Consider the following 53,366-nt stretch of genomic DNA (forward strand, 5'->3'; position numbering starts at 1 on the left):
TTTTTCGAACCCGAAGGTTCTGGATATCGTCTTGTGGAGTGCCCACACAGATTGTCTGATAAATTGTTAAAGAGCAGTGAGTTAGCCGCCGTAGCTTGCTATCTCGAGGTGGCGTATATTACGCTTTCCTCTTTCAGAGTCAACCCCTAAATTTCAGGATTTTTTCTCTTCGAACCCCGGAGACTCTGTGAAGTTGTTCACATGTTCCGTGTCGATGGAGGCGCATTATAGGGATCCGAATTTTTTGCACAACCCCTTTCTTGATCTTTTCTTACTGTTTGCACACTTTTCAGCCCCTTCGTGTGGATCTTGCGCGATCAGGGCCGTTTTCCACAGGATCCGTCACTTCAGTTGGTTGTAATTCCACCGCCAACGTCTAGTATTGCCGTTAAATATGATCCCGACGTGAGGCTATTACCATGTCCGATGCAGTACGTTCTTATCTTCATTACTCTCCTAAACTGGGTCAACGCGTCATGATCGACCCTTCCAGCGTGGTGATCGGCAACATTGAGCTGGCCGATGACGTCAGTATCTGGCCATTGGTTGCCATCCGCGGCGACGTGAACGCAGTAAAAATTGGTGCACGCAGCAATATTCAGGATGGTAGCGTGTTGCACGTGACCCATAAGTCTGAACATAACCCTGAAGGTTATCCGTTGCTGATCGGTGAAGATGTTACCGTTGGGCACAAAGCCATGTTGCACGGCTGCGCCATTGGCAATCGAGTATTGGTAGGAATGGGATCGATCCTGCTGGATGGTGCAGTAATAGAAGATGATGTAATGATTGGCGCCGGCAGCTTGGTCGCGCCGGGTAAACGACTGGCGAGCGGTTATCTTTATATGGGTAGCCCGGCACGCCAGGTTCGTCCACTGACCGCCGGCGAGCGAGAGGGGTTGCTTTACTCTTCTACTAACTATGTACGCTGGAAAGACGAATACTTGTCAGAAGATATCTGACAAGCGCCCGCTCCCTCACCGGAGAGCGGGCCGGAATTTACGCGGCCAGTTCGTGACGCAGCTGACGCAATACCGATTCGATCTCCGGCATTACACCATGCCACAACAGGAACGCATGCGCGGCCTGCCCCACCAGCATCCCTAAACCGTCGGCATATTCTGTGGCACCCTGTTGCTGCGCCCAAGCCAGGAAGGGTGTTAATCCCTGCTGATAAAACATGTCATAACAACGGGTATGGCCATTGACCGTACCAACCGGTAACGCCGGGATGTCACCACTGATACCTGATGCCGTTGCGTTAATCACTAAATCAAACTGTTGTTGATCGAGTTGATCCAGAGGCAACGCGGATATTTCACCCAGGTGCTGGAATACCTGCGCCAGTGTCTGCGCACGGCTAAAAGTACGGTTGGTGATCACCACTTCACAACCAAAAGACAGTAGCGGCAAGATCACGCCGCGCGCCGCGCCACCCGCCCCCACCAGCAGGATACGATCCTTCGGCTGGATCAACCCCTGACGTTCAAGATCGGTCAACAGGCCGATACCATCGGTGTTGTCACCCAGTAATCCGCCGTCTGGCAGTATTTTCAAGGTATTTACCGCACCGGCCAGCGAGGCCCGTTGACTCAGTTCAGTCGCCGCCTCGTAAGCCTTCTCTTTAAAGGGAACCGTGACGTTCGCTCCCTGACCACCAGCCTGAATAAACGCCTGCAGAGTGGTTTCAAAACCGTCCAGCGGCGCCAGCACCGTACCATAAGGGTGTTCTATACCTGTTTGGGCGGCAAACAGCGCATGAATACGCGGTGATTTGCTGTGACCGATAGGGTTACCGAATACCGCAAACTTCTCCATGTACATGACCTCTAGCCTTGACGGATTTGCTTACCGGTCAGGACATCTCTGATTTCAGAAGGGTTAAGACGACCACCGACGTTGCCGGCCAGCACCGGGAAAGCGGCACCAAACTGCTGCTGCACTTCATCGGCGCTGCGGCAAGGCTCTTGCCCGCTAAGATTGGCACTGGTCGATACCAGCGGTTTGCCAAACTGCCGGCAAAGTTGCTGCACCAATGGGTGGTCACTAACACGTACCGCCAACGAGTTGAAACAACCGGTTAGCAAGCGGGGCGTTTCCGACCTGGCAGGAATAACCCAGGTCACCGGGCCCGGCCAACTGGCAAACATCGTGGCACGCTGCTGCTTACTCAGCACGGTGTCATCTATATAAGGTGTTAACTGCGCATAATCGGCCGCAACCAGGATCAGTCCCTTTTCCCAGGGACGCTGTTTCAGTGCCAATAAGGCATTAACCGCCTGCTCGCTGTCGGGATCACAACCCAGGCCAAATACCGCCTCGGTCGGATAGGCAATGACCTGGTGATTATGCAGCGCGTCAATAATTGGCAGGAAGGTGGCAGTGGATTCTGAGTTCATGATGTCTTTATTCTGTAGTGACTACGGGTTTCCCGCAAAGTTTACTGGCACAGCAAAGGGTTGGGCCTTTCGCCGTGCGCTTTTCCATCAGCAACGGATAGTGGCAGTACTCACACTCACCGGCGACGGGCTTAAAATTGAGAACAAACTGGCATTCAGGGTAGCGATCGCAAGAGTGGAACACCTTGCCATAGCGCGATTTGCGCTGCAGCAGTTTACCCTGTTCGCACTGCGGACAACTGATACTGGTTTCATCCGGTTTATCGATGACCTCCGTGTGGTCGCACTCCGGATAGTTGCTGCAAGCGATAAACATACCGTAACGCCCCTGACGCAAGGCCAGCGTCGCCTGGCATTTCGGGCATTCTTGCCCATCCAGCATCTTGACGATATGGCCATCGGCCTGCGCTTTCAACGGCCGGATATGTTGGCATTCAGGATAACGGGAACAACCGAGGAAGGGGCCGTGGCGACCACTGCGGATCACCAACTCGGCCCCGCATTCCGGACAAGGTTCATTTTGCCTGGCGGCAAAAATCGCTGCTTTTGTCATAACTTCTTCTATTCATGTTATCGGCTCAGTGCAGATAACCTTCGTTTACTTCAAACAACAGTTCTTCCATTTGCTGATAGGCACTTTCATATCCGGGGATATTAAACAGCACCATCAACACCACCCATTTCAGATCTTCGAGATCGAATTCCGTGTTATCCAAAGCCATAACACGATCGATAACCATTTCACGGGTTTCGAGGTTCAATACCTGAATCTGCTCCAGGAACAGGAGGAAACCACGGCAACTGGCATCCAAACGCACGCCTTCTTCTTCGGTGTAAATCCGCATTGCCAGCGGATCGGCATCCATAAAATACGGCGCATTTTCGCCTTCCTGCAGGTCGGCAAGTTTTTCAAGCCAATTCAACGCGTTGTAGATATCATCCCGATGAAACCCCGCCTGAGCGAGATCATCGGTCAGTTGATCCTGATCGACGCGCATCTCTGGTTCATTGTGGATATAAGTTTCAAACAAGTACATCAGTACGTCGAACATGGCCTGCCCTCCTTATTCGGACATAGCCGCCGGGTACAGCTGCGATCCACCCTGCTAACTCCAGATCGAGTAACTTGATTACCACCTCTGGCACAGGTTGGCCGGCACGTTCAGCGACGACGTCAACAGGTGTCACCTCATCTCCTACGTTAGCCAACACATCGGCAAATGGCAATTCAACTTCGGCTTCTGACGCACAAATAGTTGTATTTTCGTTCAGCGACAGCCAATGCAGGCCGCTGCCCAGTTGCTCAGCGATCTCTTTCGGCCCGGTAACCAGATAAGCCCCCTGTTGGATCAGCCAATGCGTACCTTCACTCATTGGGTTGCCCAGAGCCCCGGGTAAAGCAAAAACCTCACGCCCCTGTTCCAGAGCGTAACGGGCAGTAATCAGCGTTCCGCTGCGCAGGGAGGCTTCGATGACCACCACGCCCAGGCTTAATCCACTGATAATGCGATTACGGCGTGGAAAGTGGTCAGGCATCGGCAGATCGGTGGCCAGATACTCAGAAACCAGTGCTCCGCCGCTTTCAACGATCTGTTCTGCCAGGCGTTGATGCCGGCGCGGATAGATGTTGGCCAAGCCGCTGCCCAGAACGGCAACGGTGCCCCCTTCAGCAGCCAACGCTGCACGGTGGCAAATGCTGTCGATACCGAGGGCCAGCCCGCTGGTGATGGTAAACCCACAGTGCACCAATCCGGTGGCAAAGTAATTGGCCCAGTGTTCACCATAATGGCTGAACTGCCGACTGCCAACCATAGCGATTTGCGGCTGCTGCACGACTGCCGGGTTACCCTTTACCAACAGCAGCAACGGTGCATCATCGATAGTGAGCAGTCGTTCCGGGTAGTCAGCCTCACCGTAAATCCACAGCAAGTTTTCAGGCTGCTCCAGCCAGGTAAGTGTAGCGGTCAGATAGCGCGGATCCACCTGGCGAAACTGGGCCTGCTGCCGGTCATTCAGCCCCAACTCCCGCAGCAAAGAATACGGCGGCCCACCGGACGTCACCATTTGCCGTATTATCTGGCTGGCTTGTGCCGTATCCAGCCCGGTGACCCCACGCATTCGTATGCCGATCTCCTGTGCCTGCATCGCCTGTTCCCTCGCAGAAAATGGTGGTATTACCAATTCGAGCAATTGGTGCGCAATGCTGTCAATCAGGCTGGGAAATGTCTAGAATAGAAGCTAAACCTCGTTTATCACTCGGATACAGATCTCAAGATATATGTCAGTATTGCAGGTATTACATTACCCAGACGACCGGCTGCGCAAAGTCGCGGCCCCGGTTAAAGAAGTCAATGCGAATATCCAGCGCATCGTGGATGATATGTTTGAAACCATGTACGCAGAGGAAGGCATTGGCCTGGCTGCGACACAGGTGGATATCCATCAGCGCATTATCGTCATTGACGTTTCTGAGAACCGCGATCAGCGCCTGGTGCTGATCAACCCGGAACTGCTGGAAAAAGGCGGTGAAACCGGGATTGAGGAAGGTTGCCTTTCCATTCCCGAACAGCGTGCTTTAGTCCCGCGTGCCGCTACTGTGAAAATCAGAGCGCTGGATCGCGACGGCAAGCCTTTTGAGCTGGAAGCCGACGACCTGTTGGCCATCTGTATCCAGCACGAAATGGATCACCTGGTAGGCAAGCTGTTCGTCGATTACCTGTCGCCACTGAAGCGCCAGCGTATCCGTCAGAAACTGGAAAAAATGGCCAAGCTTAACGCCCGCGCCTAACCGATCAGGAAATCAACGTGTCTGACTCTTTACGGATTATTTTCGCCGGAACTCCAGACTTCGCAGCGCGTCATCTTGACGCGCTGTTGTCATCTGGGCACCAGATTGTCGGGGTTTTCACCCAACCCGACCGCCCTGCCGGTCGCGGCAACAAGTTGACATCCAGCCCGGTCAAGGTTCTAGCCGAGCAGCACCATTTGCCGGTGTTTCAGCCCAAATCACTGCGTCCGGAAGAGAACCAGCACCTGGTTGCCGATCTCAACGCCGATGTCATGGTGGTTGTGGCTTATGGTCTGATCCTGCCCAAAGCGGTGCTGGAGATGCCGCGACTCGGTTGCATCAACGTCCACGGCTCACTGCTGCCACGCTGGCGTGGTGCCGCCCCGATCCAACGTTCCCTCTGGGCCGGTGATAACGAAACCGGCGTGACCATCATGCAGATGGACGTGGGTTTGGACACTGGCGATATGATGCACAAGATCGCCTGCCCGATCGAAGCCGCTGACACCAGCGCCAGTCTGTACGACAAGCTGGCTCAACTTGGCCCGCAGGGTTTGCTGACCACGCTGCAGCAGATGGCTGAGGGTACGGCGAAACGTGAAGTGCAGGATGAATCGCTGGTTACCTACGCCGAAAAGCTGAGCAAAGAAGAAGCTCGCCTGGACTGGAGCCTGTCCGCTGCGCAACTTGAACGCTGTATTCGTGCCTTCAACCCGTGGCCAGTCAGCTATTTCACCATTGACGATCAACCGGTGAAGGTGTGGCAGGCAACGGTGCTGACGCAGAGCACGGACGCAGAACCTGGCACCATCGTCCATGCCGATAAGCACGGCATTCAGGTGGCGACCTCCGAGGGTATTCTTAACCTGACTCAACTGCAGCCGGCAGGCAAAAAACCCATGTCAGCGCAGGATCTGCTGAACTCACGTCGTGAATGGTTTACACCGGGCAACCGGTTATAAACCGCCCCCACTGCCCGGCCGATAATCGCCGGGCTGTTTCTTTCTTAATGCCGATCGTTATCAGCTTTAGCCTATGAAAAACAATTACAATCTCCGCAGCATCGCTGCCAAAGCCATCGGCCAGGTGCTGGATCAGGGCCAGTCACTCAGTACTGTACTGCCGTCACTGCAAAAGACCATTTCTGACAAGGACCGTGCTCTGCTGCAGGAACTGTGCTTCGGCACCCTCCGCGTGCTGCCGCAACTGGAATGGTGTATTCAACAATTAATGGCCAAGCCAATGACCGGCAAGCAGCGTACGCTGCACTATTTGCTGATGGTCGGCTTATACCAACTGCTGTATACCCGTATTCCCGCTCACGCGGTGCTGGCGGAAACCGTGGAAGGTGCAGTTGCGCTGAAGCGTCCACAGCTTAAAGGTCTGATCAACGGCGTACTGCGCCAGTTCCAACGTCAGCAGGAAGAATTGCTGCAACGTGCGGCCAATAATGACAGCCGCTATCTGCACCCTAGCTGGCTATTGAAACGTATCCAACAGGCCTATCCCGCGCAGTGGGAACAGATTATTGATGCCAATAATCAGAAACCGCCAATGTGGCTGCGCGTCAACCGCTTGCATCACACTCGCGAAGCCTATTTACAGTTGATGGAACAGGCTGATATCGCCGCCGAACCGCATGCCGAATATCGCGATGCCGTGCGTTTGCTTGCACCATGCCCCGTTACCGATCTGCCGGGCTTTGCCGACGGCTGGGTCACCGTGCAGGATGCCTCCGCTCAGGGTTGTGTCGATCTGCTGGATCCGCAAGACGGAGAACAGATCCTCGATTTGTGCGCAGCTCCCGGCGGTAAAACCACCCACATTTTAGAAGCGGCTCCCAAAGCCCATGTGATGGCCGTCGATATCGATGAACAACGTCTGAGCCGGGTCAAAGAAAACCTGCAACGCCTGCGTTTACACGCTGAAGTGAAGCAGGGCGATGGCCGCACTCCGCAACAATGGTGCGGCGACAAACAGTTCGATCGTATTTTGTTGGACGCCCCTTGCTCAGCTACCGGTGTGATCCGCCGTCATCCAGATATCAAATGGCTGCGTCGCGACCGAGACATCGCGGAGCTGGCCACGCTCCAGGCCGAGATTATTGAGGCCATCTGGCCGCATCTCAAAAGCGGTGGTGTGATGGTGTATGCCACCTGCTCCATTCTGCCGGCAGAAAACTCAGAGCAGATTAGCGCCTTCCTTCAGCGTCATCCCGAGGCCCGTCTGGCTGAAACCGGCAACGAGCAACAGCCTGGCCGACAGAATCTTCCACATCCAGAGGATGGGGATGGCTTCTTTTACGCTAAGCTGATTAAAATGTAGCTGTTCAGTACTCTGGGCGCGGCTGTTGCGCCCTTTCAGATAATCTTCAGCGGTTTCAGTGTGAAGCAGAGAAGCGAATGAAAATAATTATTCTTGGCGCGGGTCAGGTTGGCGGGACACTGGCGGAAAACCTGGTGGGCGAAAATAACGATATTACCGTCGTGGATACCGACTCCGGCCGCCTGCGTCAGTTACAGGATAAGTTCGACCTGCGGGTTGTTCAGGGCTATGGCTCTCATCCACGCGTGCTCCGAGAAGCAGGGGCTGAAGATGCCGATATGCTGGTTGCCGTCACTAACTCAGACGAAACCAACATGATTGCCTGTCAGATTGCCTACTCGCTGTTTAATACCCCTAACCGAATCGCCCGCATCCGTGCGCCAGAATATATCCGCGAGTCAGAGAAGCTTTTTAATCCGGAAGCGGTACCCATTGACCACCTGATCTCACCAGAACAGTTGGTTATCGATTACATCTATAAATTGATTGAATACCCGGGCGCGCTGCAAGTAGTCAACTTTGCAGAAGGCAAGGTCAGCATCGCCGCAGTAAAAGCTTACTACGGTGGCCCGTTGGTGGGTAACGCTCTGTCTTCAATGCGTGAACATATGCCGCACATTGATACTCGCGTCGCTGCTATCTTCCGCCAGGATCGACCGATTCGCCCGCAGGGTTCCACTATTATTGAAGCCGGTGATGAAGTGTTCTTTGTTGCCGCCTCGCAGCACATCCGTGCGGTAATGAGTGAACTACAACGATTAGAGAAACCCTATAAGCGCATCATGATTGTCGGGGGAGGCAACGTCGGTGCTGGCCTGGCGCAACGGTTGGAGAAATCCTACAACGTGAAGCTGATTGAACGTAATCAGCAACGTGCCGCAGAACTGGCTGAACAACTGCATGACACCATCGTATTTTATGGCGATGCCTCGGACCAGGAACTGCTGGCGGAAGAACATGTTGATCAGGTCGATGTATTTATCGCGATCACCAATGACGACGAAGCAAACATTATGTCGGCTATGCTCGCCAAACGCATGGGCGCCAAAAAAGTCATGGTGTTAATTCAGCGTCGTGCCTATGTTGACCTGGTACAGGGCAGCGTCATCGACATTGCCATTTCCCCACAACAGGCAACCATTTCAGCGCTGTTGGGCCATGTAAGAAAAGCGGATATCGTCAGCGTTTCCTCACTCCGCCGCGGTGTCGCGGAAGCCATCGAAGCCATTGCGCACGGTGATGAGAGCACCTCAAAAGTGGTCGGTCGCACAGTTGAAAATATTAAATTGCCGCCGGGTACCACCATTGGTGCCATTGTGCGCGGTGATGACGTTATTATTGCCAACGGCAGCAGCAAAATTGAACAAGGCGATCATGTCATTATGTTTATAACCGACAAAAAGTTCGTTCCTGACGTTGAACGCCTGTTCCAACCAAGTCCATTCTTCTTGTAGAACAAATGTAGTAATAGATGGTCTATAATTGCGAAGTTGTTCTCCGCCATGGAAGGAGATAAAAGTTTTCGCTCCTTTTGTGGCAAAGGGAAATTGCTTTGTTAAACTTGAGTTATTAAATTCTGCAAGGGGTGCGTTCTATGAGTATGATGAAAGAGTTCCGCGAGTTTGCCATGCGTGGCAACGTGGTCGACTTGGCAGTAGGTGTGATTATTGGTGCGGCATTCGGTAAGATCGTCTCGTCTTTCGTTGCAGATATCATTATGCCACCACTGGGCTTGCTGATTGGCGGCGTTGACTTCAAACAATTCCACCTGGTATTACGCGAAGCTCAGGGCGCGATTCCTGCAGTAGTAATGAACTACGGTTCATTCATTCAGACCATTTTCGATTTTGTGATTGTTGCCTTCGCTATTTTCCTGGCAATTAAATTAATGAATAAAGTGCGTCGTAAACAGGAAGAAGAGCCAGCAGCGCCTCCGGCACCGACCGCAGAAGAAAAACTGCTGACTGAAATTCGTGATTTACTGAGTCAACAGCAACAACCTAAACTGTAAAACAGTTTCTCCTACGCGACTAAAAAGCCATCTTATTAAGATGGCTTTTTTAATGCATTAAAACCAGAAGGCCAGTGGTAAATTATCGCTTGATAGTTTGCCACTGGCCTCCCAGTTTCCGCCTTTTGCATGTTTGTCTTTACGCCGGTAGCTACCCTTGCCTTTGGTATTTTTCTCTACCCTTTGTCGGAATAACGGATCGTGCAACAGTGCCTCAATGGCATTGTCCTGTATCTGGCCTTTGGTATGACGGTATTTAGTCATGGTAATGCTCCTTGTTTATCTATGGATATAAATCGTGGCGATAATACTGCCGGCCGTATAAAAATTAAAGTGCTGATAGCCCATTCAGGCACCTTTTTTAGCTTTATCATCACTGGCACCTTGTTCAAGCGCCTCCAGGATGGAGCAATAATTGCTGGTATGCGCGCTACCGCAGCAAGCATCGCTAAGACGCTTTAGCGATTCACGCATCCGTGTTAGCTCTTTAAGCTTATTTTCAACATCACTGAGCCGCGCATCGACAATCGACTTCGATTCCCGGCAGGTATGGTGCTCGGGATCAACACGGATCGACAACAGTTCGGCGATAGTTTCCAACGTGAAACCGAGCTGCTTGGCATAACGGATAAAACGCAGCCGCTGCAGGTCTTGATCGCTGTACAACCGATAACCGCCCTCGGTACGGATGTTATGATCCATCATTCCCTGCTTCTCGTAATAACGCACGGTATCCGGCGTCACGTCAGCAAGCTTTGCCAGTTGGCCAATCTTAAGCATCACTCATCCTCCGATGAAAATTTGCCACTCAGTGCACGTTGATATTCACCATGCAAAAAATCAGTACTCATTCCTGCTTGTCGTAAACGGTGTTCCAGTAACGCCATTCGTTTACCAAGTTCGGCATAGTCCGGATGCCCACTACCAATCCCTTGCAGCAAACGAGCTATATTCAAAGCCTCTTTGCGATCTTCTAACTCTGCGGGTAAATAGCCGGCGTTTTTAAGCAAGCGGAAGCCGGTACGCAATTCTACAGGTACAGCACTGTCATCATCCAATTCAAGCGGCTGACCCTGGCCCGGTAAGTTATCAAATTCCCCTTTGGTCTGCGCATCCAGGATATGACGTTCTGCCCATTGATCGAGTAACCACATAGCATGATCTCTCAGTAGAGCTGATTAATAGCGTTAGCATAGCGGATAGGGACGGGGATCTTAAGTCAGGAAGGGACAGAACGCACGTTTGGCTGATGATGGACGTAAAAAAACCGGGCAAGCCCGGTTTTTCCACGCGTCTACAGATTACTCTGCAGTTGCTACTTCTGCTTGAGACTCAGCACGATCAACCAGCTCGATGTATGCCATCGGCGCGTTGTCGCCTGCGCGGAAGCCACACTTCAGAATGCGAGTGTAACCACCGGCACGGCTCGCAAAACGCGGGCCTAGCTCGTTAAACAGTTTTGCCACGATCTCGTTATCACGAGTACGGGCGAATGCCAGACGACGATTAGCTACGCTGTCGGTCTTGGCAAGAGTAATCAGCGGCTCAACAACGCGACGCAGCTCTTTTGCTTTTGGCAAGGTCGTCTTGATGATCTCATGACGAACCAAAGAGCCGGCCATGTTACGGAACATAGCCTGGCGGTGGCTGCTGTTACGGTTCAGTTGACGACCACTCTTACGATGGCGCATGACCTTATCCTTCTCAGTAAAACCTTAACCTGTGATCCGGTTACTCGTCAGCAATGCTTGCCGGTGGCCAATTTTCCAGGCGCATGCCCAGAGATAGACCACGGGAGGCCAGCACGTCTTTAATCTCAGTAAGAGATTTTTTACCCAGGTTCGGCGTTTTCAGCAACTCAACCTCGGTACGCTGTACCAGATCACCGATGTAGTGGATAGCTTCTGCCTTAAGGCAGTTAGCAGAGCGGACAGTCAATTCCAGATCGTCAACAGGGCGCAGCAGAATCGGATCGAATTCTGGTTTCTCTTCTTTAACTTCTGGTTGACGAACATCACGTAAGTCAACAAAAGCTTCAAGTTGTTCAGCCAGGATGGTTGCCGCACGGCGGATCGCCTCTTCAGGATCGATCGTGCCATTGGTTTCCATTTCGATGACCAGCTTGTCCAGGTCAGTACGCTGTTCTACACGCGCTGCTTCAACATTGTAGGCAATACGCTCTACAGGGCTATAGCAGGCGTCAACCAACAGACGACCGATCGGGCGCTCATCTTCTTCCGAATGAATTCGGGCAGAAGCCGGCACATAACCACGACCACGTTGAACTTTGATACGCATGCTGATAGCAGCGTTTTCATCGGTCAGGTGGCAGATCACGTGCTGAGGCTTGACGATTTCGACATCACCATCATGGGTAATGTCGGCAGCGGTCACAGGGCCAATGCCAGATTTATTCAGGGTAAGGATAACTTCATCTTTCCCTTGAACTCTCACCGCCAGCCCTTTCAGGTTGAGCAGGATCTCCAGGATATCTTCCTGTACGCCTTCTTTGGTGCTGTACTCATGCAGTACACCATCAATCTCAACCTCGGTCACCGCGCAACCCGGCATAGACGAAAGCAGAATACGGCGCAGTGCATTGCCGAGAGTATGGCCAAAGCCACGCTCTAACGGCTCAAGGGTCACCTTGGCGTGCGTCGAACTGACTTGCTCGATATCTACCAGGCGCGGTTTTAGAAACTCTGTCACAGAACCCTGCATTGTGTCCTCTCTTTGGTACTAAGCCTTACTTGGAGTAAAGCTCGACGATCAGGTGTTCGTTAATGTCCGCAGACAGATCGGTACGTTCAGGCATACGCTTGAACACGCCTTCCATCTTAGCAGCATCAACTTCAAGCCAGGTCGGCTTTTCACGCTGCTCAGCCAGCTCCAGAGAAGCTTTAACACGAGATTGCTTTTTAGCCTTCTCGCGGATGCTGACTACGTCATTCGGAGATACCTGATAAGAAGCGATGTTAACAACGCGACCATTTACCATAATTGCTTTGTGGCTAACCAACTGACGTGACTCTGAACGAGTAGCGCCGAAGCCCATACGGTAAACAACGTTGTCCAAACGACCTTCCAGCAGTTGCAACAGGTTTGCACCGGTGTTGCCCTTCAGGCGTGCTGCTTCTTTGTAATAGTTACGGAATTGACGCTCCAGAACACCGTACATACGGCGAACTTTTTGCTTTTCACGTAACTGTACACCGTAGTCAGACAGACGCGGTTTACGCGCACCGTGTTGACCAGGCGGTTGCTCAATTTTACACTTGGTATCGATCGCGCGAACGCCAGACTTCAGGAACAAGTCTGTGCCCTCACGGCGGCTAAGCTTGAGCTTAGGACCCAAATATCTTGCCATTTTCTTTCTCCAACAAACCTAAAAGCAGCGTTATACGCGGCGCTTTTTCGGCGGACGACAACCGTTGTGAGGGATAGGAGTCACATCAGTAATATTAGTGATGCGGAAACCAGCGGCGTTCAGAGCACGAATAGTTGATTCGCGGCCTGGACCCGGTCCCTTAACCATAACTTCCAGATTCTTGATACCGTATTCTTTTACTGCGTCAGCACAACGTTCTGCTGCAACCTGAGCTGCAAACGGAGTTGACTTACGAGAACCACGGAAACCAGAACCACCGGCAGTTGCCCAACCCAATGCATTACCCTGACGATCGGTAATAGTTACAATGGTGTTGTTGAAAGAAGCATGGACATGAGCCACGCCGTCAGAGACTTGCTTTCTTACACGCTTACGTGTACGAACAGGTGCCTTTGCCATTATTCAATCACCCTGATTATTTCTTGATCGGTTTACGCGGACCCTTACGGGTACGTGCGTTGGTCTTCGTACGCTGACCGCGAACTGGCAGACCACGACGATGACGCAAACCACGGTATGTACCAAGATCCATCAGACGCTTGATGCTCAGGGTAACTTCACGACGCAAATCACCTTCTACGGTGAATTTGGCGACTGCTTCACGCAGCTGTTCGATTTGCTCTTCAGACAGCTCACTGATCTTAACACTTTCGGCAATACCCGTAGACGCACAGATAGACTGTGAGCGGGTTTTACCGATTCCGAAGATCGACGTTAAGGCGATAACGGTATGTTTATGATCAGGAATGTTAATGCCTGCTATACGGGCCACTATGCACTCCTACTATTTTATACGGCAACACCATTCTGAAAAGCCCGTTTTCAGGATACTCAAATAATGTTGCAGCTACATACAAAAGATTGGCTGGCTAATCTAGCCAGCTCAACCCAACTTTGCAAGAAAAATATGCGAGATAATCAGCCTTGACGCTGTTTATGCTTCGGCTCGGCGCTGCAAATCACACGAACGACACCGTTACGCTTAACGATTTTGCAGTTACGACATAATTTCTTGACGGAAGCACGAACTTTCATTTTTACTCTCCGTAACTTCTCAAACGAACCTGTTAGCGGTTATAGCCTTTCAGGTTTGCTTTCTTCAATGCAGACTCGTACTGACTTGACATCATCAGAGTTTGCACTTGAGCCATAAAGTCCATGATGACGACAACCACGATCAGTAGCGAGGTACCACCAAAGTAGAATGGTACTTTCATTGCATCACGCATGAACTCCGGGATCAGGCAGATGAAAGTAATGTACATCGCGCCCACCAGGGTTAAACGCGTCATTACTTTATCGATGTACTTCGCCGTTTGCTCTCCCGGACGAATTCCTGGTACGAAGGCACCGGACTTCTTCAGGTTATCTGCTGTCTCACGCGGGTTGAAAACCAACGCCGTGTAAAAGAAACAGAAGAAGATGATTGCAGACGCATAGAGTAACACATAAAGCGGTTGCCCTGGCTGCAAATACAGCGAAATCGTTGTCAGCCAGTTCCAACCGGTACCGCCCCCAAACCATGATGCAATCGTGGCCGGGAACAGAATAATGCTGGAAGCGAAGATTGCCGGGATAACCCCTGCCATATTCACTTTCAACGGTAAGTGTGTGCTCTGTGCTGCATAAACACGACGACCTTGTTGACGTTTCGCATAGTTAACGACGATACGACGTTGACCACGTTCGATGAAAACAACGAAGAAGGTTACTGCAAACACCAATACTGCAACCAACAGCAACAGGAGGAAGTGCAGGTCGCCTTGCCGGGCTTGCTCAATAGTATGGGCCACAGCCGGCGGGAGTCCCGCTACAATACCTGCAAAGATAATGATCGAGATACCGTTACCGATACCGCGTTCAGTAATCTGTTCACCCAGCCACATCAGGAACATTGTCCCGGTAACCAAGCTCACGACTGCAGTAAAGTAGAATGCAAAGCCTGGGTTTAACACCAGACCCTGCATACCAGGCATATTCGGCAGACCGGTAGCAATACCGATCGACTGGAATATGGCCAACACCAGCGTACCGTAACGGGTGTACTGACTAATCTTGCGACGGCCAGCCTCCCCTTCTTTCTTAATTTCTGCTAACGCTGGATGAACCACCGTTAACAGCTGGATAATGATCGACGCCGAAATATACGGCATGATCCCCAGAGCAAAGATAGAAGCACGGCTGAGGGCACCACCAGAGAACATGTTAAACATTTCAATGATAGTGCCTCTCTGCTGCTCGAGCAATTTGGCAAGCACAGTGGCATCGATACCAGGAATCGGAATAAAAGAGCCGATACGGAAGACAATCAGCGCGCCGATTACAAACAAAAGTCTGCGCTTCAGCTCGCCGAGTCCGCCTTTAGCACTTTGAAAATCTAATCCTGGTTGCTTAGCCATCTGCTACTTATTCCTCAATTTTACCGCCAGCAGCTTCGATAGCAGCACGAGCGCCTTTGGTGACACGCAGACCACGCAGGGTAACCGGACGAGCGATTTCGCCAGAAAGCATAACTTTCGCGAATTCGATCTGGACACCAACAACGTTAGCGGCTTTCAGCGTGTTCAGGTCGATTACGTCGCCTTCAACAAGAGCCAGTTCAGACAGACGAACTTCTGCCGTGATCATAGCTTTGCGAGAGGTGAAGCCGAATTTCGGCAAACGACGATATAAAGGCATCTGACCACCTTCAAAACCACGACGTACGCCACCGCCAGAACGTGAGTTCTGACCTTTGTGACCACGACCAGCGGTTTTACCCAGGCCAGAACCAATACCACGACCTACACGCTTAGGCGCATGCTTGGCACCTTCAGCCGGAGACAGAGTATTTAAACGCATCTGTTACTCCTCAACCTTAACCATGTAGGAAACCAAGTTGACCATACCACGTACAGCAGGAGTATCCTCACGCTCTACAGTATGACCAATACGACGCAGACCTAAACCGATCAGGGTTGCCTTATGCTTTGGCAAACGGCCGATGCTGCTTTTTGTTTGAGTTACTTTAATAGTCTTTGCCATGGTTATTTCCCTAGAATTTCTTCGACGGACTTACCACGCTTAGCAGCGACCATTTCTGGGGATTTCATATCTTCCAAAGCAGCAATAGTTGCACGAACCACGTTAATCGGGTTAGTAGAACCATATGCTTTAGCTAATACGTTATGAACCCCTGCAACTTCCAGAACGGCGCGCATTGCACCACCGGCGATGATACCGGTACCTTCGGAAGCTGGTTGCATGAACACACGAGAACCCGTATGAGCACCTTTAACAGGGTGCTGCAGAGTACCGCTATTCAAAGCAACATTAATCATAGCGCGACGGGCTTTTTCCATCGCTTTCTGGATCGCTGCCGGAACTTCGCGTGCTTTGCCGTAGCCAAAACCAACGCGACCGTTACCATCACCAACTACTGTCAGTGCGGTAAAGCTGAAAATACGGCCACCTTTTACGGTTTTAGATACGCGGTTTACCGCGATCAGCTTTTCCTGCAGTTCGCCAGCTTGTTTTTCGATGTGAGCCATCTTAAACCTCTTCCTTAGAACTGAAGGCCAGCTTCACGGGCAGCATCTGCCAGTGCCTGGACTCGACCATGATATTGGAAACCGGAACGGTCAAAGGAGACTTTAGAGATCCCTTTTTCCAACGCGCGCTCAGCCAGAGCTTTACCTACGGCTGCTGCTGCGTCTTTGTTACCGGAATACTTCAATTGCTCTGTGATAGCTTTTTCTACAGTAGAAGCGGCTACCAGTACTTCAGAACCATTTGGAGCAATTACCTGTGCGTAAATGTGACGCGGGGTACGATGTACCACCAGGCGGGTTGCACCCAGTTCTTTGATCTTACGGCGTGCGCGGGTCGCACGACGGATACGAGCAGATTTCTTATCCATAGTGTTACCTTACTTCTTCTTAGCCTCTTTGGTACGCACGACTTCGTCGGCGTAACGGACACCCTTGCCTTTGTAAGGCTCAGGACGGCGGTAGGCACGCAGATCTGCAGCAACCTGGCCAATAACTTGTTTATCAGCGCCTTTCAGCACGATTTCAGTTTGGCTTGGGCATTCAGCAGTAATACCTGCTGGCAGCTGGTGATCGACCGGGTGAGAGAAGCCTAAAGCTAAATTCACCACGTTGCCTTTAACAGCAGCACGATAACCAACACCTACCAGTTGAAGCTTCTTGGTGAAGCCTTCGGTAACACCAACGACCATTGCGTTCAGCAGAGCGCGCGTGGTACCCGCTTGGGCCCATGCGTTTGCAAAACCTTCGCGCGGGGCGAAAGTCAGTGCATTAGCTTCTTGCTTCACTTCAACGGCGCTGTGGACAGTACGAGTCAGCTCGCCGTTCTTACCCTTTATCGAAATAACCTGACCGTTGAGTTTTACCTCTACGCCGGCAGGAATGACGACGGGTGCTTTTGCAACACGAGACATTCTTTCCTCCCGAATTAAGCTACGTAGCAGATAATCTCGCCACCAAGACCTGCTTGGCGAGCTGCACGATCGGTCATAACACCTTTAGAGGTAGAAATAACAGCAATACCCAAACCAGCCATAACTTTTGGCAGCGCATCTTTTTTCTTGTAGATACGCAGACCTGGACGGCTGATTCGCTGAATGCTTTCTACCACTGCCTTGCCCTGGAAGTACTTCAGTACCAGTTCCAGAACAGGCTTGGTGTCGCCTTCGATTTTGAAATCTTCAATAAAACCTTCTTCCTTCAGCAGGTTGGCAATTGCCACTTTCAGCTTGGAGGAAGGCATGGTGACCGCAACTTTGTTCGCGGCTTGACCGTTACGGATACGGGTCAGCATATCCGCGATCGGATCTTGCATGCTCATCTGTCTTTACTCCCGTGATTCAATTGGTAATTACCAGCTAGCCTTTTTCAAGCCTGGTACTTCACCGCGCATAGCGGCTTCACGTAACTTGATACGGCTCAACCCGAATTTGCCCACATAACCATGTGGACGGCCAGTTTGGCGGCAGCGTTTACGCTGACGAGACGGGCTGGAATCACGCGGCAGAGTTTGCAGCTTGAGAACAGCATCCCAACGATCTTCGTCGGAAGAGTTCACACCAGAAATGATAGCTTTCAGTTCCTCGCGTTTAGCGCGGTACTTTTCAGCCAGTTTCACGCGAACGACTTCGCGTGCTTTCATTGATTGCTTAGCCATCAGTAACCCTGCCTTACTTACGGAACGGGAAGTTAAAAGCAGCCAACAGCGCGCGGCCTTCATCATCAGATTTCGCAGTAGTGGTAATGGTAATATCCAAACCACGAACGCGGTCGACTTTGTCATAGTCGATTTCTGGGAAGATGATTTGCTCACGCACACCCATGCTGTAGTTACCACGGCCATCGAATGACTTAGCGGACAAGCCACGGAAGTCACGGATACGTGGAACAGCAATGGAAATCAGTCGCTCAAAGAACTCCCACATGCGTTCACCACGCAGAGTTACTTTACAGCCGATCGGATAGCCCTGGCGGATTTTGAAGCCTGCAACAGATTTGCGTGCTTTGGTGATGAACGGCTTTTGACCGGAGATTGCTGCCAGATCCGCTGCTGCATTATCCAGCAGTTTCTTGTCAGCGATCGCTTCACCAACACCCATATTCAGGGTGATCTTCTCGACCCGAGGGACTTGCATGACAGAGTTGTAATCAAACTGAGACATCAGTTGTTTGACTACCTCGTCTTTGTAGTAATCATGCAGTTTCGCCATCGTATTACTCCAAATTACTTGATAGTTTCGCTGTTAGATTTGAAGAAACGGACTTTTTTCCCGTCTTCGAATCTAAAGCCTACACGGTCAGCCTTACCGGTAGCCGCGTTGAAGAGAGCAATGTTAGAAACCTGAATTGCAGCTTCTTTTTCAACAATGCCACCTGGTTGGTTCAGGGCCGGGACCGGCTTCTGATGTTTCTTAACCAGGTTAATACCTTCAACAATGACCTTACCAGCAGACAGGACATTTTTTACTTTACCGCGTTTACCTTTGTCTTTCCCGGTAAGCACGATAATTTCGTCATCACGACGGATTTTCGCTGCCATGTTTCGCTCCTTAGAGTACTTCTGGTGCCAGAGAGATAATTTTCATGAACTTCTCATTACGCAGTTCACGAGTTACCGGCCCAAAAATACGCGTACCGATAGGTTGCTCGCTGTTATTGTTTAAAATAACGCATGCATTACCATCGAAGCGAATGACAGAACCGTCCGGGCGACGTACACCCTTCTTGGTGCGCACCACTACCGCCTTCAGCACATCGCCTTTCTTCACCTTACCGCGAGGAATTGCTTCCTTGATGGTAATTTTGATGACATCGCCAATGCCTGCGTAGCGACGGTGCGAGCCACCTAGAACCTTGATACACATTACGCGACATGCACCGGAGTTGTCGGCCACGGTCAGCATAGTCTGTTCTTGGATCATGTTAGTGCTCCGCTAATGTCAACTACAACTTTAGGACCTATTACTAGATCGTTGAAAAGCCCCATAACCGAGGGCGCAGCATTATAACACCGCTTCCAAAGTATGGGTAGAAAAAATAAACGGCTCATTTTCTGAGCCGTTTATAAGTTAGAGCCAGCTACTCTATTACAGAATCGCTTTCTCTACAACGCGAACCAACGTCCAAGACTTAGTCTTAGACAGTGGACGGCATTCGCGGATTTCTACCACGTCACCGATACCACATTCGTTGTTCTCGTCATGTACGTGCAGCTTGGTCGTACGCTTGATGAATTTCCCGTAGATCGGGTGCTTCACCGTGCGCTCGATAGCAACAACCATGGATTTCTCCATTTTGTCACTAATAACACGACCCTGCAGAGTACGGTTAATATCAGTCATTTACACACCCGCCTTTTCAGTCAGTAAAGTCTTAACGCGTGCGACATTACGACGCACTTGTTTCAACAGGTGAGTTTGTTGCAGCTGGCCACTTGCCGCCTGCATGCGCAAGTTAAATTGCTCACGCAGCAGGTTGAGCAGCTCAGTGTTCAGCTCTTCAACGCTTTTTTCACGCAGCTCTTGTGCTTTCATTACATCACCGTCTTAGTTACAAAGGTGGTTTTGATCGGCAATTTAGCTGCAGCCAGCTTGAATGCCTCACGGGCGACCTCTTCTGGTACACCGTCCATTTCGTACAGGACTTTCCCAGGTTGGATCAGGGCAACCCAATACTCCACGTTACCCTTACCTTTACCCATACGCACTTCGAGCGGCTTCTCGGTAATTGGTTTGTCCGGGAATACACGGATCCAAATTTTACCTTGACGCTTAACTGCACGAGTCATTGCACGACGAGCTGCTTCGATTTGACGAGCAGTCAGACGGCCACGGCCAACAGCTTTCAGACCGAAAGTGCCGAAGCTAACATCCGTACCCTGCGCCAGACCACGGTTGCGGCCTTTGTGCATCTTACGGAATTTTGTACGCTTTGGTTGTAACATCAGCGACTCTCCTTACTTGCGGCCTTTACGCTGCTGCTTTTTAGGTTGAGCAGCCGGTTCCGGTTGTTCAACTGCAGCCATACCACCCAGGATCTCACCTTTGAAGATCCATACCTTAACGCCGATTACACCATAAGTGGTGTGCGCTTCAGATGTGTTGTAATCGATATCCGCACGCAGTGTATGCAACGGAACACGACCTTCACGGTACCATTCGGTACGCGCGATTTCAGCACCGCCAAGGCGGCCGCTTACTTCAACTTTGATACCTTTAGCGCCAAGACGCATTGCGTTCTGTACAGCACGCTTCATAGCACGACGGAACATAACGCGACGTTCCAACTGTGAAGTGATGCTGTCAGCAACCAATTTAGCGTCAAGTTCCGGTTTACGGACTTCGGCGATGTTAATTTGCGCAGGAACGCCAGCGATGTTCGCTACGACCTTACGCAGTTTTTCGACATCTTCACCTTTCTTGCCGATAACGATGCCTGGACGAGCAGTGTGAATAGTCACACGGATGCTCTTCGCAGGACGCTCGATAACGATGCGAGAAACGGAAGCTTTCGCCAGTTCCTTAATCAGGAATTGACGAACTTTAAAGTCGCTGTCCAGGTTGTCAGCGAATTCTTTGGTATTCGCATACCAAGTAGAGTTCCAAGGTTTGACAATACCCAGGCGAATACCATTAGGATGTACTTTCTGACCCATTGCTAGTCTCCAGAGTCTCAGCGATCGGACACAACCACAGTAATGTGGCTGGTGCGCTTCAGGATGCGATCTGCACGACCTTTTGCACGCGGCATAATGCGCTTCATGCTTGGGCCTTCGTCTACGAAGATTTTCGTGACTTTCAGATCATCGATGTCAGCGCCATCGTTGTGTTCTGCGTTAGCAATGGCAGACTCCAGCACTTTCTTAACCAGACCAGCAGCTTTCTTGTTGGTGTAGGCCAGAGTTTCCAGAGCTTGCGACACTTTCTTACCGCGGATCAGGTCTGCAACAAGGCGGACCTTCTGTGCAGAAGAACGAGCGTGGCGATGTTTAGCGATAGTTTCCATCTCTTCCTCCTACCTTAGCGCTTTTTAGCTTTTTTATCAGCCGCATGGCCGCGATAAGTGCGAGTCGGCGCGAATTCACCCAGTTTGTGACCGACCATTTCATCGGAAACGAACACTGGTACGTGCTGACGACCATTATGGACAGCGATGGTCAAACCGATCATGTTAGGAAAGATCGTTGAACGACGGGACCAAGTGCGCAAAGGCTTCTTGTCACCGCTTTCCACCGCTTTCTCTACCTTCTTCAGCAAGTGCAGGTCAATAAAAGGACCTTTCTTGAGAGAACGTGGCATGGCTTATCCTCTAATTATTTTTTGCTACGGCGACGTACGATGAACTTATCAGTACGCTTGTTGCTACGGGTTTTCTTACCTTTGGTCTGAACGCCCCATGGTGTTACTGGGTGTTTACCAAAGTTTTTACCCTCACCACCACCGTGCGGGTGATCGACCGGGTTCATCGCCGTACCGCGAACGGTAGGACGAACACCACGCCAACGTGCAGCACCTGCTTTACCCAGAACGCGAAGCATATGTTCAGCGTTACCGACTTCACCTAAGGTGGCGCGGCAATCAACTGGAACTTTACGCATTTCGCCTGAGCGCAGACGCAGAGTTACGTAGGAACCATCACGTGCAACGATCTGAACGTAGGCACCAGCAGAGCGAGCGATTTGACCGCCTTTACCTGGTTTCATTTCTACGTTATGAACCGTTGAACCCACTGGGATGTTGCGCATTGGCAGGGCGTTACCTACCTTGATTGCAGCATCAACGCCAGATTGGATCTGGTCACCAGCTTTCAGACCTTTCGGCGCCAGGATATAACGGCGTTCGCCGTCTTTGTACAGAACCAGCGCGATGTTCGCGGAACGGTTCGGATCGTATTCCAGACGCTCAACCACTGCAGCCACACCGTCTTTGTTGCGTTTGAAGTCAACCAGACGATAATGTTGCTTGTGGCCACCACCGATATGACGGGTGGTGATACGGCCATTGTTGTTACGGCCACCGCTTTTGCTCAGTTTCTCAAGCAACGGGGCATGAGGTTTACCCTTGTGCAGCTCAGGGTTAACCACTTTAACAACGTGGCGACGACCCGGAGATGTAGGTTTACATTTAACAATTGCCATTGTTCTTACTCCTCCGACTTACTCTGCGCCGCCGATGAAGTCCAGATTCTGGCCTTCTTTCAGGGTGACGTAAGCTTTTTTCCAGTCGCTACGACGACCAACACGCTGACCGTGACGCTTCACTTTCCCTTTAACTACCAGGGTGTTAACGTCTTCGACTTCGACTTCAAACAGTTTCTGCACTGCAGCTTTAATTTCTGCTTTGGTCGCGTCTTTGGCAACTTTGAGTACGATGGTGTTAGTTTTTTCCATCGCAGCGGATGCTTTTTCAGATACGTGCGGTGCACGCAGCACTTTCAGCAGACGTTCTTCACGGATCATGCCAGCATCTCCTCAACTTGCTTCACAGCATCAGCAGTCATAACCACTTTGTCGAAGGCGATCAGGCTAACCGGGTCGATACCTGCTACATCGCGCACGTCAACCTTGTACAGGTTGCGAGCAGCCAGGAACAGATTCTCATCCAGTTCACCGGTCACGATCAGCACATCTTCCAGAGCCATATCTTTCAGTTTCTGTGCCAGCAGCTTAGTTTTAGGCGCTTCTACAGAGAACTTCTCGACAATGATCAGACGATCTTGACGTACCAGTTCGGACAGGATGCTTTTCAGCGCGCCGCGGTACATCTTTTTGTTTACTTTCTGACTGTGGTCCTGTGGCTTTGCAGCGAAGGTCACACCACCTGAACGCCAGATCGGGCTCTTTACAGAACCTGCTCGCGCACGGCCGGTACCTTTCTGGCGCCACGGTTTTTTACCGGAACCAGTCACTTCAGCGCGGGTCTTCTGAGCACGAGTACCTTGACGGGCACCTGCTGCATAAGCAACAACAACCTGGTGTACCAGCGCTTCGTTGAAGTCACGACCGAAGGTAGTTTCGGAAACAGTCAGCGCGCTTTGCGCGTCTTTCAATACTAATTCCATTGCTATCCCCTTACGCCTTCACAGCTGGTTTAACGATCAGGTTGCCACCGGTTGCGCCCGGTACAGCACCCTTAACCAGCAGCAGGTTGCGCTCAGCGTCAACACGTACTACGTCCAGGCTTTGAACGGTTACACGCTCGTCACCCAGGTGGCCAGCCATTTTCTTGCCTTTGAACACTTTGCCCGGAGTCTGGTTCTGACCGATAGAACCCGGAACGCGGTGAGACAAGGAGTTACCGTGGGTAGCGTCTTGGGTACGGAAGTTCCAGCGCTTTACAGTGCCAGCAAAACCTTTACCTTTAGAAGTACCGGTAACATCGACTTTTTTAACTTCAGCGAAGATTTCTACGCTGATGTTTTGACCTGCAGTAAATTCTTCACCTTCAGCAGTGCGGAATTCCCACAGACCACGGCCAGCTTCAACGCCAGCTTTAGCGAAATGGCCCGCTTCCGGTTTGGTCACGCGGTTAGCTTTTTTGCTACCGGTAGTAACCTGAACGGCACGGTACCCGTCGTTAGCCAGGTCTTTGACCTGAGTCACGCGGTTCGCTTCAATTTCAATCACGGTTACTGGGATAGAAACGCCATCTTCAGTGAAGATACGAGTCATGCCCAATTTCTTACCGACTAAACCAATCATTGTTTCAACCTCTCAATCGCTCAATGACCTGATTAACCCAGGCTGATCTGCACGTCTACACCAGCAGCCAGATCCAGACGCATCAGAGCATCAACGGTTTTCTCGGTTGGCTCAACGATGTCAACCAGACGCTTGTGAGTGCGAATTTCGTACTGATCGCGCGCGTCTTTGTTAACGTGCGGAGAGATCAGAACGGTAAAGCGCTCTTTGCGAGTTGGCAGCGGGATCGGACCACGGACTTGCGCACCAGTGCGCTTAGCAGTCTCGACGATTTCCGCGGTTGATTGATCGATAAGACGATGATCAAACGCTTTCAGGCGGATACGGATTCTTTGGTTCTGCATGAGACCAGAGCTCCAATTATTTATAAACGTAAATAATTACTCCTCACACCCATTTCGATTGATGGGGGAGTGTAATCGTCAACATATAACCCCCATATCGGGAGTATTGTTCGAAAGGCAAAACAAACTTGCCAATCGACTGATTCGCTAAAATCAGGCTTACCAAGATTAGGTAAGCCCGCGCATTATACGCAAAACAGAGCGAGAAGCAAGGCACAGATGGAAATATGCTCAGGATATCGACATTTTTTGCAGCTTTATTTCTTGGACGGCACATCGGTAAGTGATAAACAGGGGCATGCGAGGAATTTCGATACAGCGTTGTGCCTGCTCCCCCGCCCTGCCAGAGAGAAAGCCTGCCGGCTGGGGAGCGTATTTGTTAAATGAAAAACTGGTGCTGCTCTGCTAGAGCTGGGCCTGTGCGTAGTTCTGAATCCCCAGGCGATCTATCAAATCCAGTTCGGTTTCCAACCAGTCGATATGCTCTTCTTCATCGGCCAGGATCTCTATCATCAAATCACGGCTGACATAGTCATGGATGGAATCAGCGTAAGCGATGCCTTCGCGAAGACTCTTGGCGCCATCCAACTCCAGGGCCAGATCGGAACGCAGCATTTCTTCAATATCCTCGCCAATATTCAACTTGCCGAGGTCCTGCAAATTCGGGATACCTTCCAAAAACAAAATACGCTCGATGTAACGATCGGCATGCTTCATTTCATCGATCGACTCGTGGTATTCCTTGTCATTGAGGCGAGTTAAACCCCAGTTTTTGAACATTCGGGCGTGCAGGAAATATTGATTGATGGCAACCAGCTCGTTACCGAGCAGCTTGTTGAGGTGAGCAATGATCTTTTTATCGCCTTTCATAGGTAATTCCTCCTGGCCAGTTCTAAAAGTGTAGAAGCTGTAAGCCAAGAGTCAAAAAATAACCTTACCTTTAGTTAGGCAACTTCGTGCATATGAATAATGGTTCCGCTTTCCTCCACCATAATCTGTCTGGCCTGACGAATGCACTTTCCGCAATCGGTACCAATAGGGACCAGTTCACGCAGTTGTTTCATGGTATGCGGATTATGCTGACGCACGGCCCTACGGATCGCTTTGTCAGTCACGGCATTACACAGACATACATACATAGAGAGACTCACTTCTTAACCAATGCTGTAAGTCTAAATAGGAATGCTTTTTATTTCAATTAAGATTTGAGCGAATTGCATAAAAAAAGGGCACCGAAGTGCCCTCTTTTTGTGTCGAAAAATTATTCGCGATTAAGCGATAACTTTAGCAACAACACCAGCGCCAACAGTACGGCCGCCTTCACGGATTGCGAAACGCAAGCCTTGATCCATCGCGATTGGGTGGATCAGAGTAACAACCATGTTCACGTTGTCACCAGGCATTACCATCTCAACGCCTTCTGGCAGTTCGATGGTACCGGTCACGTCAGTTGTACGGAAGTAGAACTGTGGACGGTAGCCTTTGAAGAATGGAGTATGACGACCACCTTCTTCTTTGCTCAAGATGTACACTTCTGAATCGAACTGAGTGTGCGGCTTGATAGAACCTGGTTTAGCCAGTACCTGACCACGTTCGATGTCTTCACGCTTGATACCACGCAGCAGAACACCAACGTTCTCACCAGCACGGCCTTCGTCCAGCAGTTTGCGGAACATTTCAACGCCGGTACAGGTAGACTTAACGGTGTCTTTGATACCAACGATTTCAACTTCTTCGCCAACTTTAACGATACCGCGCTCAACACGACCGGTAACAACGGTACCACGACCGGAGATGGAGAAGACGTCTTCGATTGGCAGCAGGAACGGCAGGTCGATAGCACGTTCTGGTTCTGGGATGTAAGAGTCCAGGTAGCCAGCCAGTTCGATGATTTTAGCTTCCCACTCAGCTTCGCCTTCCAGTGCTTTCAGCGCTGAACCACGAACAACCGGCAGGTCATCACCAGGGAAGTCGTAAGCAGACAGAAGTTCACGAACTTCCATTTCTACCAGTTCCAGCAGCTCTTCATCATCAACCATGTCGCATTTGTTCATGAATACGATGATGAAAGGAACGCCAACCTGACGACCCAGCAGGATGTGCTCACGGGTCTGTGGCATAGGGCCATCAGTCGCAGCAACAACCAGGATAGCGCCGTCCATCTGAGCAGCACCGGTGATCATGTTTTTAACGTAGTCGGCGTGCCCTGGGCAGTCAACGTGCGCGTAGTGACGAGTCGGGGTGTCATACTCAACGTGAGAAGTGTTGATGGTGATACCACGAGCTTTTTCTTCTGGCGCGTTATCGATCTGGTCGAAAGCACGTGCAGAACCGCCGTAGGTTTTAGCCAGAACGGTGGTGATTGCTGCAGTCAGGGTAGTTTTACCGTGGTCAACGTGGCCGATAGTACCAACGTTAACGTGCGGTTTGGAACGTTCAAATTTTTCTTTAGACACGGCTATATTCCTTACTCTTATGCTCTCCCCTCATGGAGAGAGCACTGATCAATGTGTTAAACCCGAAAGCTTATTTACCACGGGCTTCAATAACGGCCTGAGCGACGTTGTTCGGCGCATCATCGTACTTCAGGAACTCCATGGAGTAAGAAGCACGGCCTTTGGTCAGAGAACGCAGTTGAGTTGCGTAGCCGAACATCTCGGACAACGGAACTTCAGCGTGAATCTGAACGCCAGTAGCGTTGGATTCCTGACCTTTCAGTTGACCACGACGACGGCTAAGGTCACCGATGACGTCACCAGTGTTCTCTTCCGGCGTTTCAACTTCAACCTTCATGATTGGCTCAAGCAAAACAGGTTTCGCTTTCTTAAAGCCATCTTTAAAGGCGATAGAAGCGGCCAGTTTAAACGCCAATTCGGAGGAGTCAACATCATGGTAAGAACCGAAATGCAGACGCACACCGAGATCAACAACCGGGTAACCCGCCAGCGGACCAGACTTCAGCTGCTCCTGGAGGCCTTTATCAATGGCAGAGATGTATTCCGTTGGGATCACACCACCTTTAATGTCATTGACGAACTCGTAGCCTTTCGGATTAACGCCCGGCTCCAGTGGGTACATGTCGATCACAACGTGACCATACTGACCACGACCACCAGACTGCTTGGCGTGTTTACCTTCGATATCGGTAACTTTCGAACGAATCGCTTCACGGTAAGCAACCTGAGGTTTGCCCACGTTAGCTTCAACGTTGAATTCACGACGCATACGGTCAACCAGGATGTCCAGGTGAAGTTCACCCATACCTGCGATGATAGTCTGACCTGATTCTTCGTCAGTCCATACGCGGAATGATGGATCTTCCTTCGCCAGACGGCCCAGAGCCAGACCCATTTTTTCCTGGTCAGCTTTGGTTTTTGGTTCAACGGCTACGGAGATTACCGGCTCAGGGAACTCCATGCGCTCCAGAATGATCACGTTGTTCGGATCACACAGAGTGTCACCGGTAGTCACGTCTTTCAGACCGATAGCAGCAGCAATGTCGCCTGCGCGAACTTCTTTGATCTCTTCACGCTTGTTAGCATGCATCTGAACGATACGGCCCAGACGTTCACGCTGAGATTTCACTGGGTTAAATACAGTGTCACCTGAGTTGACAAGACCGGAGTAAACGCGGAAGAACGTCAGGTTACCCACGAATGGGTCAGTAGCGATTTTGAACGCCAGAGCAGAGAACGGCTCAGAGTCGTCAGAATGGCGAACTGCTGGAGTGTCTTTACCGTCATCCAAGATGCCGTTGATAGCTGCAACGTCAGTTGGTGCTGGCAGATACTCAACAACAGCATCCAGCATTGCCTGTACGCCTTTGTTTTTAAACGCAGAACCACAGGTAACCAGGATGATTTCGTTGTTCAGAACGCGCTTACGCAGAGAAGTTTTGATCTCTTCTTCAGTCAGCTCTTCGCCACCAAAGAATTTCTCCATCAGCTCATCAGAGCCTTCAGCAGCGGCCTCAACCAGTTTCTGACGCCATTCTTCAGCCAGTTCTTGCATATCAGCCGGGATCTCTTCGTATTCGAAGGTCACGCCCTGATCGGCTTCGTTCCAGTTGATGGCTTTCATTTTCACCAGGTCAACAACACCGGTGAATTTCTCTTCCGCGCCGATAGCCAGCTGCAGAGGGACCGGAGTTGCACCCAGACGTTGTTCAATCTGACCAACAACTTTCAGGAAGTTAGCACCCATGCGGTCCATTTTGTTAACGAACGCAATGCGTGGAACTTTGTATTTGTTAGCCTGACGCCATACGGTTTCAGACTGTGGCTGAACGCCACCAACAGCACAGTAAACCATTACCGCGCCATCAAGAACACGCATGGAACGTTCTACTTCGATAGTGAAGTCAACGTGTCCTGGGGTGTCGATGATGTTAATGTGGTGTGCTTCGAACTGCTTAGCCATACCAGACCAGAAACAGGTAGTCGCAGCGGACGTGATGGTAATACCACGTTCCTGCTCCTGCTCCATCCAGTCCATGGTAGCTGCGCCGTCGTGCACTTCACCGATTTTGTGGTTTACACCGGTGTAGAACAAAACACGTTCGGTAGTGGTCGTTTTACCGGCGTCGATGTGAGCGCTGATACCGATGTTACGATAGCGCTCAATGGGTGTTTTACGAGCCATTTGATTCCTCTATTGCCTTAGGCGTTCAAGTTCGGTTAACCCAAGCGGGTTGGCTTCTTGAAGCGCCCGCTTGGTTAGCATAACTACTGCGTGGCAATTACCAGCGGTAGTGGGCGAACGCCTTGTTGGCTTCTGCCATACGGTGAACGTCTTCACGTTTCTTAACAGCAGAACCTTTGTTCTCAACTGCATCAGAAAGTTCGTTCGCCAAGCGCAGAGCCATGGATTTATCACCGCGTTTACGAGCAGCATCAACGATCCAACGCATTGCCAAAGCATTACGACGGACCGGGCGGACTTCAACTGGTACCTGATAAGTAGAACCACCAACGCGGCGCGACTTAACTTCTACAGTCGGGCGAACGTTGTCGAGAGCTACTTCGAAAGCTTCCAGGTGATCTTTACCAGAACGCTGAGCCAGGGTCTCCAGCGCGGTATAGACGATTGCTTCTGCAGTAGATTTTTTACCGTCTACCATCAGGATGTTTACAAATTTGGCCAACAGTTCGGATCCGAACTTAGGATCTGGAAGGATTTTACGTTGGCCGATCACGCGACGACGTGGCATGGAAATACTCCGTTGTTAATTCAGGATTGTCCAAAACTCTACGAGTTTATTTTGACATTAAAGTGAAAATGTTTGGCCTTACTTAACGGAGAACCATTAAGCCTTTGGCTTCTTCACGCCGTACTTGGAACGAGATTGCTTACGGTCTTTAACACCGGAGCAGTCAAGTGCACCACGGACGGTGTGGTAACGCACACCTGGCAAGTCTTTTACACGACCGCCACGGATCAGGATCACGGAGTGTTCCTGCAGGTTATGACCTTCACCGCCGATGTAGGAGGTAACTTCAAAACCGTTAGTCAAACGCACACGGCATACTTTACGCAGTGCGGAGTTTGGTTTCTTAGGAGTGGTGGTATATACGCGAGTACATACGCCACGTTTCTGCGGGCAGGCTTCCAGCGCTGGAACGTTGCTTTTAGCAGCCTTCACAGAGCGTGGTTTGCGTACCAGCTGATTAATTGTTGCCATTAAAAAGCTCCTGGTTTTTGCTTCGCTTGTTGCTTCGTAAACATGTGATAAATCCCCCCGTATGCACTACTGGCAAAGTACGGGACGCAGAATTTTAGGGCTGAGTAGTAGATGTGTCAAGAAATATACAACAATACTCTCATCACCAAGACATTTGGCTGCGGTGCTTTTCGGTTAATTCAACGAAGTGATTATAGCCGATGACAGTGATCTTGTGCGAAAAATGACCAACCAGGCCTCTAGCCTCCAGGTCATCCTGTAGTGCATAAAGGGATATGGGGGCGTTGAGCAGCAATTCAAGATGCGCACTCCCGGCCAGGCCGGCCAGCACGCCATCCTGTAACAACAGCAGGTCATCGCCCGCTGCCGCCAGGCGCAGCAACGCAGGTAAATCGCATTGAGTTGGGGAACGGCCAAGGGTATACAGCATCAGGATTTCCTAAAAAGTCATCACCGCATCATAGCCGGCTAACTGTTGACGCAGCGCATCCGGCGCCAATACCTCGGCGTCCAGCACCCAGTCGGTCACCTGACTCAGACCGCGTTCCTGCAAGGATGCCTGGCACAGATAACACTGCTCAACGTCATACAACGGCAATACGCCAAAGGTGGCGATGTAATTGCGAGCCAGAATTTTTTCCGGTTGCTGCCCCGGCAATAGCTGCAACACGCCATCACCGATAAAAAACACGCCCAGATCTTCGCTCAGCGCCGAAGTGGCCAGTAACGCATCCAACCCTTCCCTGCCGCCGCTACTGCCGTGCGGAGCCTGGGTAAAAACAAAAGCGACTCGTTTCATAAACTCTCTTAGAACTGTACCAGGCGGTCACTGCTCAGCGCAGCCTCTGCCAGTGAACCTAACCCGCTGAGGATAAAACCCGGCTGCAGGTTTGCCGCAGCCAGCCCCTGCTGAGCCGCTTCCTGTTCATCGGTCACCCCACGTCGCAATGCAGCCGCCACGCAGACATTGAGCTCAACACGGTGTTGCTGTGCCAACTGCACCCAACCGCGGACCAAATCGAACTCATCACCGGCGGGCGCCGTCAGTTGATTGGCGTTAAACACCCCTTCACGGTAAAAAAACACGCTGGAGAGGCGGTGCCCTTTCGCCAGCAAAGCCTGAGCAAACTGGTAGGCGCTGCTGGCCTGCTGGGTACCATACGCCGGTCCGGTGACCAAAAGGCAGTAATTCAGCATCAGCGGTCAGTTCCCACCAAATCGCCGCTTTTGAACTGGCGGATGTACAGATACACGGTGTGCTTGGAGATATTCAGACGATCCGCCACCTGATTAATCGCATCCTTGATGTCAAAAATGCCTTTCTCGTAGAGGTTCAGCACCACCTGACGATTTTTGGCATTGTTGGAGACGTTACGATCGGCATTAACTTCCTCAATGGTGAACTCCAGCGTTTGAGCCACCAAGTCGTCAACGGAAGACGCAAAGTTAACCGAAGGAGCCACTTCCTGAGTTTCCGGCGGCATAAAGGTCTGCATCACCTGAGAGAAAGGCACGTCGAGGTTCATGTTAATACACAACAGGCCGATCACCCGCTGGTCGTGGTTGCGAATGGCAATCGTCACCGACTTCATCAGCACACCACTCTTGGCGCGGGTAAAATAGGCTTGCGATACACTGCTGTCATTGCCGGCCATGTCATGCAACATGCGCAGCGCCAGGTCGGTGATCGGCGAACCGATTTGCCGCCCAGTATGCTCCCCATTGGCAATACGTACCGCCGAGCATTTCAAATCTTCCAGTGCATGCAGCACAATCTCACAATGCCCGCCGATCAACATCGCCAGGCCATCAACCACGGCTTCGTAAGACTTCAGAATTTCATGATCCGTTTGGGTAAACGGACGTTCGTTCAGCAAATCAAGTTCGCTGGCTTCGCTGGATAAAAGCGAATTAGACATCGAAAATACCACCCTCAAAGATCGCCTGTGCCAGGGGGCGCAGCTAAAACTGCTCGTGCGGGCTTCTTCACTCCCTGGGATTGCTCAGGGTGTGCGAGCTGGCTGATATCAGTATGAAACAGCACGACATGCGTCCGCCGCCTTGACGGCCAGGAACAGTTTTAGGTACACGCCCTAAGGGGCAGGCGCATGACTTATAAGTCCGGATAATTAGTCTAGCAAAACAGCCAGAGTAAAGTCCTTGCGTTTGCGCGTGGTATTGACGTTAAGCCCGATGCCCGGCAGGCGTCAAGCAATCAGTGGAGGAGGAAGTGAAAGTTACGCCCGATTCGGCAGGCTGAAATGAACACCGCCGCGAAGAATGTTCGCGGCGGTATGGGGACTCAGGCAAACTTACTGTGCTTTGGCATCAGCCGCTGCGTCAGCCGGTTTCTCAGCCTTGGCGTCTGCTTTCGGCGCGGCTTTCACATCCAGCAGCTCAACGTCGAACACCAGAGTGGAGTTAGCCGGGATACCCGGGACGCCAGTTTTACCGTAGGCCAGCGCCGGTGGGATAACCAGCTTGATTTTGCCGCCTTTCTTAATGTGTTTCAGGCCTTCAGTCCAGCCTGGGATCACACCGTCCAGACGGAATGACAGTGGCTCGCCACGAGTGTACGAGTTATCAAACTCGGTACCGTCGGTCAGGGTGCCCTTGTAGTTCACCACAACGGTATCGCTGTCTTTAGGCGCAGCACCGGTACCTGGCTTCTCTACCTGATAAAGCAGGCCAGACTCGGTTTTCTTCACGCCTTTCTCTTTAGCGAAGGTGTCGCGATACTTGGTACCTTTCGCTTCGTTATCTTTCGCGTCCTGCTCCATCTTCGCCTGAGCGGAAGCCTTCACGCGTGCTTCAAAGCTCTGCAGGGTTTTTTCGATATCTGCGTCGTTCAGCTTGCTCTTGTTGGCGAAAGCGTCCTGAACGCCTGAGATCAACTGGTCTTTGTCCAGTTTAATACCCAGTTTCTCTTGTTCTTTCAGTGAGTTGTCCATGTAACGGCCCAGGGATGCACCCAGTGCGTAAGCCGCTTGCTCGTCGTCACTCTTGAACTTGCCAGTGCTTGGTGCCGCGTCGGCAGCTTTAGCCGCTTCTGCTGGTTTAGCTGCATCGGCAGCCATGACCTGGGTCGCATTCAAAGCAAAAGCCATGGTGGTTGCCAGAAGCGTGACTTTAAACAAAGATTTCATCCATTTCTCCAGTGTCTGAAGCGATGCCCCAAACAATCATTAAGTAAGATAACCGGGCTACTATAGCTGTCCGAAACAAAACAAAACAGTCACACAGGTAACCAATCGAGTCAAAGTGTGACTCCAGCTTTAAACAGAAGTTTCGTTTAATGTGCTACCCATATGATAAATCAGATTTTTCCACCATCTGACGCCCAACGGTAACAAATCCGCCCAAGGTAAGCGCTCTATTTTTCAGCACTTTACACAGTGCACCAACGCGCTCGGTTATCGCCCCAACGGAACGGGGTGAAATAGCGCAGCGCAAAGCCGGTGGCAGCTGTTAACATAGCGTCAGATTCAGGATTAAACCGCGTCAGAGGTAGCCCCCATGCACAACGCCGATAACCAAAGCCTGTTACTGCGGCTTGAAGAGTTGGAGAGCCGTCAGGCCTTCCAGGAAGTCACCATCGAAGATCTCAACCAGACCCTGGTACAGCACCAGCTTGAAATGCTGAAATTGCAGGAACATCTGCGCGTGCTGACCGATAAACTGCGTTCGACCCAGACGTCGATGATAGCTTCGCAGTCGGAAGAAACACCGCCACCACATTATTGATAAACCATAAAAAAGGGCAGCCCCTGGGCCGCCCTTTTTTGCCGTTACTGCGCTGCGATTAGTGGCAGCCGCAACCGCCGTTACCGCAACCGCCTTTCTTGGCTTGATCCTGGTCATGCGCATGGTCATGATCGTGATCGTGATCGTGGCCATGACCGCCGCAGCAGCCTTCGCCGTGTTCATGGTCGTGGTGATGATCGTGCTCGCCGTGTACGTGGCCGTGCGCCAGTTCTTCAGCGGTAGCTTCGCGGATAGCGACAACTTCCACGTTGAAGTTCAGGTTCTGACCCGCCAGCATGTGGTTACCGTCAACCACTACGTGATCGCCGTCCACTTCGGTGATCTCGACCGGCACTGGGCCCTGATCGGTATCAGCCAGGAAGCGCATACCCACTTCCAACTCGTCAACGCCCATAAAGACGTCTTTTGGCACGCGCTGCACCAGGTTTTCGTCGTAGTTGCCGTACGCATCGTTAGCGCCAACATTCACGTCAAAACGATCGCCCGCTTCGTGGCCTTCGAGAGCTTTTTCCAGACCTGCAATCAGAGAGCCATGCCCGTGCAGATAGTCCAGCGGCGCACTCACCGGAGACTCATCAACCAAAACACCGTCTTCTGTACGTACTTGATAAGCCAGGCTGACCACCAAGTCTTTTGCTACTTTCATGATATCTCCTACCGTTGGATACTTGGACGCAACCGTCATGGGGGCTGCGCCTTAACCGGACAGATTGTATCGGAAATCTTTCCCGCTGTACCCTCCAGCATAAAAAATCGCGCTCGATAACGCTACTCCGGATGGAAAATACCGATCACCTGTTCCTGCGGTCGGACGTGCTTTTCTACCTGCTCTTCGGTCTGCCGCTGATGATGGCCGCACTTAACGCACTCCACCACTTCAACCTGGTCTTCACGCCAAACTGCCAGCGTATCCATAGCCTTACAGCTCGGGCAGACCGCCCCGGCGATAAATCTTTTACGTGTTGCAGACATCTCAGTGCTCCAAATTATTCGTATTCATCCCAGCCGTCGAACTGGCGACTCTCTTTTTGCATTTCTCGATGGAAAAGTTCTTCCAACTCGCGCCGCGCTTCTTTCACGCGGGAAATCTGCGCCACATCGCCGTGATGCGGAGGCATCAGCTCACGCAGCATACGCATATCCAACCGGCGGAAGTGCTGCTGCGCCCGGTAGGCCTGATGCGGATGCATACCCAGCTCCGTTAACGCCTTGCGTCCCAGTTCCAGCGCGCTGGAAAAAGTTTCACGACTGAACTGTTTGACTCCGGCCTGCAGCAATTCGTGCGCCTCCACACGGCCGCGAGCCCGCGCCAGAATGCTCAGATCGGGAAAATGTTGCTGGCACAGACGCACGATTTCCATGGTGTCTTCAGGTTCATTACAGGTGATCACAATCGACTTGGCCTTCGCCGCACCGGCCGCACGCAGCAGTTCCAGTTCGGTGGCGTCGCCGTAATACACCTTGTAGCCGTAGCGGCGCAGCACACCGACGGCGCTGACATCACGCTCCAACACGGTGATGCGCATCTTGTTGGCCATCAGCAACCGACCGATCACCTGACCAAATCGCCCGAAACCGACGATGATCACCTGCGGGTCATCGTCCTCCACATACGGCGTCTCTTCGTCTTCATCGCGGGCGTTGTAACGGCGTGCCAGGATGCGATCAATAATTTGCATCAACAGCGGTGTGGTCATCATCGACAGAGTGACCACCACCAACAGCAGCGCGAGTTGATCGGGCTGCAACACCTTCTGCGTACCCGCCGCCGAGAACAGCACAAAGGCGAACTCACCGCCCTGGCTAAGCACGCCGGCAAACTGCAAACGTACCGAACTGCGCAGGCCGAAGATACGCGACAGTGAATACAACACCCCTGACTTGATCGCCACCAGCGCCACCACGCCAATCAACACTTCGGCCAGATGGGTATAGAGTACGCCGATATTTAACGCCATACCCACCGAGATAAAGAACAGCCCCAGCAGCAACCCCTTGAATGGCTCGATTGAAATCTCCAGCTCATGGCGATATTCACTCTCCGCCAGCAGCACGCCGGCGATAAAGGTCCCAAGCGCCATCGACAGGCCAAGCGCATCCATAAACAGCGCCGCCCCCAGCACCACCAACAGAGCGGCGGCGGTGAAGATTTCACGCACCCCGGAAGAGGCGATATAGCGAAACAGCGGCCGCAGCAGGAAACGTCCACCGATCAGCATGCCGCCGAACGCCGCCACCTTGAGTGCAATTTGTGCCCAGTCGTCACTGCTGCCCCCGGCCCCGGCCAGGATCGGGATCAGCGCCAGCGCCGGGATCACCGCCATATCCTGGAACAGCAATACCGAGAACCCCAGTTGGCCGCCCTCATTGCGGTTCATGCCCTTCTCGCGCATTAGCTGCAGCGCCATGGCGGTTGACGACATCGCCAGCCCAATGCCCCCGATTACGGCGGCCTGCCAGGCGAAATGAGTCAGATAAAGCAGCGCCCCCAGCACCGTGGCGGTAATCAGCACCTGCCCGGCACCGACGCCAAAGATGGAGCGCCGCAACTCCCACAGTTTGCTCGGGTTCAGTTCCAGCCCGATGATAAACATCAGGAACACCACGCCCAGTTCGGAAAAGTGCAGGATCTCGTCAACATCACGGATAAAACCCAGCCCCCAGGGGCCGATGGCGATACCGGCGATCAGATATCCCAACACTGCGCCAATGCCCAGGCGACGAGCGATCGGCACCGTGACCACCGCTGCGAACAGGAACAGTAAAATTGCGGTCAGTAAGGTTGAACCTTCCATGTTTACCTCCCTCCGTGTGGTAGCGGATTACGCAGCCAGTCGCCATACGCGGCGGCATGGCTTTCCAGCACCTCTGGCTTCTGCCTGCGCGCCCAATACACCAGCATCGGCGTCAGCCAGTGCATGTGGCACATGGCGGCGGTCAGTTCGAACGGACGCAAAATATCTTCCATCGGATAGCGGTTATAACCGCCGGTGCGATAGGCCCCCTCAGGTTCACCGGTGGTGATCACCGAACGCCAGTACTTTCCCGCCAGCGCATTGCCACCCATGCCGCTGGCAAAACCGCGAGACAGCACGCGATCCAGCCATTCTTTCAACAGGGCCGGGCAACTGTAGGTATAGAGAGGATGTTGAAAAACAATGACCTGATGTTCACGCAGCAGTTGTTGTTCATGGTGAATATCAATAAAAAAATCAGGATAGTGCGCGTATAAATCATGCACGGTGACATGGTCCAACTGCTGTGCCGGTCGAAGCAAAACCCGATTCGCGACCGAGTCCTGGGATTCCGGATGGGCATACAGCAGCAAGACCTTCGGCGGCTGTGACATCATTCCCCTCCAAAGCGTCGTCAGGGTAGCGGTTTTCCGTTACCATGCTCCGCAAAGACTAATAATAGGACAGTCTGCGTCCTGTTAACTTAGAACTCACTCAATTTAACATACTCTGAACATACGGCACTTTATGATTGTATTTTCCTCGCTACAAATCCGACGCGGCACCCGCGTCCTGTTGGACAACGCCACTGCGACGGTTAATCCAGGTCAGAAAGTCGGCCTGGTGGGTAAAAACGGCTGCGGCAAATCGACGCTGCTGTCATTGCTGAAGGGCGAAATGGCCGCAGACGGCGGCAGCTACACCTTCCCAAGCAGCTGGGCCCTGGCCTGGGTCAACCAGGAAACGCCAGCGCTGGATATACCGGCGCTTGAGTATGTGATCGACGGCGACCGCGAATTCCGCCAGCTTGAAGCCGAATTGCAGGTGGCGAACGATAAAAACGACGGTCATGCCATCGCCACGCTGCACGGTAAACTGGACGCGCTCGATGCCTGGACTATCCGTTCACGCGCCGCCAGCCTGCTGCACGGTCTGGGCTTTTCCAACGAACAGTTGCTCAATCCGGTACGCGCCTTCTCGGGCGGCTGGCGTATGCGTCTGAACCTGGCACAAGCGCTGGTCTGTCGCTCAGACCTGCTGCTGCTCGACGAACCCACCAACCACCTGGACCTGGATGCGGTGATCTGGCTGGAGCGTTGGCTGAAGAGCTACCCTGGCACGCTGGTGCTGATTTCGCATGACCGTGACTTCCTCGATCCGATCGTCGATAAAATTCTGCATATCGAACAAGAAACCATTAACGAATATACCGGTAACTACTCTTCGTTCGAACGTCAGCGTTCGACCAAGCTGGCACAGCAACAGGCGCTGTACCAGAACCAACAAGAGAAAGTGGCGCACCTGCAAAGCTACATTGACCGCTTCCGCGCGCAGGCTACCAAGGCCAAGCAGGCGCAAAGCCGCATCAAAATGCTTGAACGCATGGAGTTGATCGCACCGGCCCACGTCGATAACCCGTTCAGCTTCAGCTTCCGCCAACCGGAAAGCCTGCCGAACCCGCTGCTGCGCATGGAAAAGGTCAGCGCCGGTTATGGCGACAAGGTGATCCTGAACTCGATCAAACTGAACCTGGTCCCCGGCTCGCGTATCGGTTTGCTGGGCCGTAATGGCGCCGGTAAATCCACCCTGATCAAAATGCTGGCCGGCTCGCTGGAACCGCTGAGCGGTGAGATTGGTTTGGCAAAAGGCATCAAGCTGGGTTACTTCGCCCAGCATCAGCTGGAGTTCTTGCGCGCCGACGAATCCCCGCTGCAGCATTTGAGCCGCATCGCTCCCCGGGTGCTGGAACAGCAGCTGCGCGACTACCTGGGCGGCTTCGGCTTCCAGGGCGATAAGGTCACCGAGGCCACCGAGCGTTTCTCCGGCGGCGAAAAAGCCCGGCTGGTACTGGCTCTGATTGTTTGGCAACGCCCTAACCTGCTGCTGCTCGATGAACCGACCAACCACCTGGATCTGGACATGCGTCAGGCGCTGACCGAAGCGCTGATCGACTTCGAGGGCGCGTTAGTGGTGGTCTCGCACGACCGTCACCTGTTGCGCTCCACTACCGACGATCTCTATCTGGTGCACGATGGCCAGGTGGAAGTGTTCGATGGCGATTTGGACGACTATCAGCAATGGCTGGTCGACCTGCAACGCCAGGAAAATCAGCAAGACGCACCGGACAAGGAAAACAACGGTAACAGCGCCCAGGCGCGTAAGGATCAGAAACGTCGGGAAGCCGAGTTCCGCAGCCAGACTCAACCGCTACGCAAGCAGATTGCCAAGCTGGAACAGCAGATGGAAAAGCTGAGTGCCGAACTGGCGGCGGTGGAAGAGAAGCTGGCGGATTCCTCGCTGTATGACATCAGCCGCAAGGCCGATCTGGCCCTCTGCCTGCAACAACAAAGCCAGGCCAAGTCCGCGCTAGAAGAAACGGAAATGACCTGGCTGGATGCGCAAGAGCAGTTGGAACAGTTCACCAACGAGTTTGATCTGTAACTCAGCCCCCACCTTTTAGGCCTTGTAAAAAGGCTTATCCCCCAGAATGGTCGCGCGGTGCATAATGCGCCGCTGCGGCAGATAATCCGCGTTGGCGTAATGCTGCGTCACGCGGTTATCCCAGATAGCAACGTCATTTTCCTGCCAGCGCCAGCGCACCTGGAACTCCGGCTTGGTAATGTGGGCGAACAGGAAGTTCAGCAGCGCGTCGCTCTCCTTCGGTGCCAAATCAACAATCCGCGTAGTGAAACCTTCGTTGACGAACAAAGCCTGCCGGCCGCTGACCGGATGCGTGCGCACCACCGGATGCAACAACGGCGGGTTTTTCTGTACCGCTACCTGCCAGCGCTGACGTTCTTCTTCACTGCCACGGTGCTTGTGCTCCGGGAATGATTTGGTGAAGTCATGCTCCGCCTTCAGCCCGGCCAGCAATTGTCTGAACGGCTCAGACAAGGCTTCATAGGCCGCAATCCCACTGGCCCACAGCGTATCGCCACCGGTGGAGGGCAGGGTTTTCGCCGCCAGAATCGCCCCCAAAGGCGGGTTTTCGATAAAGGTCACGTCGGTGTGCCAGTTATCGTTGTCCGGCGGATTATTGTCATGGGTATCCAGCACGATAATCTCTTTCACGTCGGCGGCTTGCGGGTAGACCGGATGGATATGCAGATCGCCGAAGCGACCGGCCAAATTACGCTGTTGCAGCGGCGTGATTGGCTGATTGCGCAAGAACAGCACCTGATGCTTCAGCAGCGCATGGTAAAGCTGCTCGAACTGGCCATCGCCCAACGGGCGCGCCAGCTCAACGTTTTCCACCAGAGCACCGATATAAGGCCCCAGCGGGGTGATACTTAAACGTTCGTTCATTGCTGTACTCCATGCCACGGGGTCAATCGGCGCTGCAAGGCACGTAACCCCAGCTCCAGCCCAAATGCAATAATCGCAATCACGCCGATACCGGCCAGCACCACATCGGTCGCCAGAAACTCACCGGCGGATTGCACCATAAATCCCAGGCCGCGGGTGGCGGCAATCAGTTCTGCGGCCACCAGCGTCGACCAGCCGACCCCCAACCCAATGCGGATGCCGGTTAAAATCTCCGGCAAGGCGCTCGGCAACACAACAAAGCGCAACACCTGCCAGCGGTTGGCGCCCAGCGTACTAGCAGCCCGAACCCGGACCTGCGCCACACTGCGCACACCGGCCACGGCAGACAGCGTCACTGGTGCGAAAATCGCCAGATAAATCAGCAGTATTTTGGAGGTTTCGCCGATGCCGAACCAAATCACCATCAACGGTAAATAGGCCAGCGGCGGCACCGGACGGTAAATCTCAATCAATGGATCAAGAATACCGCGCACCGTGTCGTTTAACCCCATGGCAATGCCCACCGGCACACCGATAATCACCGCGGCCAACAGCGCCACCAGGATGCGTCCCAGGCTGGCCGCCAGATGCTGCCATAGCGTGGCATCCATAAAGCCTTGCGGGCTGGCGATGGTAATCAGTTGATGCAACACCTGCTGCGGGGCCGGTAAGAATAACGGGCTGATCAGGTTAAGCGCGGTCACACTCCACCAGATGGCCAATACCACCAGCAGGGTGGCACTGCTCAGCCAGACGTTACGCGGCACGCTAAAACGACGGGGCGCTGCTGCAGCCTGTGGCTGAGCCCCCTCTTTGAGGGCAGAATGCAGACTCATAGCAAGGCCTCGCGCTGTTGGAATACTTTGCCCAGCACGTATTCGCGCTGAGCGATAAATTCAGGATCGGACTTAATCGAACGACAGGCCTCGCCGTCGGCATAGCGTTGGCCAAAGTTAAGCGTCAGGCGTTCCACCACCTGCCCCGGCCCCGGCGACAGCAACAACAGTTCACTGGCCAGGAACACCGCCTCTTCAATATCGTGGGTGATCAGCAATACCTGCTTGCCGGTATCACGCCAAATGTTCAGCAGCAGTTCCTGCATTTGCTCCCGGGTAAAAGCGTCCAGCGCGCCGAACGGTTCATCCAGCAACAGCAGACGCGGGTCGGCGGCCAGTGCGCGGGCAATGCCCACCCGTTGACGCATACCGCCAGAGAGTTGCCAGATAAAGTGTCGTTCATAACCGGCCAACCCGACACGTTGCAACATCTGCTCTGCCACCTGACGGCGCTGCTGCTTGCCGATACCGGCCAGTTGCAGGCCAAACTCGACGTTATCCACCACATTACGCCACGGCAGTAAACCTTCATGCTGGAACACCACGCCCCGCTCGGCTCCGGGGCCGTTAACGGTCGTTCCATCAAGCGTGATGCTGCCAGCTGAAGGCTCAATAAACCCGGCGATCAAATTCAGCAGCGTGGTCTTGCCGCAGCCCGAAGGTCCGAGCACCACCACCAGTTGCCCGGCGGCAATCTGGAACGAAACGTCCCGCAGTGCGGGGCGCCCCTGATACTCTGCTGAAAGGTGATTAACGTTTAACATACGGCTCCCCTACGACTGCGGCGCAGCCTGCACCTGTTTCACAAAACGATCGGTGACATAGGCACTGTAATCGCTGTCGACCTGCGGAATTTTGCCCTGCTGTTTCAGGAACTCGGCAGTATCACGGATCGCCTTGTCCACCGGCTGCCCCAACTGGGTGATTTGCTCCGCCACCGGCAAGTAGGTATTGCCTTTCACCAGCACCGGTATCTGTTCTTCAGGCACGCCGCTCAAACGGGCCAGCGTGCTGAGATTACCCTTGTCCTTCAGCCATTGTTCCGGTTGCGCCAGATAGGCTTTTTGCGCGTTCAGCGCGCTGGCGGCAAAGGCGGTCACCACTTCCGGGTGTTTTTCGGCAAAGTCTTTGCGCACTACCCAAACGTCGAGCGTCGGCGCGCCCCATTGCCCGACCTGGGCGGAATCGGTCAGCACTTTACCCTGCTTGGCTAACTCATTGACTACCGGTGCCCAGACGTAGGCTCCGTCAATGTCACCACGCTGCCAGGCGGCGGCAATTGCCGGCGGTTGCAGATTGAGAATTTTGACCTGCTCAGGCTTGATGCCCCAATGCTTCAGAGAAGCCAGCAGGCTGTAGTGGGTGGTTGAGATAAAGGGGACGGCGATGCGTTTGCCGATCAAATCCTGCGGGCTTTTGATCTCTTTTTTCACCACCAGGGCTTCGGAACTGCCGAGCTGGGAGGCGATCAGAAACACTTCGATTGGCAATTTTTGGCTGGCGGCCACCGCCAGTGGGCTGGAGCCGATATTACCGATCTGCACGTCGCCGGAGGCCAACGCACGCAGCACGCTGGATCCGCTGTCGAATTTACGCCAGTCAACGGTGGCACCGGATTGTTTGGCGAAGCTGTTTTCCGCCTGCGCCACCTTGGCGGGCTCCGCCGACGTCTGGTAGGCCACGGTCACGTCTACCGCATAGGCATTAGCCGCGCTGAGTGATAACACCAGCAGTACCGCGCCGCGTAATGAAAACAGTTTGCTCGCCATGATCCGCTCCGTTGATAAAAGTCTGTTCAGTTGCTGACAGTTTTATCTGAGCGGTGGCGAGCTATAAAAGAATAAAAAAAACTGCGTTATTACTTATGGGAATATAAATTAGTTCAGGTCTATCCATTGCCCACCGGCAGCACTGCTACGTTGGGCAGCATCGATAAATGCCATGCCCTGCACCCCGGTATCAATCCCCGGTAACAGGGGTGCCGCCTGCGGCCCATCCCGCAATCGTGCCGCCGCCTCGCGGTAAATTTGGCCAAATCCTTCCAGATAGCCTTCAGGATGCCCTGCCGGTACCCGTGCCAGTGAACGGTTTTCCACATACTGGAATGAAGAGGCGCGGGTTATGCAATAGGCTGGCGCATCCCGAGGCCGCATCCACAGCTGATTAGGTTGCTCCTGACAAAATTCCAGGCTGCCGTCGCTGCCATAGACTCTCAACCGCAGGCCGTTCTCATGGCCGCAAGCCACCTGACTGGCCCACAGTCGGCCTCTGGCACCGTTGGCGTAGCGCATTTGTACCCGCACATCGTCGTCTATCTGACGCCCAGGAATAAACGCAGTGAGTTCGGCGCTGATCGCCTGCGGCAACAGGCCGCTGACAAAATGCGCCAACTGCCAGGCATGGGTACCCACATCACCAATACAGCCGGCCCCGGCCTTTTCTGGCTGGGAACGCCAGCCAGCCTGCTTGTTGTCGGTCAGTTCCAGCGGCTGCGCCAGCCATTCTTGCAAATACTCCACCTCGATAAAGCGGATCGCCCCCAATTCACCGGCTAATACCCGACTACGCGCCTCGCGCACCAACGGATAGGCACTGTAGTTATGGGTCAATATCAGCTGCTTTTCGCTACGCTGCACCGTCTCGGCCAACTGCAACGCCTCGGCATAGCTGTTGCACAGAGGCTTGTCGCAGATGACGTCGATGCCGGCGTTAAGAAACGCGGTCGCCACCGGCGCATGCAGATAATTGGGGGTGACGATAGCCACCACATCGATGCCGTTTTCGCGCGCCGCCTCTGCCTGCGCCATCTGTTTAAAATCGTGATAGCAGCGCTGTGGGTCGAGGTGTAGCCGTTCGCCGGTGCGGCGACAGTTTTCCCAATCAGCAGAGAAAGCCCCGGCTACCAGCTCAAACTCATCGTCCATCCGCGCCGCCAGACGATGCACTGCGCCGATAAAGGCCCCTTCGCCCCCGCCGACCATCCCCAAGCGTAATCTCATGGTTGCTCTCCCATACCCAACATCTGTCTGACCTGTTTGCGTTCACCGCCGACGGCGGCAAAATCATCAAACGCCCTCTCAGCGACCGGAATAATATGGCGGGCGATAAACTCAGCCCCTTCCCGCGCACCGGCCTCCGGCGATTTCAGACAGCACTCCCACTCCAGCGTGGCCCAGCCGGGAAAATCGTACTGCGCCAGCTTGCTGAAAATTGCCGGGAAGTCGATCTGCCCATCGCCGAGTGAACGAAAGCGTCCGGGTCTTTCCAGCCACGGCTGATAACCGCCGTACACGCCGCTGCGAGCATTGGGCCGATATTCAGCATCCTTGACGTGAAACGCCCGAATGCGCGGGTGATAAACATCAATAAAGCCAAGATAGTCCATCTGCTGCAAATGCAGATGGCTGGGGTCATACAGGATATGGCAACGCGGGTGATTGCCAACCTGCCGCAGAAAGCGCTCAAAGGTCACACCGTCATGCAGATCCTCCCCTGGGTGCAGTTCATAGCAAAGGTCGACACCGACGTCGTCAAAAGCATCGAGGATCGGCCGCCAACGCTGTGCCAGTTGCCCGAAGGCTTCCTCCAGCAACAGCGCATTGTGCGGTGGCCAGGGATAAAAATAGGGCCAGGCCAGCGCGCCGGAAAAAGTCACGTGTGCGGCTAATCCCAACCGCTGCGATGCCTGTGCTGCCATCAGCAATTGCTCCGTTGCCCATGCTTGCCGGGCCTGAGAATTGCCGCGCACCTGGACCGGAGCAAAACCGTCAAAAGCCGGATCGTAAGCCGGATGCACCGCCACCAGTTGCCCCTGCAAATGGGTGGATAACTCGGAGATCGTCAGGCCGTGCCCCGCCAGCAACGCGCGCACCTCGTCACAATACTCCTGGCTGTGGGCCGCCCGCTTGAGATCAAAAATAGCGGGGGACGTGGTCGGGATCTGCAGGCTTTTAAACCCCAGCCCGGCGGCCCAACCGGCCAACCCGTCCAGCGAATCAAACGGCGCCTGCGGGCCGATAAACTGGGCCAGAAACAGCCCCGGCCCCTGAATGGTTTTCATGCTGATGACCTCCCTAACATTACTGTTTGCCGGCTGCGCACCGCTTCGTCCGCCGCCAGTACCACCCGCAGGCTGTTCAGGGCATCCTGCCAATGCCGGTCGAGATCCAACCCGTCCTGGATCGCCTGAAGAAAATAGCGCTGCTCGCTCAGGCACAGCGCCAAATGGTCCGGTTCGTCCTGACAGTCAATCCAGCGGTCCGATTGGAGAAACTGATTAGTGCTATCCAACGCCGCGCTGTGGATACGCAACGAGTCGGTACGGGTGTGGCCGTCGACGTTATCTGAATCCGCATCCGCCTGCCGCGCGACGATCGAGACTGAGCCACGCGGTCCAATCACGTCTTTGACGAAGTAGGCGGTTTCGCTGATCATCGGCCCCCAGCCGGCTTCGTACCAGCCAACGGAGCCATCGGCAAAACGCACCTGTAACTGGCCATAGTTGTACATTTCCGGCGGCAGCTCCTCACTCAGTCGTGCACCGATGGCGCTGACGCTGACCGGCTCCGACTGGGTCATCTGGCACATCACGTCGAGGTAATGCACGCCACAGTCGACAATCGGCGACAGCGACTGCATCAAACTGCGGTGCACATCCCACATCGCACCGTGACTCTGTTGATTGAGGTTCATGCGCATCACCAGCGGTTTGCCCAAATCACGGGCCAATTCGACGAATTGCTGCCATGACGGGTGGTGACGCAGAATATAGCCGACCACCAGTTGCCGCCCAGCGGCCCGCGCGGCGGCAATCACTCGCTCCGCACCGGCCAGGGTAGTGGCGAGCGGTTTTTCAATGAACAGATGGCAACCGGCAGCCAGCGCCGCTAACGCGTAGGCCTCATGAGTATCTGGCCAGGTGGTCAGGCAAACCGCATCCGGACGCGTCACCGTCAGCGCCTGGGCGAAATCACTGAACACCGGGTAGCCGCCCCCCAACCGGGTATTGAGCCGATGCCGGGAATCACCGCGCGCCACCAATCCGCAAATCTCGATGCCGCCCATACCCTGATAGGCTTCAGCATGTGAAGCCCCCATATTGCCGCAGCCCACCACCAGCACGCGCAAGTCAGTCATCGCGTTTCTCCCCCTGCGGGATTTCCCGGTAATTGAAGGTGAAGAAGAACAGTGCCGCGATCACCAGCGCACCGATAGCCGGATACCACCAGAAACTCTGCCACTGTGGCAGCGCTGCCGCCCCTTCTGCCGTCACCAAACGATTAAACAGTGCACCGCTTATTTGCGAACCAATCAACATGCCCAGACCATAGGTGAACAACACCAGCAGACTCTGGGCCTGGCCCTTGACTTTGTCACCGGCCACCTTGTCGGTGTAGATAAAACCGATCACGAAAAAGAAGTCGTAGCACATGCCGTGCAGAATGATGCCGAGGTAAATCATCCAGCGCAGTTCTTCGGTAATCCCCAGCGCAAACATCACGTAGCGCAGGAACCACGCCAACATACCAATCAGCAGCATCACCTTGATGCCCAGCCGTACAAACAGAAACGGGATCAGCAGCATAAAGAACAGTTCGGACATTTGCCCCAACGACATCACCCCGCCGACATTGTTGAAACCGGTCGCCGCGATGAAGGGCGCGGCATAGGCATAGTAGGCCGCCAGCGGGATGGAGATCAGCGTCGCGCAGATGATAAATACCAGGAAGTGTCGCTGCTTCAGCATGGCGAAAGCATCGGCACACAGCAGGTCACGCATTTTTATCGGTTTACCGCGTTCCGGCGCCGGGGTGTGTGGCAGGGTGAAGCTGTAAATAGCCAACACCAACGAGGCCACCGCCGCCAGTGTGAAAATACCGGTACTGTCTGACAGCCCGCTGGCACCGACGATCAGCCCAGCGACAATCCAGCCAAAGGTGCCGAACGCCCGCACCACAGGAAAGGCTTTTTCGCTGTTGCTCAGGCTATAAAACGCCACGTTGTTGCTGAGGGCGATAGTCGGCATATAACACAACATATAACCGAAAATGATCCACAACAGGCCGCTCTGTCCACTGCTGAAGAAACCGGGCATCAGCCACAACAACCCGGCACCGATCAGATGCAGCACCCCCAGCACCTTCTGTGAGGCAAAGAAGCGATCGACCAGCATGCCCAGCACGAACGGTGACAGAATCGAAGCGATCGGCCCGGTCGAGTAAGCATCGCCGATGATCGCCGCCAGGCCGAACTTACCCATCACTACGCCGAGCGTGACGTACCACGCCCCCCAAACAAAGAACTGCAGAAACATCATCAGTGCCAACCGCGGCACCACCCATTTGAATGTGACGCTTTTGGTCCCCAGGACTGCGCTGTCAGTTTGCATAATTCCCCCATTGGTCTTGTTGTGGTGTTGTCTAACCGCTTTCCGGCAGGAAGGACGGCATAACCACACCGCCGGGTTGTAGCGCACGGCCTTTCACCTGCGCAAAATGCAATTCACAAATCCGCCCGCCCCACTGCAACAGCACCTGGCTGAGGGCGGAACGTTGCGCCGGTACCAGCACCACCGGCGTGGTACCGCGATGGTGGCGATCCAGCATCCAACTGATCAACTCCAGGGCAATCTCTTCGTTGTGGCTGCAGCCCGGTCCCAACAGGCGGGAAGCCGGATGCGCCACCGAAGCCAGATAACCGCCAATGCTGCCGTCACGTTCCCACACAGCAGTCCGCCATAGCCCGCTGGCGTCGTTGAGGAAGTAGTCAATATCGCGCCGACGTTCGATGCCCAACAGCGTTCGTTCCAACTGCAGGATGCCGGGCAGATCCTCTGGCTGGGCGGAGCGCACTCTGCCACGCGTCAGACTGGGGAAGGAAAATCCCTCTACCGGCACCGGGATCGTCATATCCTGGTAAATCGCATAGGGCGTAAAACCGGCGCGGTGGTACAAAGCGTAGGAATCCAGGTTCAGCGCGCTGGAAAGCAACCTTATAGGCCGCTCTCCCGCCAGCTCATCGGCCTTGTTCAACAGTTGCGCGGCGATACCCCGGCCAAAGTAGTCGGGATGTACATTCATGATGCCCAGCCCGAAATGAGTTTCACGCGGGTGAAAGAAGCAGGAACCGCACAGCACGCCCTGTTCATCATGCGCAACCCAGTGCTGGCCGGGATCCAGATGGCGATAGACGTCAACAAACAGCCCGCAGCTGGTCGGCTCTGCGGAAAAGATGGCGCCCATGCCGTGGCGTTGATACCAGGCATTGGTCGACAGATGAATCAGTTGTGCGACCGCCTGGCGATCACCGTTTTCCGCTACTCTCAGTTGCACCTGCATCCGCCACCTCTTTTCAGATTATGGGTTCAGCGAAATAACGCGAAATCGCAAAATGTAATCGATTTCATTTTCACCATGAGCAAAATGTAATCGATTTCTTTTTTTCGGCAACCTGATTAATCTGCGGAAAGGGGCTGATAAGATGAATTTGTAACCCACATCACAATCCTGAGGCCAGGCGCAGACTTTTTGCCGCGCTTGGGCATATTGTGCGGGGCAATTGGGCAGAAGGAACAGCAAACCATGTCGATCGAAAAGGTGGCGAAACTCGCCGGCGTCTCTGCCGCGACGGTCTCACGGGTATTGAACGGCCAGCAAATCGTCAAACCGGCCACTCGCGACAAGGTACTGGCGGCGATCCGCGCATGCGACTACCAACCCAACCTGCTCGCGCGTCAGCTACGCACTTCGCGTAGCCGCATGCTGCTGGTACTGGTTTCCAGTATCACCAATCCTTTTTGTTCCCTGGTAGTACGCGGTATCGAAGAAGAAGCCGAACGCCACGGCTACCACATTTTGCTGTGCAACTCCGAATCCAATCCAACCCGGGAGTCCGCCTATCTCAGCCTGCTGAGCGGTAAAGTGGTCGACGGCGTGATTACCATGGACGCCGTCAGTTGCCTGCCCGGCCTGACCGCAATGATTGGTGATTTCCCCTGGGTACAATGCGGCGAAGGCGATCCCGAGTTCCGCGCCTCTTCAGTCACCATCGACAACCATCAGGCGGCGATGGCCGGCGTGCGTTATTTAGCTGCACAGGGCCGACGACGTATTGCCCTGATCAACAGCGACATGCGCTATCTCTACTCGCAGCAGCGAGAGCAAGGTTATCGACAGGCGCTGGCCGAAGCCGGGTTCGACTATTGTCAGGTGGAATACGTCGAGGGACTGGAATATGCCGCCGGTGCGTTGGCCATGGGCCGCCTGCTGGATGCCGAGCCGCGACCGGATGCGGTATTCGCCATTTCCGACGTAATCGCCGGTGGGGCGATGAGCACCCTGCACCAACAGGGATTGCGCATTCCCCAAGATGTCGCGGTAATGGGCTTTGACGGCGTGCCATTCGGTGCCGTCACCACGCCACCACTGACCACCGTCGAACAACCGATGCACCAGTTTGGCGTGCGCAGCGTGCAGTTGCTGCTGGAAAAAATCAAAAATCCGCAACAACCGCCGCGCAATGAAGTGCTTGAGTGGCGGCTGGTTGAGCGTGGCTCAGCCTGATTACAGGCTCAATTCCCCTCGCAAAAACGTGCGCGCATAGCCACCAATCAAGGTGCGTTCGCCCTTCAGCTCACAGAACAACTCACCGCCACGTGCCGAAATTTGCCACGCGTGCAGTTGATGGCGACCGAGACGTGCGGTCCAGTAAGGCATCAGCGTGCAGTGTGCCGAGCCGGTCACCGGATCTTCACCGCCGTCGAGAGTGAAATAGCGCGAGACAAAATCGACCTTTTCACCCGGAGCACTGACGATCACCGCACGGCCGACCAGGGCAATCAATGCCGGGATATCCGGCTGTAACGCCCGCACCTGCGCTTCGCTTTCCAGCACCACTAACAGCGCATTGGCCTGCCACACTTCCTGCGGTTCAGCTCCCAGCAGCGCCGTTAACCCTGTGGGCTCCGCAACCTTCTGAGGCGGTCGAGACGGGAAATCCAGAATCAGCCGTTCGCCATCTTCGGCGTCGCGTTTAACGTACAAATCACCGCTCGCCGAACGGAAACGGATATCCCGCAGCGCCGGATTCACCGCACTGAACATCACGTGCGCCGCCGCCAGCGTACCATGACCACACAGATCGACCTCGCGATGAGGCGTGAACCAGCGGATCGCCGACATATCCCCATCGTCCCAGACAAAGCTGGTTTCCGGCAGGCTCAGCTCATTGGCGATGACCTGCATCTCGGCGGTCGACAGTGGCTGTTTCAGCAGGCAGACACCGGCCGGGTTGCCACGAAATCCTTCGCCAGTGAAAGCCACAATGTGGAAGTAATTTTCTGCCATCGCATTTCCTTAATGCCAGATCAGTAACACACAGGCCGCCGTGAGCAGCCCCATAGAAACGTTAAAGATGATCCAGGCCTTTTTGCTACGCAGCAGGCGGCCAATCACCGTGCCAAATCCCAGCCAAATCACGCCGGCAACCATGTTCACCACGAAAATACCCAGCGAGATCGCCAGAATCGAGGTGTTGTACTTATCGCCTGCCAGGCTAAAGCTTGCCACCGCCCCCAGCGCCATCAACCAGGCCTTGGGGTTAAGGAATTGCAGCAGCCAGCCCTGATACAGCCGTATCGGCTTGGGCGGTGCCACGTCCGGTTCCAGCTTTTCATAGGCGGCGGTGGCCACTTTCCACGCCAACCACAGCAGGTACAGGCTGCCGAGAATTTTCAGCACCAGATGCAGAGCCGGATAAACCAGAATCAGGCTGCCAACGCCGAAGGCCACCAGCAGCAAAATGCTTTGCATGCCGAGCATGATACCCATCATCAGCAGCAGTGAACGCATAAAGCCAAAGTTGGCGCCGGAAGTGGTCAATAACATATTGTTGGGGCCTGGGGTGATCGCGGCAACCCACAGAAAGCCTAACATCGAAAGAAATAAACTCGCTTCCATCAGGCGGGTGCTCCTCACCCAGGGGGATTTTTGCAGTATTATTGTTAACTCAGGGTAGTGAAGCTAACAGCGCACTAATCATCCCACAATAGTTGCCAAAAAGATTTTTACTCAAGCTATGCATGAATCCTTTCGCCCGTTGACCGGGGCCAGTAATCCCCATCTGCAGACACTGCTGCCACGGCTGGTGCGCCGTCGTGTACAACTGAAACCTCATTGGCAACGGCTGGAATTGCCCGACGGCGACTTTGTCGATCTCGCCTGGAGCGAAGACCCCACTCAGGCTACCGACAAGCCACGTGTGGTGCTGTTCCACGGCCTGGAAGGCAACTTCTACAGCCCCTATGCTCATGGCCAGCTCAGCGCCTGGCGCGAAAAAGGCTGGCTCGGGGTAGTGATGCATTTTCGCGGCTGTAGCGGCGTGCCGAACCGTAAGCAACGCATCTATCATTCCGGTGAAACGGAGGATGCGCGTTTTTTCCTGCAGTGGCTGCGAACCACCTACGGGGAAGCGCCAACCGCCGCCGTGGGTGTCTCACTCGGTGGTAACATGCTGGCCTGCTACCTGGCGCAACAGGGCGCCGACAGCCTGCTGCAGGCGGCGGTGGTGGTCTCTGCGCCATTGATGCTGGAACCCTGCTCATGGCGGATGGATCAGGGCTTCTCGCGGGTTTATCAGCACTATCTACTCGGGCAATTGAAACAAAACGCCACCCGAAAACTGCTGCACTATCCTGATACCCTGCCCCTCAAGCTACCGCAACTCAAAGCGTTGCGCCGGATCCGCGACTTTGACGATGCCATTACCTCGCGTATCCACGGTTTCAACGACGCTACCGATTATTACCGCCGCTGCAGCGCCCTGCCGCTATTGCCGTCGATCCAAACGCCGTTGTTGATCATCCATGCCAAGGACGATCCCTTTATGACCGATGCAGTGATCCCCGAGGTCGCCACGCTGCCGCACAACATTGAGTATCAACTGACCGAGTTTGGCGGCCACGTCGGCTTTGTCGGCGGTACATTGAAAACCCCCCATATGTGGCTGGAATACCGTATTCCATCCTGGCTTGCCCCTTATCTGGAAACAACCAAGTGATTATCCCCTGGAAAGAACTGGAAGCTGAGACCCTGAACGGCCTGATCGAGTCCTTTGTGCTGCGTGAAGGGACCGACTACGGCGAGCACGAGCGCTCGCTGGAACAGAAGGTGGAAGATGTACGCCGCCAGTTGAAAAGTGGCGAGGTGCTGCTGGTGTGGTCAGAACTGCATGAGACCATCAACATCATGCCTCGAGGACAGTTCCGCGCCGGACAAGAAGAAATTTAGTGCCGATCGGTTCTATGACTGACGGAAAAAATCAGGTAACAATGAGGGATTGCAAACCAACGCGCGGAATTTTGCCCTTGGCGAAAGGGCGTCAAACACACCAATAATGATATCTGACGCCTGCGCATTAAACACGGAGTGACCCACCACCATGTCCGCCAAACATCCCGTTATCGCAGTGACCGGCTCCAGCGGCGCCGGCACCACCACCACCAGCGTGGCGTTCCGTAAAATCTTTCAGCAGTTGAACATCCGTGCCGCTGAACTGGAAGGCGACAGTTTCCACCGCTATACCCGGCCGGAAATGGACGCGGCAATCCGCAAAGCGCGCGATCTCGGCCGTCATATCAGCTATTTCGGCCCTGAGGCCAACGACTTCGGCCTGCTGCAACAAAGCTTTAGTGAGTACGGCACCAACGGTACCGGCCGCTCTCGCAAATATCTGCATACCTACGATGAAGCGGTGCCCTATAACCAGGTCCCCGGCACCTTTACGCCGTGGGAAGCCTTACCGGCACCGACCGACGTGCTGTTCTATGAAGGGTTGCACGGCGGCGTGGTGACCGAACACAACGACGTGGCCAAACATGTCGATTTATTGGTCGGCGTGGTGCCTATCGTCAACCTGGAGTGGATCCAGAAGCTGATCCGCGATACCGGTGAACGCGGCCACTCTCGTGAAGCGGTGATGGACTCGGTGGTCCGTTCGATGGAAGACTACATCAACTACATCACTCCGCAGTTCTCCCGCACCCACATCAACTTCCAACGGGTGCCGACGGTAGATACCTCCAACCCGTTTGCCGCCAAGGCGATCCCCTCGCTGGACGAGAGCTTTGTCGTGATCCACTTCCGCGGTCTGGACCAGATCGATTTCCCTTACTTGCTGGCTATGCTGCAGGGATCTTTTATCTCGCATATCAATACGCTGGTGGTGCCGGGTGGCAAAATGGGGCTGGCGATGGAGCTGATTATGGCGCCGCTGGTGCAGCAACTGCTGGAAGGCAAAAAAATCGAGTAACTTATCAGAGCGCGGCGACAGGCCGCGCCCCCTGTATC

The 53,366-nt window shown here is 53.6% G+C and carries 74 protein-coding genes; 12 read left to right on the plus strand and 62 right to left on the minus strand.

All coding sequences use genetic code 11. The annotated features are described in order from the left end of the window. Nucleotides 1-419: 419 nt before the first annotated feature. Entirely contained in the window at nt 420-962 is a 543-nt protein-coding gene (locus F8R23_RS18870; RefSeq protein WP_129937477.1) for a gamma carbonic anhydrase family protein, read from the plus strand. 37 nt (nt 963-999) lie between these two features. Here the strand turns inward: F8R23_RS18870 and aroE are convergent, their stop codons facing one another. Genes aroE through dprA form a run of 5 tightly spaced genes read right to left on the minus strand, consistent with a single transcriptional unit; the run spans nt 1,000 to nt 4,544 of the window. Beyond that, nucleotides 1,000-1,818, minus strand: coding sequence for a shikimate dehydrogenase (aroE, locus tag F8R23_RS18875; RefSeq protein ID WP_129937476.1), 819 nt, complete (start codon nt 1,816-1,818; stop codon nt 1,000-1,002). 11 nt (nt 1,819-1,829) lie between these two features. Then, nucleotides 1,830-2,399, minus strand: coding sequence for an L-threonylcarbamoyladenylate synthase type 1 TsaC (gene tsaC, locus F8R23_RS18880; RefSeq protein WP_129937475.1), 570 nt, complete (start codon nt 2,397-2,399; stop codon nt 1,830-1,832). 7 nt (nt 2,400-2,406) lie between these two features. Next, nucleotides 2,407-2,952 (minus strand): DNA topoisomerase family protein, encoded by a 546-nt coding sequence (locus tag F8R23_RS18885; protein WP_099065716.1) that lies wholly within the window; start codon nt 2,950-2,952, stop codon nt 2,407-2,409. Nucleotides 2,953-2,977: 25 nt separating this feature from the next. After that, the gene (smg, locus tag F8R23_RS18890; protein WP_012147203.1) at nt 2,978-3,451 is read right to left on the minus strand and encodes a DUF494 family protein Smg; all 474 of its coding nucleotides are present in this window, start codon (nt 3,449-3,451) and stop codon (nt 2,978-2,980) included. Beyond that, entirely contained in the window at nt 3,423-4,544 is a 1,122-nt protein-coding gene (gene dprA, locus F8R23_RS18895) for a DNA-protecting protein DprA (RefSeq protein ID WP_129937474.1), read from the minus strand. Before dprA ends, smg begins: the two co-directional genes overlap by 29 nt. A 133-nt stretch (nt 4,545-4,677) precedes the next feature. Here dprA and def point away from each other — a divergent pair, with 133 nt between their 5' ends. The 5 genes from def to mscL all read left to right on the plus strand — a co-directional run bounded on the left by def (nt 4,678) and on the right by mscL (nt 9,523). Beyond that, nucleotides 4,678-5,187: a peptide deformylase gene (def, locus tag F8R23_RS18900; RefSeq protein WP_085119631.1), complete on the plus strand. Its 510-nt coding sequence runs from the start codon at nt 4,678-4,680 to the stop codon at nt 5,185-5,187. Between the two features lie 17 nt (nt 5,188-5,204). After that, a complete protein-coding gene (gene fmt / locus F8R23_RS18905) occupies nt 5,205-6,149 on the plus strand; it encodes a methionyl-tRNA formyltransferase (protein ID WP_151415898.1) in 945 nt (314 codons plus the stop codon). A gap of 73 nt (nt 6,150-6,222) precedes the next feature. Further along, the gene (gene rsmB / locus F8R23_RS18910) at nt 6,223-7,512 is read left to right on the plus strand and encodes a 16S rRNA (cytosine(967)-C(5))-methyltransferase RsmB (RefSeq protein ID WP_129938886.1); all 1,290 of its coding nucleotides are present in this window, start codon (nt 6,223-6,225) and stop codon (nt 7,510-7,512) included. A 77-nt stretch (nt 7,513-7,589) separates the two neighbouring features. Beyond that, nucleotides 7,590-8,966 carry a Trk system potassium transporter TrkA gene (trkA, locus tag F8R23_RS18915; RefSeq protein ID WP_099065720.1) on the plus strand — a complete coding sequence of 459 codons (1,377 nt, stop codon included), beginning with the start codon at nt 7,590-7,592 and terminating at the stop codon, nt 8,964-8,966. A 140-nt stretch (nt 8,967-9,106) separates the two neighbouring features. Next, nucleotides 9,107-9,523, plus strand: a complete 417-nt coding sequence (gene mscL, locus F8R23_RS18920; protein ID WP_085119635.1) for a large-conductance mechanosensitive channel protein MscL — start codon at nt 9,107-9,109, stop codon at nt 9,521-9,523. Between the two features lie 57 nt (nt 9,524-9,580). Here the strand turns inward: mscL and F8R23_RS18925 are convergent, their stop codons facing one another. The 42 genes from F8R23_RS18925 to fkpA all read right to left on the minus strand — a co-directional run bounded on the left by F8R23_RS18925 (nt 9,581) and on the right by fkpA (nt 33,307). Next, a complete protein-coding gene (locus tag F8R23_RS18925; RefSeq protein ID WP_085119636.1) occupies nt 9,581-9,787 on the minus strand; it encodes an alternative ribosome-rescue factor A in 207 nt (68 codons plus the stop codon). 84 nt (nt 9,788-9,871) lie between these two features. Beyond that, nucleotides 9,872-10,303 carry a Zn(2+)-responsive transcriptional regulator gene (zntR, locus tag F8R23_RS18930; RefSeq protein ID WP_085119637.1) on the minus strand — a complete coding sequence of 144 codons (432 nt, stop codon included), beginning with the start codon at nt 10,301-10,303 and terminating at the stop codon, nt 9,872-9,874. Next, nucleotides 10,303-10,677: a DnaJ family domain-containing protein gene (locus F8R23_RS18935; protein ID WP_129938887.1), complete on the minus strand. Its 375-nt coding sequence runs from the start codon at nt 10,675-10,677 to the stop codon at nt 10,303-10,305. Before F8R23_RS18935 ends, zntR begins: the two co-directional genes overlap by 1 nt. Before the next feature lie 147 nt (nt 10,678-10,824). Then, nucleotides 10,825-11,214, minus strand: a complete 390-nt coding sequence (rplQ, locus tag F8R23_RS18940) for a 50S ribosomal protein L17 (RefSeq protein WP_004929726.1) — start codon at nt 11,212-11,214, stop codon at nt 10,825-10,827. Between the two features lie 40 nt (nt 11,215-11,254). Further along, nucleotides 11,255-12,244, minus strand: coding sequence for a DNA-directed RNA polymerase subunit alpha (locus F8R23_RS18945; protein WP_002919219.1), 990 nt, complete (start codon nt 12,242-12,244; stop codon nt 11,255-11,257). A 25-nt stretch (nt 12,245-12,269) separates the two neighbouring features. Further along, entirely contained in the window at nt 12,270-12,890 is a 621-nt protein-coding gene (gene rpsD / locus F8R23_RS18950) for a 30S ribosomal protein S4 (RefSeq protein WP_012147212.1), read from the minus strand. Nucleotides 12,891-12,920: 30 nt separating this feature from the next. Then, the gene (gene rpsK / locus F8R23_RS18955; RefSeq protein WP_004951128.1) at nt 12,921-13,310 is read right to left on the minus strand and encodes a 30S ribosomal protein S11; all 390 of its coding nucleotides are present in this window, start codon (nt 13,308-13,310) and stop codon (nt 12,921-12,923) included. A gap of 16 nt (nt 13,311-13,326) precedes the next feature. Beyond that, nucleotides 13,327-13,683 (minus strand): 30S ribosomal protein S13, encoded by a 357-nt coding sequence (gene rpsM / locus F8R23_RS18960; RefSeq protein ID WP_085119639.1) that lies wholly within the window; start codon nt 13,681-13,683, stop codon nt 13,327-13,329. Nucleotides 13,684-13,829: 146 nt separating this feature from the next. Next, the gene (gene rpmJ, locus F8R23_RS18965) at nt 13,830-13,946 is read right to left on the minus strand and encodes a 50S ribosomal protein L36 (protein WP_002227352.1); all 117 of its coding nucleotides are present in this window, start codon (nt 13,944-13,946) and stop codon (nt 13,830-13,832) included. A 32-nt stretch (nt 13,947-13,978) separates the two neighbouring features. Next, entirely contained in the window at nt 13,979-15,310 is a 1,332-nt protein-coding gene (secY, locus tag F8R23_RS18970) for a preprotein translocase subunit SecY (RefSeq protein ID WP_004929740.1), read from the minus strand. A 7-nt stretch (nt 15,311-15,317) separates the two neighbouring features. Then, on the minus strand, nt 15,318-15,752 hold the full coding sequence (gene rplO / locus F8R23_RS18975) for a 50S ribosomal protein L15 (protein ID WP_012147214.1): 435 nt from the start codon (nt 15,750-15,752) through the stop codon (nt 15,318-15,320). 3 nt (nt 15,753-15,755) lie between these two features. Beyond that, nucleotides 15,756-15,935: a 50S ribosomal protein L30 gene (gene rpmD / locus F8R23_RS18980; protein WP_002213339.1), complete on the minus strand. Its 180-nt coding sequence runs from the start codon at nt 15,933-15,935 to the stop codon at nt 15,756-15,758. A 2-nt stretch (nt 15,936-15,937) separates the two neighbouring features. Next, entirely contained in the window at nt 15,938-16,441 is a 504-nt protein-coding gene (rpsE, locus tag F8R23_RS18985; RefSeq protein ID WP_004951140.1) for a 30S ribosomal protein S5, read from the minus strand. Nucleotides 16,442-16,455: 14 nt separating this feature from the next. After that, nucleotides 16,456-16,809, minus strand: a complete 354-nt coding sequence (rplR, locus tag F8R23_RS18990; RefSeq protein WP_037425856.1) for a 50S ribosomal protein L18 — start codon at nt 16,807-16,809, stop codon at nt 16,456-16,458. Nucleotides 16,810-16,818: 9 nt separating this feature from the next. Beyond that, a complete protein-coding gene (gene rplF, locus F8R23_RS18995; RefSeq protein WP_112349081.1) occupies nt 16,819-17,352 on the minus strand; it encodes a 50S ribosomal protein L6 in 534 nt (177 codons plus the stop codon). Between the two features lie 14 nt (nt 17,353-17,366). After that, the gene (gene rpsH / locus F8R23_RS19000) at nt 17,367-17,759 is read right to left on the minus strand and encodes a 30S ribosomal protein S8 (RefSeq protein WP_004951149.1); all 393 of its coding nucleotides are present in this window, start codon (nt 17,757-17,759) and stop codon (nt 17,367-17,369) included. A gap of 30 nt (nt 17,760-17,789) precedes the next feature. After that, nucleotides 17,790-18,095, minus strand: coding sequence for a 30S ribosomal protein S14 (gene rpsN, locus F8R23_RS19005; protein ID WP_012147218.1), 306 nt, complete (start codon nt 18,093-18,095; stop codon nt 17,790-17,792). A gap of 13 nt (nt 18,096-18,108) precedes the next feature. Further along, nucleotides 18,109-18,648, minus strand: coding sequence for a 50S ribosomal protein L5 (gene rplE / locus F8R23_RS19010; RefSeq protein ID WP_004951155.1), 540 nt, complete (start codon nt 18,646-18,648; stop codon nt 18,109-18,111). A 14-nt stretch (nt 18,649-18,662) separates the two neighbouring features. After that, nucleotides 18,663-18,977, minus strand: coding sequence for a 50S ribosomal protein L24 (gene rplX, locus F8R23_RS19015; RefSeq protein WP_004951158.1), 315 nt, complete (start codon nt 18,975-18,977; stop codon nt 18,663-18,665). 10 nt (nt 18,978-18,987) lie between these two features. Continuing rightward, nucleotides 18,988-19,359: a 50S ribosomal protein L14 gene (gene rplN, locus F8R23_RS19020; protein WP_151415899.1), complete on the minus strand. Its 372-nt coding sequence runs from the start codon at nt 19,357-19,359 to the stop codon at nt 18,988-18,990. Nucleotides 19,360-19,524: 165 nt separating this feature from the next. Beyond that, nucleotides 19,525-19,779, minus strand: a complete 255-nt coding sequence (gene rpsQ, locus F8R23_RS19025; protein ID WP_012147219.1) for a 30S ribosomal protein S17 — start codon at nt 19,777-19,779, stop codon at nt 19,525-19,527. Continuing rightward, nucleotides 19,780-19,971, minus strand: coding sequence for a 50S ribosomal protein L29 (rpmC, locus tag F8R23_RS19030; RefSeq protein WP_004951169.1), 192 nt, complete (start codon nt 19,969-19,971; stop codon nt 19,780-19,782). It lies immediately after the preceding gene. Then, nucleotides 19,971-20,381, minus strand: coding sequence for a 50S ribosomal protein L16 (gene rplP, locus F8R23_RS19035; RefSeq protein WP_004951171.1), 411 nt, complete (start codon nt 20,379-20,381; stop codon nt 19,971-19,973). The genes rpmC and rplP overlap by 1 nt, the downstream gene beginning before the upstream one ends. Before the next feature lie 12 nt (nt 20,382-20,393). After that, nucleotides 20,394-21,092, minus strand: coding sequence for a 30S ribosomal protein S3 (gene rpsC / locus F8R23_RS19040; protein ID WP_012147220.1), 699 nt, complete (start codon nt 21,090-21,092; stop codon nt 20,394-20,396). A gap of 17 nt (nt 21,093-21,109) precedes the next feature. After that, complete coding sequence (gene rplV, locus F8R23_RS19045; RefSeq protein ID WP_004391423.1) at nt 21,110-21,442, minus strand: 50S ribosomal protein L22; 333 nt, start codon at nt 21,440-21,442, stop codon at nt 21,110-21,112. Nucleotides 21,443-21,456: 14 nt separating this feature from the next. Further along, entirely contained in the window at nt 21,457-21,735 is a 279-nt protein-coding gene (rpsS, locus tag F8R23_RS19050) for a 30S ribosomal protein S19 (RefSeq protein ID WP_004929772.1), read from the minus strand. Nucleotides 21,736-21,749: 14 nt separating this feature from the next. Continuing rightward, complete coding sequence (gene rplB, locus F8R23_RS19055) at nt 21,750-22,574, minus strand: 50S ribosomal protein L2 (protein ID WP_099065724.1); 825 nt, start codon at nt 22,572-22,574, stop codon at nt 21,750-21,752. An 18-nt stretch (nt 22,575-22,592) separates the two neighbouring features. Continuing rightward, nucleotides 22,593-22,895 (minus strand): 50S ribosomal protein L23, encoded by a 303-nt coding sequence (gene rplW / locus F8R23_RS19060; protein WP_012147222.1) that lies wholly within the window; start codon nt 22,893-22,895, stop codon nt 22,593-22,595. Continuing rightward, nucleotides 22,892-23,497: a 50S ribosomal protein L4 gene (gene rplD, locus F8R23_RS19065; protein ID WP_085119645.1), complete on the minus strand. Its 606-nt coding sequence runs from the start codon at nt 23,495-23,497 to the stop codon at nt 22,892-22,894. Before rplD ends, rplW begins: the two co-directional genes overlap by 4 nt. 10 nt (nt 23,498-23,507) lie before the next feature. Beyond that, entirely contained in the window at nt 23,508-24,137 is a 630-nt protein-coding gene (gene rplC, locus F8R23_RS19070) for a 50S ribosomal protein L3 (protein ID WP_012147224.1), read from the minus strand. Between the two features lie 32 nt (nt 24,138-24,169). After that, on the minus strand, nt 24,170-24,481 hold the full coding sequence (gene rpsJ / locus F8R23_RS19075; protein ID WP_001181005.1) for a 30S ribosomal protein S10: 312 nt from the start codon (nt 24,479-24,481) through the stop codon (nt 24,170-24,172). A gap of 405 nt (nt 24,482-24,886) precedes the next feature. After that, nucleotides 24,887-25,351, minus strand: coding sequence for a bacterioferritin (gene bfr, locus F8R23_RS19080; RefSeq protein WP_099065725.1), 465 nt, complete (start codon nt 25,349-25,351; stop codon nt 24,887-24,889). Nucleotides 25,352-25,425: 74 nt separating this feature from the next. Beyond that, a complete protein-coding gene (bfd, locus tag F8R23_RS19085) occupies nt 25,426-25,620 on the minus strand; it encodes a bacterioferritin-associated ferredoxin (RefSeq protein WP_129937471.1) in 195 nt (64 codons plus the stop codon). A gap of 132 nt (nt 25,621-25,752) precedes the next feature. Beyond that, nucleotides 25,753-26,937, minus strand: a complete 1,185-nt coding sequence (tuf, locus tag F8R23_RS19090) for an elongation factor Tu (RefSeq protein ID WP_112349083.1) — start codon at nt 26,935-26,937, stop codon at nt 25,753-25,755. Between the two features lie 70 nt (nt 26,938-27,007). Then, nucleotides 27,008-29,122, minus strand: coding sequence for an elongation factor G (fusA, locus tag F8R23_RS19095; RefSeq protein ID WP_112349084.1), 2,115 nt, complete (start codon nt 29,120-29,122; stop codon nt 27,008-27,010). Between the two features lie 97 nt (nt 29,123-29,219). Then, nucleotides 29,220-29,690 (minus strand): 30S ribosomal protein S7, encoded by a 471-nt coding sequence (gene rpsG, locus F8R23_RS19100; RefSeq protein WP_012147229.1) that lies wholly within the window; start codon nt 29,688-29,690, stop codon nt 29,220-29,222. 96 nt (nt 29,691-29,786) lie between these two features. Then, complete coding sequence (rpsL, locus tag F8R23_RS19105; protein ID WP_025122329.1) at nt 29,787-30,161, minus strand: 30S ribosomal protein S12; 375 nt, start codon at nt 30,159-30,161, stop codon at nt 29,787-29,789. A gap of 142 nt (nt 30,162-30,303) precedes the next feature. Continuing rightward, the gene (gene tusB / locus F8R23_RS19110; RefSeq protein ID WP_099063558.1) at nt 30,304-30,591 is read right to left on the minus strand and encodes a sulfurtransferase complex subunit TusB; all 288 of its coding nucleotides are present in this window, start codon (nt 30,589-30,591) and stop codon (nt 30,304-30,306) included. A 9-nt stretch (nt 30,592-30,600) separates the two neighbouring features. Next, nucleotides 30,601-30,960, minus strand: coding sequence for a sulfurtransferase complex subunit TusC (gene tusC / locus F8R23_RS19115; RefSeq protein ID WP_112349085.1), 360 nt, complete (start codon nt 30,958-30,960; stop codon nt 30,601-30,603). 8 nt (nt 30,961-30,968) lie between these two features. Further along, nucleotides 30,969-31,358 (minus strand): sulfurtransferase complex subunit TusD, encoded by a 390-nt coding sequence (gene tusD / locus F8R23_RS19120; protein ID WP_099063556.1) that lies wholly within the window; start codon nt 31,356-31,358, stop codon nt 30,969-30,971. Continuing rightward, nucleotides 31,358-32,080 (minus strand): helix-turn-helix transcriptional regulator, encoded by a 723-nt coding sequence (locus F8R23_RS19125; RefSeq protein WP_165366404.1) that lies wholly within the window; start codon nt 32,078-32,080, stop codon nt 31,358-31,360. Before F8R23_RS19125 ends, tusD begins: the two co-directional genes overlap by 1 nt. Nucleotides 32,081-32,473: 393 nt before the next feature. Further along, nucleotides 32,474-33,307, minus strand: a complete 834-nt coding sequence (fkpA, locus tag F8R23_RS19130) for an FKBP-type peptidyl-prolyl cis-trans isomerase (RefSeq protein ID WP_099063554.1) — start codon at nt 33,305-33,307, stop codon at nt 32,474-32,476. Between the two features lie 370 nt (nt 33,308-33,677). On the opposite strand from fkpA, the gene F8R23_RS19135 reads away from it, so the two are divergent. Then, nucleotides 33,678-33,905: a SlyX family protein gene (locus F8R23_RS19135; protein ID WP_085119776.1), complete on the plus strand. Its 228-nt coding sequence runs from the start codon at nt 33,678-33,680 to the stop codon at nt 33,903-33,905. Between the two features lie 58 nt (nt 33,906-33,963). Here F8R23_RS19135 and slyD read toward each other — a convergent pair whose 3' ends face one another. The 4 genes from slyD to kefG all read right to left on the minus strand — a co-directional run bounded on the left by slyD (nt 33,964) and on the right by kefG (nt 37,275). Beyond that, nucleotides 33,964-34,572: a peptidylprolyl isomerase gene (slyD, locus tag F8R23_RS19140; protein WP_151415900.1), complete on the minus strand. Its 609-nt coding sequence runs from the start codon at nt 34,570-34,572 to the stop codon at nt 33,964-33,966. Nucleotides 34,573-34,694: 122 nt separating this feature from the next. Further along, complete coding sequence (locus tag F8R23_RS19145; protein WP_012147237.1) at nt 34,695-34,898, minus strand: YheV family putative zinc ribbon protein; 204 nt, start codon at nt 34,896-34,898, stop codon at nt 34,695-34,697. Nucleotides 34,899-34,912: 14 nt separating this feature from the next. Further along, nucleotides 34,913-36,721, minus strand: a complete 1,809-nt coding sequence (kefB, locus tag F8R23_RS19150; RefSeq protein ID WP_129936933.1) for a glutathione-regulated potassium-efflux system protein KefB — start codon at nt 36,719-36,721, stop codon at nt 34,913-34,915. A gap of 2 nt (nt 36,722-36,723) precedes the next feature. After that, on the minus strand, nt 36,724-37,275 hold the full coding sequence (kefG, locus tag F8R23_RS19155) for a glutathione-regulated potassium-efflux system ancillary protein KefG (protein ID WP_165366406.1): 552 nt from the start codon (nt 37,273-37,275) through the stop codon (nt 36,724-36,726). 133 nt (nt 37,276-37,408) lie between these two features. On the opposite strand from kefG, the gene F8R23_RS19160 reads away from it, so the two are divergent. Beyond that, the gene (locus tag F8R23_RS19160) at nt 37,409-39,322 is read left to right on the plus strand and encodes an ABC transporter ATP-binding protein (RefSeq protein WP_129936934.1); all 1,914 of its coding nucleotides are present in this window, start codon (nt 37,409-37,411) and stop codon (nt 39,320-39,322) included. 15 nt (nt 39,323-39,337) lie between these two features. On the opposite strand, the gene tauD is transcribed toward F8R23_RS19160, so the two are convergent. From tauD to F8R23_RS19205, 9 genes are all read right to left on the minus strand, one after another. Beyond that, nucleotides 39,338-40,186: a taurine dioxygenase gene (gene tauD, locus F8R23_RS19165; RefSeq protein ID WP_099063549.1), complete on the minus strand. Its 849-nt coding sequence runs from the start codon at nt 40,184-40,186 to the stop codon at nt 39,338-39,340. Then, entirely contained in the window at nt 40,183-41,022 is an 840-nt protein-coding gene (gene tauC, locus F8R23_RS19170; protein ID WP_129936936.1) for a taurine ABC transporter permease TauC, read from the minus strand. Before tauC ends, tauD begins: the two co-directional genes overlap by 4 nt. After that, on the minus strand, nt 41,019-41,786 hold the full coding sequence (gene tauB / locus F8R23_RS19175; RefSeq protein WP_099063547.1) for a taurine ABC transporter ATP-binding subunit: 768 nt from the start codon (nt 41,784-41,786) through the stop codon (nt 41,019-41,021). Before tauB ends, tauC begins: the two co-directional genes overlap by 4 nt. A 9-nt stretch (nt 41,787-41,795) precedes the next feature. Then, on the minus strand, nt 41,796-42,791 hold the full coding sequence (tauA, locus tag F8R23_RS19180; protein WP_129936937.1) for a taurine ABC transporter substrate-binding protein: 996 nt from the start codon (nt 42,789-42,791) through the stop codon (nt 41,796-41,798). Nucleotides 42,792-42,899: 108 nt separating this feature from the next. Beyond that, nucleotides 42,900-44,021: a Gfo/Idh/MocA family protein gene (locus tag F8R23_RS19185; protein WP_151415901.1), complete on the minus strand. Its 1,122-nt coding sequence runs from the start codon at nt 44,019-44,021 to the stop codon at nt 42,900-42,902. Further along, complete coding sequence (locus F8R23_RS19190) at nt 44,018-45,082, minus strand: sugar phosphate isomerase/epimerase family protein (protein WP_129939083.1); 1,065 nt, start codon at nt 45,080-45,082, stop codon at nt 44,018-44,020. The genes F8R23_RS19185 and F8R23_RS19190 overlap by 4 nt, the downstream gene beginning before the upstream one ends. Beyond that, nucleotides 45,079-46,158 carry a Gfo/Idh/MocA family protein gene (locus F8R23_RS19195; protein WP_151415902.1) on the minus strand — a complete coding sequence of 360 codons (1,080 nt, stop codon included), beginning with the start codon at nt 46,156-46,158 and terminating at the stop codon, nt 45,079-45,081. The genes F8R23_RS19190 and F8R23_RS19195 overlap by 4 nt, the downstream gene beginning before the upstream one ends. Beyond that, nucleotides 46,151-47,410, minus strand: a complete 1,260-nt coding sequence (locus F8R23_RS19200) for an MFS transporter (RefSeq protein ID WP_112349095.1) — start codon at nt 47,408-47,410, stop codon at nt 46,151-46,153. The genes F8R23_RS19195 and F8R23_RS19200 overlap by 8 nt, the downstream gene beginning before the upstream one ends. A gap of 31 nt (nt 47,411-47,441) precedes the next feature. Continuing rightward, on the minus strand, nt 47,442-48,359 hold the full coding sequence (locus tag F8R23_RS19205; protein WP_151415903.1) for a GNAT family N-acetyltransferase: 918 nt from the start codon (nt 48,357-48,359) through the stop codon (nt 47,442-47,444). A 243-nt stretch (nt 48,360-48,602) separates the two neighbouring features. Between F8R23_RS19205 and F8R23_RS19210 the strand changes: the two genes are divergently transcribed. Then, the gene (locus F8R23_RS19210) at nt 48,603-49,583 is read left to right on the plus strand and encodes a LacI family DNA-binding transcriptional regulator (RefSeq protein ID WP_112349097.1); all 981 of its coding nucleotides are present in this window, start codon (nt 48,603-48,605) and stop codon (nt 49,581-49,583) included. Here the strand turns inward: F8R23_RS19210 and F8R23_RS19215 are convergent, their stop codons facing one another. Beyond that, nucleotides 49,584-50,366: a PhzF family phenazine biosynthesis protein gene (locus F8R23_RS19215; RefSeq protein ID WP_151415904.1), complete on the minus strand. Its 783-nt coding sequence runs from the start codon at nt 50,364-50,366 to the stop codon at nt 49,584-49,586. 9 nt (nt 50,367-50,375) lie between these two features. Further along, entirely contained in the window at nt 50,376-50,978 is a 603-nt protein-coding gene (locus F8R23_RS19220) for a LysE family translocator (protein WP_129936943.1), read from the minus strand. A gap of 118 nt (nt 50,979-51,096) precedes the next feature. On the opposite strand from F8R23_RS19220, the gene F8R23_RS19225 reads away from it, so the two are divergent. From F8R23_RS19225 to F8R23_RS19235, 3 genes are all read left to right on the plus strand, one after another. Further along, nucleotides 51,097-52,077, plus strand: coding sequence for a hydrolase (locus F8R23_RS19225; protein WP_151415905.1), 981 nt, complete (start codon nt 51,097-51,099; stop codon nt 52,075-52,077). Next, the gene (locus F8R23_RS19230) at nt 52,074-52,307 is read left to right on the plus strand and encodes a YheU family protein (protein ID WP_085119788.1); all 234 of its coding nucleotides are present in this window, start codon (nt 52,074-52,076) and stop codon (nt 52,305-52,307) included. Before F8R23_RS19225 ends, F8R23_RS19230 begins: the two co-directional genes overlap by 4 nt. Before the next feature lie 151 nt (nt 52,308-52,458). Continuing rightward, nucleotides 52,459-53,328 carry a phosphoribulokinase gene (locus F8R23_RS19235; protein WP_012147256.1) on the plus strand — a complete coding sequence of 290 codons (870 nt, stop codon included), beginning with the start codon at nt 52,459-52,461 and terminating at the stop codon, nt 53,326-53,328. Nucleotides 53,329-53,366: the final 38 nt, after the last annotated feature.

Source organism: Serratia proteamaculans (assembly GCF_008830365.1).
GTDB classification, from domain to species: Bacteria; Pseudomonadota; Gammaproteobacteria; order Enterobacterales; family Enterobacteriaceae; genus Serratia; species Serratia proteamaculans.

Coding starts and splice junctions, on each gene's coding strand:
- F8R23_RS18870 (WP_129937477.1), top strand. CDS start 420: ATGTCCGATGCAGTACGTTCTTATCTTCATTACTCTCCTAAACTGGGT.
- F8R23_RS18945 (WP_002919219.1), bottom strand. CDS start 12,244: ATGCAGGGTTCTGTGACAGAGTTTCTAAAACCGCGCCTGGTAGATATC.
- bfd (WP_129937471.1), bottom strand. CDS start 25,620: ATGTATGTATGTCTGTGTAATGCCGTGACTGACAAAGCGATCCGTAGG.
- F8R23_RS19145 (WP_012147237.1), bottom strand. CDS start 34,898: ATGTCTGCAACACGTAAAAGATTTATCGCCGGGGCGGTCTGCCCGAGC.
- slyD (WP_151415900.1), bottom strand. CDS start 34,572: ATGAAAGTAGCAAAAGACTTGGTGGTCAGCCTGGCTTATCAAGTACGT.
- tusD (WP_099063556.1), bottom strand. CDS start 31,358: ATGCTGAATTACTGCCTTTTGGTCACCGGACCGGCGTATGGTACCCAG.
- tauA (WP_129936937.1), bottom strand. CDS start 42,791: ATGGCGAGCAAACTGTTTTCATTACGCGGCGCGGTACTGCTGGTGTTA.
- fusA (WP_112349084.1), bottom strand. CDS start 29,122: ATGGCTCGTAAAACACCCATTGAGCGCTATCGTAACATCGGTATCAGC.
- rpsC (WP_012147220.1), bottom strand. CDS start 21,092: ATGGGTCAGAAAGTACATCCTAATGGTATTCGCCTGGGTATTGTCAAA.
- F8R23_RS19205 (WP_151415903.1), bottom strand. CDS start 48,359: ATGCAGGTGCAACTGAGAGTAGCGGAAAACGGTGATCGCCAGGCGGTC.
- F8R23_RS19190 (WP_129939083.1), bottom strand. CDS start 45,082: ATGAAAACCATTCAGGGGCCGGGGCTGTTTCTGGCCCAGTTTATCGGC.
- rpsL (WP_025122329.1), bottom strand. CDS start 30,161: ATGGCAACAATTAATCAGCTGGTACGCAAACCACGCTCTGTGAAGGCT.
- trkA (WP_099065720.1), top strand. CDS start 7,590: ATGAAAATAATTATTCTTGGCGCGGGTCAGGTTGGCGGGACACTGGCG.
- rpsD (WP_012147212.1), bottom strand. CDS start 12,890: ATGGCAAGATATTTGGGTCCTAAGCTCAAGCTTAGCCGCCGTGAGGGC.
- rpsQ (WP_012147219.1), bottom strand. CDS start 19,779: ATGACTGATATTAACCGTACTCTGCAGGGTCGTGTTATTAGTGACAAA.
- F8R23_RS19225 (WP_151415905.1), top strand. CDS start 51,097: ATGCATGAATCCTTTCGCCCGTTGACCGGGGCCAGTAATCCCCATCTG.
- tsaC (WP_129937475.1), bottom strand. CDS start 2,399: ATGAACTCAGAATCCACTGCCACCTTCCTGCCAATTATTGACGCGCTG.
- secY (WP_004929740.1), bottom strand. CDS start 15,310: ATGGCTAAGCAACCAGGATTAGATTTTCAAAGTGCTAAAGGCGGACTC.
- kefB (WP_129936933.1), bottom strand. CDS start 36,721: ATGGAAGGTTCAACCTTACTGACCGCAATTTTACTGTTCCTGTTCGCA.
- rpmC (WP_004951169.1), bottom strand. CDS start 19,971: ATGAAAGCACAAGAGCTGCGTGAAAAAAGCGTTGAAGAGCTGAACACT.
- F8R23_RS19195 (WP_151415902.1), bottom strand. CDS start 46,158: ATGACTGACTTGCGCGTGCTGGTGGTGGGCTGCGGCAATATGGGGGCT.
- rplD (WP_085119645.1), bottom strand. CDS start 23,497: ATGGAATTAGTATTGAAAGACGCGCAAAGCGCGCTGACTGTTTCCGAA.
- tauB (WP_099063547.1), bottom strand. CDS start 41,786: ATGTTAAACGTTAATCACCTTTCAGCAGAGTATCAGGGGCGCCCCGCA.
- zntR (WP_085119637.1), bottom strand. CDS start 10,303: ATGCTTAAGATTGGCCAACTGGCAAAGCTTGCTGACGTGACGCCGGAT.
- rplF (WP_112349081.1), bottom strand. CDS start 17,352: ATGTCTCGTGTTGCAAAAGCACCCGTCGTCATTCCTGCCGGCGTAGAG.
- rpsJ (WP_001181005.1), bottom strand. CDS start 24,481: ATGCAGAACCAAAGAATCCGTATCCGCCTGAAAGCGTTTGATCATCGT.
- tusC (WP_112349085.1), bottom strand. CDS start 30,960: ATGAAACGAGTCGCTTTTGTTTTTACCCAGGCTCCGCACGGCAGTAGC.
- rplB (WP_099065724.1), bottom strand. CDS start 22,574: ATGGCAATTGTTAAATGTAAACCTACATCTCCGGGTCGTCGCCACGTT.
- fkpA (WP_099063554.1), bottom strand. CDS start 33,307: ATGAAATCTTTGTTTAAAGTCACGCTTCTGGCAACCACCATGGCTTTT.
- rsmB (WP_129938886.1), top strand. CDS start 6,223: ATGAAAAACAATTACAATCTCCGCAGCATCGCTGCCAAAGCCATCGGC.
- dprA (WP_129937474.1), bottom strand. CDS start 4,544: ATGCAGGCACAGGAGATCGGCATACGAATGCGTGGGGTCACCGGGCTG.
- F8R23_RS19200 (WP_112349095.1), bottom strand. CDS start 47,410: ATGCAAACTGACAGCGCAGTCCTGGGGACCAAAAGCGTCACATTCAAA.
- rplE (WP_004951155.1), bottom strand. CDS start 18,648: ATGGCGAAACTGCATGATTACTACAAAGACGAGGTAGTCAAACAACTG.
- F8R23_RS19160 (WP_129936934.1), top strand. CDS start 37,409: ATGATTGTATTTTCCTCGCTACAAATCCGACGCGGCACCCGCGTCCTG.
- rpsS (WP_004929772.1), bottom strand. CDS start 21,735: ATGCCACGTTCTCTCAAGAAAGGTCCTTTTATTGACCTGCACTTGCTG.
- mscL (WP_085119635.1), top strand. CDS start 9,107: ATGAGTATGATGAAAGAGTTCCGCGAGTTTGCCATGCGTGGCAACGTG.
- rplQ (WP_004929726.1), bottom strand. CDS start 11,214: ATGCGCCATCGTAAGAGTGGTCGTCAACTGAACCGTAACAGCAGCCAC.
- rplW (WP_012147222.1), bottom strand. CDS start 22,895: ATGATCCGTGAAGAACGTCTGCTGAAAGTGCTGCGTGCACCGCACGTA.
- F8R23_RS19235 (WP_012147256.1), top strand. CDS start 52,459: ATGTCCGCCAAACATCCCGTTATCGCAGTGACCGGCTCCAGCGGCGCC.
- rpsE (WP_004951140.1), bottom strand. CDS start 16,441: ATGGCTCACATCGAAAAACAAGCTGGCGAACTGCAGGAAAAGCTGATC.
- kefG (WP_165366406.1), bottom strand. CDS start 37,275: ATGTCACAGCCGCCGAAGGTCTTGCTGCTGTATGCCCATCCGGAATCC.
- F8R23_RS19210 (WP_112349097.1), top strand. CDS start 48,603: ATGTCGATCGAAAAGGTGGCGAAACTCGCCGGCGTCTCTGCCGCGACG.
- rplV (WP_004391423.1), bottom strand. CDS start 21,442: ATGGAAACTATCGCTAAACATCGCCACGCTCGTTCTTCTGCACAGAAG.
- tusB (WP_099063558.1), bottom strand. CDS start 30,591: ATGCTGTATACCCTTGGCCGTTCCCCAACTCAATGCGATTTACCTGCG.
- rpsG (WP_012147229.1), bottom strand. CDS start 29,690: ATGCCACGTCGTCGCGTGATCGGCCAACGTAAAATCCTTCCAGATCCT.
- def (WP_085119631.1), top strand. CDS start 4,678: ATGTCAGTATTGCAGGTATTACATTACCCAGACGACCGGCTGCGCAAA.
- F8R23_RS19185 (WP_151415901.1), bottom strand. CDS start 44,021: ATGAGATTACGCTTGGGGATGGTCGGCGGGGGCGAAGGGGCCTTTATC.
- F8R23_RS18925 (WP_085119636.1), bottom strand. CDS start 9,787: ATGACTAAATACCGTCATACCAAAGGCCAGATACAGGACAATGCCATT.
- rpmJ (WP_002227352.1), bottom strand. CDS start 13,946: ATGAAAGTTCGTGCTTCCGTCAAGAAATTATGTCGTAACTGCAAAATC.
- rplN (WP_151415899.1), bottom strand. CDS start 19,359: ATGATCCAAGAACAGACTATGCTGACCGTGGCCGACAACTCCGGTGCA.
- tauD (WP_099063549.1), bottom strand. CDS start 40,186: ATGAACGAACGTTTAAGTATCACCCCGCTGGGGCCTTATATCGGTGCT.
- rplC (WP_012147224.1), bottom strand. CDS start 24,137: ATGATTGGTTTAGTCGGTAAGAAATTGGGCATGACTCGTATCTTCACT.
- rpmD (WP_002213339.1), bottom strand. CDS start 15,935: ATGGCAAAGACTATTAAAGTAACTCAAACAAAAAGCAGCATCGGCCGT.
- F8R23_RS19125 (WP_165366404.1), bottom strand. CDS start 32,080: ATGTCTAATTCGCTTTTATCCAGCGAAGCCAGCGAACTTGATTTGCTG.
- F8R23_RS18935 (WP_129938887.1), bottom strand. CDS start 10,677: ATGTGGTTACTCGATCAATGGGCAGAACGTCATATCCTGGATGCGCAG.
- tauC (WP_129936936.1), bottom strand. CDS start 41,022: ATGAGTCTGCATTCTGCCCTCAAAGAGGGGGCTCAGCCACAGGCTGCA.
- F8R23_RS19215 (WP_151415904.1), bottom strand. CDS start 50,366: ATGGCAGAAAATTACTTCCACATTGTGGCTTTCACTGGCGAAGGATTT.
- rpsH (WP_004951149.1), bottom strand. CDS start 17,759: ATGAGCATGCAAGATCCGATCGCGGATATGCTGACCCGTATCCGTAAC.
- bfr (WP_099065725.1), bottom strand. CDS start 25,351: ATGAAAGGCGATAAAAAGATCATTGCTCACCTCAACAAGCTGCTCGGT.
- rplX (WP_004951158.1), bottom strand. CDS start 18,977: ATGGCAGCGAAAATCCGTCGTGATGACGAAATTATCGTGCTTACCGGG.
- rplR (WP_037425856.1), bottom strand. CDS start 16,809: ATGGATAAGAAATCTGCTCGTATCCGTCGTGCGACCCGCGCACGCCGT.
- F8R23_RS18885 (WP_099065716.1), bottom strand. CDS start 2,952: ATGACAAAAGCAGCGATTTTTGCCGCCAGGCAAAATGAACCTTGTCCG.
- rpsK (WP_004951128.1), bottom strand. CDS start 13,310: ATGGCAAAGGCACCTGTTCGTACACGTAAGCGTGTAAGAAAGCAAGTC.
- F8R23_RS19220 (WP_129936943.1), bottom strand. CDS start 50,978: ATGGAAGCGAGTTTATTTCTTTCGATGTTAGGCTTTCTGTGGGTTGCC.
- smg (WP_012147203.1), bottom strand. CDS start 3,451: ATGTTCGACGTACTGATGTACTTGTTTGAAACTTATATCCACAATGAA.
- rplP (WP_004951171.1), bottom strand. CDS start 20,381: ATGTTACAACCAAAGCGTACAAAATTCCGTAAGATGCACAAAGGCCGC.
- rplO (WP_012147214.1), bottom strand. CDS start 15,752: ATGCGTTTAAATACTCTGTCTCCGGCTGAAGGTGCCAAGCATGCGCCT.
- F8R23_RS19135 (WP_085119776.1), top strand. CDS start 33,678: ATGCACAACGCCGATAACCAAAGCCTGTTACTGCGGCTTGAAGAGTTG.
- rpsN (WP_012147218.1), bottom strand. CDS start 18,095: ATGGCTAAGCAATCAATGAAAGCACGCGAAGTCGTTCGCGTGAAACTG.
- aroE (WP_129937476.1), bottom strand. CDS start 1,818: ATGGAGAAGTTTGCGGTATTCGGTAACCCTATCGGTCACAGCAAATCA.